At 62.6% G+C, this 56,208-nt stretch carries 56 protein-coding genes (2 of these 56 cut by a window edge); 31 read left to right on the top strand and 25 right to left on the bottom strand.

Going from position 1 to position 56,208, the window contains the following annotated elements; all coding sequences use genetic code 11:
- The 7 genes from NPS46_RS06120 to astA form a co-directional block, all read left to right on the top strand.
- Positions 1–1,254, top strand: partial view of a response regulator gene (locus tag NPS46_RS06120; RefSeq protein WP_274105540.1) — the end only. The gene continues 2,226 nt to the left of window position 1, outside the view; only the last 1,254 of its 3,480 coding nucleotides appear in the window; its start codon lies off the left edge, out of view; it ends in the stop codon at positions 1,252–1,254.
- Positions 1,255–2,070 carry a CheR family methyltransferase gene (locus NPS46_RS06115; RefSeq protein ID WP_274105539.1) on the top strand — a complete coding sequence of 272 codons (816 nt, stop codon included), beginning with the start codon at positions 1,255–1,257 and terminating at the stop codon, positions 2,068–2,070.
- On the top strand, positions 2,067–2,666 hold the full coding sequence (locus NPS46_RS06110; RefSeq protein ID WP_274105538.1) for a chemotaxis protein CheB: 600 nt from the start codon (positions 2,067–2,069) through the stop codon (positions 2,664–2,666). Before NPS46_RS06115 ends, NPS46_RS06110 begins: the two co-directional genes overlap by 4 nt.
- A complete protein-coding gene (locus tag NPS46_RS06105; RefSeq protein WP_274105537.1) occupies positions 2,660–3,847 on the top strand; it encodes a hybrid sensor histidine kinase/response regulator in 1,188 nt (395 codons plus the stop codon). Before NPS46_RS06110 ends, NPS46_RS06105 begins: the two co-directional genes overlap by 7 nt.
- Positions 3,848–3,908: 61 nt before the next feature.
- Complete coding sequence (locus NPS46_RS06100; RefSeq protein ID WP_274105536.1) at positions 3,909–4,286, top strand: response regulator; 378 nt, start codon at positions 3,909–3,911, stop codon at positions 4,284–4,286.
- A 419-nt stretch (positions 4,287–4,705) separates the two neighbouring features.
- Complete coding sequence (locus NPS46_RS06095) at positions 4,706–5,185, top strand: Lrp/AsnC family transcriptional regulator (protein WP_274105535.1); 480 nt, start codon at positions 4,706–4,708, stop codon at positions 5,183–5,185.
- Between the two features lie 235 nt (positions 5,186–5,420).
- Positions 5,421–6,455: an arginine N-succinyltransferase gene (astA, locus tag NPS46_RS06090; RefSeq protein WP_274105534.1), complete on the top strand. Its 1,035-nt coding sequence runs from the start codon at positions 5,421–5,423 to the stop codon at positions 6,453–6,455.
- A 5-nt stretch (positions 6,456–6,460) separates the two neighbouring features.
- Here astA and NPS46_RS06085 read toward each other — a convergent pair whose 3' ends face one another.
- The 6 genes from NPS46_RS06085 to NPS46_RS06060 form a co-directional block, all read right to left on the bottom strand.
- On the bottom strand, positions 6,461–7,126 hold the full coding sequence (locus tag NPS46_RS06085) for a response regulator transcription factor (protein ID WP_274105533.1): 666 nt from the start codon (positions 7,124–7,126) through the stop codon (positions 6,461–6,463).
- Positions 7,127–7,178: 52 nt separating this feature from the next.
- Positions 7,179–7,715 carry a PQQ-dependent catabolism-associated CXXCW motif protein gene (locus NPS46_RS06080; RefSeq protein ID WP_274105532.1) on the bottom strand — a complete coding sequence of 179 codons (537 nt, stop codon included), beginning with the start codon at positions 7,713–7,715 and terminating at the stop codon, positions 7,179–7,181.
- Between the two features lie 118 nt (positions 7,716–7,833).
- The gene (locus NPS46_RS06075) at positions 7,834–8,625 is read right to left on the bottom strand and encodes an ABC transporter permease (RefSeq protein ID WP_274105531.1); all 792 of its coding nucleotides are present in this window, start codon (positions 8,623–8,625) and stop codon (positions 7,834–7,836) included.
- Positions 8,622–9,353 carry an ABC transporter ATP-binding protein gene (locus tag NPS46_RS06070; protein WP_274105530.1) on the bottom strand — a complete coding sequence of 244 codons (732 nt, stop codon included), beginning with the start codon at positions 9,351–9,353 and terminating at the stop codon, positions 8,622–8,624. The genes NPS46_RS06075 and NPS46_RS06070 overlap by 4 nt, the downstream gene beginning before the upstream one ends.
- Positions 9,350–10,348 (bottom strand): YVTN family beta-propeller repeat protein, encoded by a 999-nt coding sequence (locus NPS46_RS06065; protein WP_274105529.1) that lies wholly within the window; start codon positions 10,346–10,348, stop codon positions 9,350–9,352. Before NPS46_RS06065 ends, NPS46_RS06070 begins: the two co-directional genes overlap by 4 nt.
- A gap of 47 nt (positions 10,349–10,395) precedes the next feature.
- A complete protein-coding gene (locus tag NPS46_RS06060; RefSeq protein WP_274105528.1) occupies positions 10,396–11,586 on the bottom strand; it encodes an ABC transporter substrate-binding protein in 1,191 nt (396 codons plus the stop codon).
- A 156-nt stretch (positions 11,587–11,742) separates the two neighbouring features.
- Here NPS46_RS06060 and NPS46_RS06055 point away from each other — a divergent pair, with 156 nt between their 5' ends.
- From NPS46_RS06055 to NPS46_RS06045, 3 genes are read left to right on the top strand one after another with little or no spacing between them, the layout of a single operon-like run.
- Entirely contained in the window at positions 11,743–11,865 is a 123-nt protein-coding gene (locus NPS46_RS06055; RefSeq protein WP_274105527.1) for a hypothetical protein, read from the top strand.
- A 3-nt stretch (positions 11,866–11,868) separates the two neighbouring features.
- The gene (locus NPS46_RS06050) at positions 11,869–13,131 is read left to right on the top strand and encodes a sensor histidine kinase (RefSeq protein ID WP_274105526.1); all 1,263 of its coding nucleotides are present in this window, start codon (positions 11,869–11,871) and stop codon (positions 13,129–13,131) included.
- Positions 13,128–13,769, top strand: coding sequence for a response regulator transcription factor (locus NPS46_RS06045; protein ID WP_274105525.1), 642 nt, complete (start codon positions 13,128–13,130; stop codon positions 13,767–13,769). The genes NPS46_RS06050 and NPS46_RS06045 overlap by 4 nt, the downstream gene beginning before the upstream one ends.
- 299 nt (positions 13,770–14,068) lie before the next feature.
- Here NPS46_RS06045 and NPS46_RS06040 read toward each other — a convergent pair whose 3' ends face one another.
- Together NPS46_RS06040 and exaA are read right to left on the bottom strand one after the other, a co-directional pair.
- Positions 14,069–14,731, bottom strand: coding sequence for a pentapeptide repeat-containing protein (locus NPS46_RS06040; protein WP_274105524.1), 663 nt, complete (start codon positions 14,729–14,731; stop codon positions 14,069–14,071).
- 124 nt (positions 14,732–14,855) lie between these two features.
- A complete protein-coding gene (gene exaA, locus NPS46_RS06035) occupies positions 14,856–16,745 on the bottom strand; it encodes a quinoprotein ethanol dehydrogenase (protein WP_425312702.1) in 1,890 nt (629 codons plus the stop codon).
- A 255-nt stretch (positions 16,746–17,000) separates the two neighbouring features.
- On the opposite strand from exaA, the gene pedF reads away from it, so the two are divergent.
- From pedF to NPS46_RS05990, 9 genes are all read left to right on the top strand, one after another.
- The gene (gene pedF, locus NPS46_RS06030) at positions 17,001–17,462 is read left to right on the top strand and encodes a cytochrome c-550 PedF (RefSeq protein WP_274105523.1); all 462 of its coding nucleotides are present in this window, start codon (positions 17,001–17,003) and stop codon (positions 17,460–17,462) included.
- A complete protein-coding gene (locus NPS46_RS06025) occupies positions 17,455–18,342 on the top strand; it encodes a substrate-binding periplasmic protein (RefSeq protein ID WP_274105522.1) in 888 nt (295 codons plus the stop codon). Before pedF ends, NPS46_RS06025 begins: the two co-directional genes overlap by 8 nt.
- A gap of 10 nt (positions 18,343–18,352) precedes the next feature.
- The gene (locus tag NPS46_RS06020; RefSeq protein WP_274105521.1) at positions 18,353–19,126 is read left to right on the top strand and encodes a quinoprotein dehydrogenase-associated SoxYZ-like carrier; all 774 of its coding nucleotides are present in this window, start codon (positions 18,353–18,355) and stop codon (positions 19,124–19,126) included.
- A 21-nt stretch (positions 19,127–19,147) separates the two neighbouring features.
- Complete coding sequence (locus NPS46_RS06015) at positions 19,148–20,092, top strand: quinoprotein relay system zinc metallohydrolase 1 (RefSeq protein WP_274105520.1); 945 nt, start codon at positions 19,148–19,150, stop codon at positions 20,090–20,092.
- A 274-nt stretch (positions 20,093–20,366) separates the two neighbouring features.
- The gene (locus NPS46_RS06010) at positions 20,367–22,142 is read left to right on the top strand and encodes a PQQ-dependent methanol/ethanol family dehydrogenase (protein WP_274105519.1); all 1,776 of its coding nucleotides are present in this window, start codon (positions 20,367–20,369) and stop codon (positions 22,140–22,142) included.
- Positions 22,143–22,353: 211 nt separating this feature from the next.
- A complete protein-coding gene (exaC, locus tag NPS46_RS06005) occupies positions 22,354–23,874 on the top strand; it encodes an acetaldehyde dehydrogenase ExaC (protein ID WP_274105518.1) in 1,521 nt (506 codons plus the stop codon).
- A 224-nt stretch (positions 23,875–24,098) separates the two neighbouring features.
- Positions 24,099–24,170 (top strand): pyrroloquinoline quinone precursor peptide PqqA, encoded by a 72-nt coding sequence (gene pqqA, locus NPS46_RS06000; protein WP_003253598.1) that lies wholly within the window; start codon positions 24,099–24,101, stop codon positions 24,168–24,170.
- 62 nt (positions 24,171–24,232) lie between these two features.
- Positions 24,233–25,150, top strand: a complete 918-nt coding sequence (pqqB, locus tag NPS46_RS05995; protein WP_274105517.1) for a pyrroloquinoline quinone biosynthesis protein PqqB — start codon at positions 24,233–24,235, stop codon at positions 25,148–25,150.
- Between the two features lie 306 nt (positions 25,151–25,456).
- A complete protein-coding gene (locus tag NPS46_RS05990; protein WP_274105516.1) occupies positions 25,457–26,659 on the top strand; it encodes an acyl-CoA dehydrogenase family protein in 1,203 nt (400 codons plus the stop codon).
- A 13-nt stretch (positions 26,660–26,672) separates the two neighbouring features.
- Here the strand turns inward: NPS46_RS05990 and NPS46_RS05985 are convergent, their stop codons facing one another.
- The 9 genes from NPS46_RS05985 to NPS46_RS05945 form a co-directional block, all read right to left on the bottom strand.
- Entirely contained in the window at positions 26,673–27,713 is a 1,041-nt protein-coding gene (locus NPS46_RS05985) for a fimbrial protein (protein WP_274105515.1), read from the bottom strand.
- Positions 27,714–28,353: 640 nt separating this feature from the next.
- The gene (locus NPS46_RS05980; RefSeq protein WP_274105514.1) at positions 28,354–29,505 is read right to left on the bottom strand and encodes a MalY/PatB family protein; all 1,152 of its coding nucleotides are present in this window, start codon (positions 29,503–29,505) and stop codon (positions 28,354–28,356) included.
- A gap of 71 nt (positions 29,506–29,576) precedes the next feature.
- Positions 29,577–31,148 (bottom strand): GGDEF domain-containing protein, encoded by a 1,572-nt coding sequence (locus tag NPS46_RS05975; protein ID WP_274105513.1) that lies wholly within the window; start codon positions 31,146–31,148, stop codon positions 29,577–29,579.
- 135 nt (positions 31,149–31,283) lie between these two features.
- Positions 31,284–31,901, bottom strand: a complete 618-nt coding sequence (locus NPS46_RS05970; protein ID WP_274105512.1) for a LysE family transporter — start codon at positions 31,899–31,901, stop codon at positions 31,284–31,286.
- Between the two features lie 73 nt (positions 31,902–31,974).
- On the bottom strand, positions 31,975–33,942 hold the full coding sequence (locus NPS46_RS05965; RefSeq protein WP_274105511.1) for a PAS domain S-box protein: 1,968 nt from the start codon (positions 33,940–33,942) through the stop codon (positions 31,975–31,977).
- Between the two features lie 114 nt (positions 33,943–34,056).
- The gene (locus NPS46_RS05960; protein WP_274105510.1) at positions 34,057–34,254 is read right to left on the bottom strand and encodes a hypothetical protein; all 198 of its coding nucleotides are present in this window, start codon (positions 34,252–34,254) and stop codon (positions 34,057–34,059) included.
- A 130-nt stretch (positions 34,255–34,384) separates the two neighbouring features.
- A complete protein-coding gene (locus tag NPS46_RS05955; RefSeq protein ID WP_274106019.1) occupies positions 34,385–34,813 on the bottom strand; it encodes a YqaA family protein in 429 nt (142 codons plus the stop codon).
- The gene (locus NPS46_RS05950; protein WP_274105509.1) at positions 34,813–35,259 is read right to left on the bottom strand and encodes a DUF411 domain-containing protein; all 447 of its coding nucleotides are present in this window, start codon (positions 35,257–35,259) and stop codon (positions 34,813–34,815) included. Before NPS46_RS05950 ends, NPS46_RS05955 begins: the two co-directional genes overlap by 1 nt.
- Positions 35,260–35,379: 120 nt before the next feature.
- Positions 35,380–35,838: an SRPBCC family protein gene (locus NPS46_RS05945; protein ID WP_274105508.1), complete on the bottom strand. Its 459-nt coding sequence runs from the start codon at positions 35,836–35,838 to the stop codon at positions 35,380–35,382.
- 170 nt (positions 35,839–36,008) lie between these two features.
- Here NPS46_RS05945 and NPS46_RS05940 point away from each other — a divergent pair, with 170 nt between their 5' ends.
- The 6 genes from NPS46_RS05940 (at position 36,009) to NPS46_RS05915 (ending at position 40,238) form a co-directional block, all read left to right on the top strand.
- Positions 36,009–36,737 carry a tetratricopeptide repeat protein gene (locus NPS46_RS05940; protein ID WP_274105507.1) on the top strand — a complete coding sequence of 243 codons (729 nt, stop codon included), beginning with the start codon at positions 36,009–36,011 and terminating at the stop codon, positions 36,735–36,737.
- 35 nt (positions 36,738–36,772) lie between these two features.
- Entirely contained in the window at positions 36,773–37,456 is a 684-nt protein-coding gene (locus NPS46_RS05935; protein ID WP_274105506.1) for a CsgG/HfaB family protein, read from the top strand.
- A 29-nt stretch (positions 37,457–37,485) separates the two neighbouring features.
- Positions 37,486–37,851 carry a DUF4810 domain-containing protein gene (locus tag NPS46_RS05930; protein ID WP_274105505.1) on the top strand — a complete coding sequence of 122 codons (366 nt, stop codon included), beginning with the start codon at positions 37,486–37,488 and terminating at the stop codon, positions 37,849–37,851.
- On the top strand, positions 37,848–38,507 hold the full coding sequence (locus tag NPS46_RS05925) for a DUF799 domain-containing protein (protein ID WP_274105504.1): 660 nt from the start codon (positions 37,848–37,850) through the stop codon (positions 38,505–38,507). Before NPS46_RS05930 ends, NPS46_RS05925 begins: the two co-directional genes overlap by 4 nt.
- Before the next feature lie 176 nt (positions 38,508–38,683).
- Complete coding sequence (locus tag NPS46_RS05920; protein ID WP_274105503.1) at positions 38,684–39,091, top strand: PaaI family thioesterase; 408 nt, start codon at positions 38,684–38,686, stop codon at positions 39,089–39,091.
- 94 nt (positions 39,092–39,185) lie between these two features.
- A complete protein-coding gene (locus tag NPS46_RS05915; protein ID WP_274105502.1) occupies positions 39,186–40,238 on the top strand; it encodes an AraC family transcriptional regulator in 1,053 nt (350 codons plus the stop codon).
- Positions 40,239–40,243: 5 nt separating this feature from the next.
- Here NPS46_RS05915 and NPS46_RS05910 read toward each other — a convergent pair whose 3' ends face one another.
- Positions 40,244–40,954 (bottom strand): murein L,D-transpeptidase catalytic domain family protein, encoded by a 711-nt coding sequence (locus tag NPS46_RS05910; protein WP_274105501.1) that lies wholly within the window; start codon positions 40,952–40,954, stop codon positions 40,244–40,246.
- Positions 40,955–41,076: 122 nt separating this feature from the next.
- On the opposite strand from NPS46_RS05910, the gene NPS46_RS05905 reads away from it, so the two are divergent.
- Positions 41,077–42,648, top strand: coding sequence for a L,D-transpeptidase family protein (locus NPS46_RS05905; RefSeq protein ID WP_274105500.1), 1,572 nt, complete (start codon positions 41,077–41,079; stop codon positions 42,646–42,648).
- A gap of 27 nt (positions 42,649–42,675) precedes the next feature.
- Here the strand turns inward: NPS46_RS05905 and NPS46_RS05900 are convergent, their stop codons facing one another.
- Both NPS46_RS05900 and NPS46_RS05895 read right to left on the bottom strand, forming a co-directional pair.
- Positions 42,676–42,819: a hypothetical protein gene (locus tag NPS46_RS05900; protein ID WP_425312701.1), complete on the bottom strand. Its 144-nt coding sequence runs from the start codon at positions 42,817–42,819 to the stop codon at positions 42,676–42,678.
- A 140-nt stretch (positions 42,820–42,959) separates the two neighbouring features.
- Positions 42,960–43,856, bottom strand: coding sequence for a DMT family transporter (locus NPS46_RS05895; protein WP_274105499.1), 897 nt, complete (start codon positions 43,854–43,856; stop codon positions 42,960–42,962).
- A gap of 113 nt (positions 43,857–43,969) precedes the next feature.
- Here NPS46_RS05895 and NPS46_RS05890 point away from each other — a divergent pair, with 113 nt between their 5' ends.
- From NPS46_RS05890 to NPS46_RS05870, 5 genes are all read left to right on the top strand, one after another.
- The gene (locus NPS46_RS05890) at positions 43,970–45,301 is read left to right on the top strand and encodes a PLP-dependent aminotransferase family protein (protein WP_274105498.1); all 1,332 of its coding nucleotides are present in this window, start codon (positions 43,970–43,972) and stop codon (positions 45,299–45,301) included.
- Between the two features lie 111 nt (positions 45,302–45,412).
- The gene (locus NPS46_RS05885) at positions 45,413–45,919 is read left to right on the top strand and encodes a sigma-70 family RNA polymerase sigma factor (RefSeq protein ID WP_274105497.1); all 507 of its coding nucleotides are present in this window, start codon (positions 45,413–45,415) and stop codon (positions 45,917–45,919) included.
- 62 nt (positions 45,920–45,981) lie between these two features.
- Entirely contained in the window at positions 45,982–46,938 is a 957-nt protein-coding gene (locus tag NPS46_RS05880) for a FecR family protein (protein ID WP_274105496.1), read from the top strand.
- 232 nt (positions 46,939–47,170) lie between these two features.
- Positions 47,171–49,897: a TonB-dependent receptor plug domain-containing protein gene (locus NPS46_RS05875; RefSeq protein WP_274105495.1), complete on the top strand. Its 2,727-nt coding sequence runs from the start codon at positions 47,171–47,173 to the stop codon at positions 49,895–49,897.
- Positions 49,894–51,039 carry a cytochrome-c peroxidase gene (locus tag NPS46_RS05870; protein WP_274105494.1) on the top strand — a complete coding sequence of 382 codons (1,146 nt, stop codon included), beginning with the start codon at positions 49,894–49,896 and terminating at the stop codon, positions 51,037–51,039. Before NPS46_RS05875 ends, NPS46_RS05870 begins: the two co-directional genes overlap by 4 nt.
- 79 nt (positions 51,040–51,118) lie before the next feature.
- Here NPS46_RS05870 and NPS46_RS05865 read toward each other — a convergent pair whose 3' ends face one another.
- From NPS46_RS05865 to NPS46_RS05845, 5 genes are all read right to left on the bottom strand, one after another.
- Complete coding sequence (locus NPS46_RS05865) at positions 51,119–51,973, bottom strand: CAP domain-containing protein (RefSeq protein WP_274105493.1); 855 nt, start codon at positions 51,971–51,973, stop codon at positions 51,119–51,121.
- Between the two features lie 450 nt (positions 51,974–52,423).
- Positions 52,424–54,262 (bottom strand): ABC transporter ATP-binding protein, encoded by a 1,839-nt coding sequence (locus tag NPS46_RS05860; protein ID WP_274105492.1) that lies wholly within the window; start codon positions 54,260–54,262, stop codon positions 52,424–52,426.
- A gap of 76 nt (positions 54,263–54,338) precedes the next feature.
- A complete protein-coding gene (locus tag NPS46_RS05855) occupies positions 54,339–54,866 on the bottom strand; it encodes a DOPA 4,5-dioxygenase family protein (RefSeq protein WP_274105491.1) in 528 nt (175 codons plus the stop codon).
- Positions 54,863–55,072 carry a hypothetical protein gene (locus tag NPS46_RS05850; RefSeq protein WP_274105490.1) on the bottom strand — a complete coding sequence of 70 codons (210 nt, stop codon included), beginning with the start codon at positions 55,070–55,072 and terminating at the stop codon, positions 54,863–54,865. The genes NPS46_RS05855 and NPS46_RS05850 overlap by 4 nt, the downstream gene beginning before the upstream one ends.
- Before the next feature lie 27 nt (positions 55,073–55,099).
- Positions 55,100–56,208, bottom strand: partial view of an ABC transporter substrate-binding protein gene (locus tag NPS46_RS05845; RefSeq protein ID WP_274105489.1) — the 3' portion only. 13 nt of this gene lie beyond the right edge of the window; 1,109 of the gene's 1,122 nt are visible here — the last part of the coding sequence; the start codon falls outside the window, past its right edge; its stop codon occupies positions 55,100–55,102.

Raw genomic sequence — 56,208 nt, 5'->3', positions numbered from 1 at the left:
GTACCGGTGAGCGTGGTCGAGGAGCCGATCCCCAGCTTCGCCGATGACCGCGACAAGGCGCCGTTCAGCAGTCGCTGCGTGCTGGTGATCGAAGATGAGCCGAGCTTTTCCCAGATTCTCTTCGACCTGGCCCATGAGCTGGGTTACCAATGCCTGGTGGCCCATGGTGCTGATGAGGGCTTTGACCTGGCCGGGCAGTTTGTCCCCGATGCGATCCTGCTGGATATGCGCCTGCCCGATCACTCCGGGCTGACCGTTCTGCAACGCCTCAAGGAGTCGGCGCCAACCCGGCATATCCCGGTCCATGTGATTTCCGTCGAAGACCGGGTCGAGGCGGCCATGCACATGGGCGCCATCGGCTACGCGGTCAAGCCGGCCAGTCGCGAAGAACTCAAGGAAGTCTTCGCCCGCTTGGAAGCCAAGGTGACCCAGAAGGTCAAGCGCGTGCTGCTGGTCGAGGATGACGACCTGCAGCGCGATAGCATCGCGCGCTTGATTGGCGACGACGATATTGAAATCACCGCAGTGGGCCTGGCCCAGGAAGCCCTGGATCTGCTGCGCGAGAATGTCTACGACTGCATGATCATCGACCTGAAGCTGCCGGACATGCTCGGCAATGACCTGCTCAAGCGCATGTCCACCGAGGATATCTGCTCTTTCCCGCCGGTGATCGTCTATACCGGACGCAACCTGACCCGCGATGAAGAGGCGGAACTGCGCCGCTACTCGCGCTCGATCATTATCAAGGGCGCCCGCTCGCCGGAGCGCCTGCTTGATGAAGTGACGTTGTTTCTGCACAAAGTCGAATCCCAGTTGTCACAGGATCGTCAGCGCATGCTCAAGACCGCGCGTAGCCGCGACAAGGTCTTCGAGGGGCGGCGAATCCTGCTGGTGGACGACGATGTGCGCAATATCTTCGCCCTGACCAGTGCCCTGGAACACAAAGGTGCAATCGTGGAAATTGGCCGTAACGGCCTGGAAGCGATCGCCAAGCTCAAAGAAGTCGAAGATATCGACCTGGTATTGATGGATGTGATGATGCCGGAGATGGATGGCTACGAAGCCACGTTGGAGATCCGCAAGGACCCACGCTGGCGCAAGCTGCCGATCATTGCCGTCACGGCCAAGGCCATGAAGGACGATCAGGAGCGCTGCCTGCAGGCAGGCGCCAACGACTACCTGGCCAAGCCCATCGACCTGGATCGATTGTTTTCGTTGATTCGTGTGTGGTTGCCGAAGATGGAACGGATATAAGTGGAGCGAAATACCGAAATCGAATTGCGTTTGTTGATCGAAGCCATCTACCTCAAGTACAGCTACGATTTCCGCGATTATTCCGGCGCTTCGATCAAGCGCCGGGTTTTACATGCGTTGCGTCAGTTCGAGTGCCAGACCATTTCTGCCTTGCAGGAACGGGTGCTGCACGATCCGACGGTGTTTATGCAACTGCTGCAACTGCTGACCATTCCGGTCAGCGAGATGTTTCGTGATCCGGCGCACTTTCTTGCGATCCGCCAGGAAGTCGTGCCGCTGCTCAAGACCTATCCCTCGATCAAGATCTGGATCGCCGGCTGCAGCACGGGCGAGGAGGTCTACTCCCTGGCCATCCTGCTGCGCGAGGAGGGCCTACTGGAGCGCACCATCATCTACGCTACGGACATCAATCCCCACTCCCTGGAAAAGGCCAAGAAGGGCGTGTTTTCCCTGGAAAATATCCGTGCCTACACGCGTAACTACCAGGACGCGGGTGGCAAGCGCTCGTTCGCCGACTACTACACCGCCGCCTACGACTACGCGATTTTCGACAAGAGCCTGCGCGAGAACGTGACCTTTGCCGATCACAGCCTGGCCACCGACAGTGTGTTTTCGGAAACCCAGATGATTTCCTGCCGCAATGTGCTGATCTACTTCAACAAGAAGCTCCAGGACCGGGCCTTTGGCCTGTTCCATGAGTCACTGTGCCATCGCGGCTTCCTGGCGCTGGGCAGCAAGGAAACCGTGGATTTCTCTGCTTATTCCAGCCAGTTCGAACCGCTGGTCAAGCAAGAGCGGATCTACCGCAAACTATGAGTACCTCTCCTTTGTCGTTCAGTACGCCAATCAAGGCGATTGTGGTCGGGGCCTCGGCGGGCGGCGTTGAAGCGCTGCTCAATCTCTATGGTGAACTGCCTGAAGGTTTCGGTCTGCCGATCATCACGGTGTTGCACCTGCCGGATGAACACCGCAGCCAACTGGCCGGTGTCTTTGCCCGGCGGGTGTCACTGGCAGTGAAGGAGGCGGCGGACAAGCAACTTATCGAGCCGGGCACCCTGTATTTCGCCAGTCCGGGCTATCACTTGTCGGTGGAGCGTGATTTCACGCTTTCGCTGAGCCAGGAAGAGCGGGTCAACTACTCGCGCCCGGCCATCGACGTTCTCTTCGAATCCGCGGCGGATGCCTATGGCAAAAACTTGTTGGCGATCCTCCTGACCGGTGCCAACCACGATGGTGCCCGTGGCCTGGTGCGGGTCAAGGCGCGGGGCGGGCTGACGCTGGTTCAAGACCCCGGCGAAGCCCAGGTCCCGACCATGCCCCAAGCGGCGTTGGCACTGCACCGCCCGGATTTCATCCTTCCCCTTAGCGGCATTGGCCGCCTTCTGGTCGAGTTGGAACACGCCTCATGCTGAGACATATTCAAGCCAAGCTGCTGATCGTTGATGATCTGCCGGAAAATCTGCTGGCCCTCGAAGCGTTGATCAAGCGTGAGGACCGATTGGTCTACAAGGCCTTGTCGGCCGATGAAGCACTGTCGCTGTTGCTCCAGCATGAATTCGCGATGGCCATTCTCGATGTGCAGATGCCCGGTATGAATGGCTTCGAGCTGGCGGAGCTGATGCGTGGCACGGAGAAAACCAGGAACATCCCGATCGTCTTTGTCAGCGCCGCCGGCCGCGAGCTCAACTATGCCTTCAAGGGCTATGAAAGCGGCGCGGTGGACTTTCTGCACAAACCGCTGGATATCCAGGCGGTGAAGAGCAAGGTCAATGTCTTCGTTGATCTGTATCGGCACGGCAAGGCGCTCAAACAGCAGATCGACGCCCTGGAGCAGAGCCGGCGCGAACAAGACCAACTGCTCCAACAGTTGCAGGCGACGCAGAATGAACTGGAGCACGCGGTGCGGATGCGCGATGACTTCATGTCTATCGTGTCCCATGAAGTGCGCACGCCGTTGAACGGGCTGATCCTTGAAACCCAGCTGCGCAAGATGCACCTGGCCCGCGACAACGCGGCAGCCTTCAGCCTGGACAAGATGCAGGCCATGGTCGAGCGCGACGAGCGGCAGATCCAGAGCCTGATCCGTCTGATCGAGGATATGCTCGACGTCTCGCGGATTCGCACCGGCAAGCTGTCGATCCGTCCGAGTCGCTTTGACCTGGCCCAGACGGTCGCCAGCCTGCTCGGCAACTTCGCGGCGCAGGTGGCCGCAGCGGAGGCGACGGTCAGCCTGGACGCGCCCGCCCCGGTGATGGGGCACTGGGACGAGTTCCGTATTGAGCAGGTGATCTCCAACCTGCTGACCAATGCCCTGCGCTACGGGGCCAAGAGCCCGATTGAAGTTCGAGTGCATCAGGTCGATAACCAAGCGTGGATTGAAGTGCAGGACCGGGGGATCGGCATCAGTGAAGAGAACCAGGCGCGGATTTTCCAGCAGTTCGAGCGGGTCTCGGGCAGCAACGTGGTTGCGGGCCTGGGGTTGGGGTTATTTATTTCCGAGCAGATTGTCAGCGCCCATGGCGGTACCATCAGCGTACACAGTGCCATGGGTGAAGGGGCTCTATTTCGCGTTTGCCTGCCATTGCACGATTAAACGCAACCTATGGCCCGGGTTGTGGTCGTAGACGCAGCAATTTTGAGAACGAAGGCGTCCCATGAGTGAAGATGCGCAAGATGTCGTACTGGTCGTCGAGGATGACCCTTCCATCCTGATGGTCCTGGTAGCCTATCTGTCGGGCGAGGGCTACCGCGTATTGCAGGCGGAAAATGGCGAGCAGGCATTCGAGGTGCTGGCCAGCAAACCCCATCTGGATGTGATGATTACCGACTATCGGCTGCCCGGCGGGATCTCCGGGGTCATGATTGCCGAACCTGCGGTCAAGCTGCGTCCGGATCTGAAAGTGATTTTTATCAGTGGCTATCCGGCCGAGATTCGCGAGTCGGGAAGCCCTATCGCGCTGACGGCGCCGATTCTGGCCAAACCGTTCGACCTGGACAGCCTTCAGGAGCAGATCCAGCGCCTGCTGGCCTGATCCACGACCCTTTGGAGTACGACGCAACAGGCCGGCCGAGGCAATCATGCCCTCTGCCGGCTTTTGTGTTTCTGGTGGGGCCTGCGCTCGGACACGCTCACCACTTGCCGCCTAACCCTGCGACCACCACTTGGCCTCTGCTATTGCGAGTGGCTGGCGTTGCCCAGCGTTCTGTTCAGCCAGGGATTCTGTTGTGCTGTTTTTTGCCGCCAACGGCGTTGCGCAGGGTGAAGGGTGGGGGTGACACCTGTTAAAGTGCGTACCTCGACAGAATCGGCTGTCGCTGGATGTTTTTTCGGTCGGTTCCGGCTGTCTTGGCGGCCGTTAACGACACAGGTGATACCGCCCGGGTTGGCATGCTGGCGCCTCCTTGCACCCGCACCCGCTCGCTGCGCCGTATGAAATGAGGCTAACCCGTCATGGCGGAAATTCGTGACCCATCGATAGCGCTTGATCGCATCGACCAGGCAATTATCGAGGTACTGCGCCATGAAGGGCGTATCACCTACCAGAAACTTTCCGAGCGCGTGCACCTGACGCCCAGGCCGTGCCTGGAGCGCGTGCGCAAGCTGGAGCAATCGGGTGTGATCCGTGGTTACGCGGCGATTCTCGATGAGAAAAAGCTCAGCGCCGGGCTTTCCCTACTGGTGCTGGTGGCGCTGTCGAACCAGAGCGGGCGGGCGGCGCAGAAAGCCTTCGAGGCCAAGGTGCGCGGCTGTCCCCAGGTGCTGGAGTGCCATTTGATCAGCGGCGCGTTCGACTACAGCCTGCGCATGCGCTGCCGCGATATGGAGCATTACCGGGTGCTGACGGAGGTCTGGCTCGACGATCCGGACCTGCATATCGACAAGCTGGTCAGCCACCCCGAACTGGCAATGGTCAAAACTGGAATGGAATAGCCCGTTCGTGATTTCTGCAGGCGTGAGCGGGTCGTCGAGGGGAACAGGCTCGCGGCGATAGAGGCACTAGGCAGCGTGATGCACGGGTGCGCAATGATCGGTCGCCTTGCCACCGATTCGGCTGTCGACCTCGTGATTTCAGCGTTTTTGCGCCGCCGGCCACTGGCCTTCAGCCAGGTTTCAAGCGCAAGCCCATCGACAATAAGCACCCCGAATCCGCTCTGGAGTGCTCTTGATGATTGTCCGTCCTGCCACGCTTGCCGACTTGCCTTCGTTGCTACTGCTGGCCCAGAGCGCCGGTGCCGGCCTGACCACGTTGCCGGCCGACCCGGTGCGCCTGCGTCACCGCCTGGAGTGGGCTGAGAAGACGTTTGCCGGAGAGGCCGAGCGGGCCGATGCCGACTATCTGTTCGTGCTGCAGGCGCCCAGCGGCGAGGTGCTCGGGATCTGTGCCATCGCCGGTGCCGTAGGGCTGCGCGAGCCCTGGTACAACTACCGGGTTGGCCTGTTCGTGGCCGCCTCGAAAAGCCTTTCGATCAACCAGCACGTGCCGACGCTGTTTCTGGGCAACGACATGACCGGGCAATCGGAGCTCTGCTCGCTGTTTCTCGGCGCCGAGCACCGCACCGGTCTGAACGGGCGGCTGCTGTCCAAGGCGCGCTTTCTGTTTCTGGCCGAGTTCCGTGAGCATTTCGGTGACAAGGTGATCGCCGAAATGCGCGGCTACTCGGATGAGCAGGGTGTCTCGCCGTTCTGGGAAGGCTTGGGCCGGCATTTTTTCAAGATGGATTTTGCCGATGCCGATTTCCTGACCGGGCAGGGCAACAAGACCTTTATCGCCGAGTTGATGCCCAAGTTCCCGCTGCCCACCTGCCTGCTGCCGGAAAGCGCCCGGGCGGTAATCGGCCGCGTGCACCCCAACACGGAGCCGGCGTTGGGCATGCTCAAGGCCGAAGGGTTCGGCTTCAAGGACTATGTCGATATCTTCGATGGCGGGCCGCTGATCGAGTGCGCCACCGACCAGATTCGTGCGGTGCGCGATAGCCAGGTTCTGCCCCTGGGCATCGGTTCCGTAGGCGCGGGGGCCGAGGCTTATCTGATGCACAATCGCCGCTTTGCCGACTGCCGAATCAGCGCCGCCCCGGCACGGGTGGTGGCGGGGCGGCTGGTGGTCGAGGCGCACGTGGCGCAAGCGCTCGGCCTGGCGGCCGGTGACTCGGTGCGCGCAGTGGCACTGTCGGCGCGCAGTGCCGAGCGCCTGGCCGCCTAGGCGCCCTAGCGGCGCAGGTAGGCGGCGAAGTCGATATCGCCGGCGCTGAGAATGGCCTGGACGCGGTTGTGCACGTTGAGTTTGCGCAGGATCGCCGAGACGTGGGCCTTGACCGTGGTCTCGGCAATTTCCAGGGTATAGGCGATTTGTTTGTTCGACTCTCCCTTGGTCATGCGCTCCAGGACCAGCAGTTGCTTGCGGGTCAGGGCCTGCAGCAGTTCCGGCGGGAAGCTTGGGGCTTCGCTCTGGTTGCGTCGGCTGCTGGATTTCTGGGTACGGATAATGTCCGACGGCAGGTACACATTGCCATTGAGGATCTGCTCGATGGCCTCGGTCATCTGCGCCCTCGGCGAGGACTTGGTGATAAAGCCGACGGCGCCGTAGGTGATGGCCTGCAGCACGATCTGCTTGTCCTGCTCGGCGGAGACGATAACCACCGGAATGGTCGGCGCCTCGTTGCGCAGGTTGATCAGGCCATTGAGGCCATGCATACCGGGCATGTTCAGGTCGAGCAGGATCAGGTCCAGGTCGTCGTGGCTCTGGGTCAGGGCCAGGGCACTGTCCAGGTCGGCGGTTTCCATCACTTCGCTGCCGGGGAAACCGTCGCTGATGACATTGTGGATGGCTTCGCGAAACAGGGGATGGTCGTCGGCGATCAGAATCTTGTACATGGCCTTCACCTCTTAATTTTTTTGTGTGGGTAGGCGCGTTGCGCAGTGCGGTTCAGAGCAGCGGTTGGGGTTGTGCGGGGGTCACCGGCAGGCCCGCAGCCTCCCAGGCGTCGAGGCCGTCACGGTACCAGTAGAGCCGTGTATAGCCTAGCGCGCGGGCGCGTTTGATGGCATTCCAGCTAAGCCAGCAGTCGGAGCGGCAATAGAACACCACGGGATGGTCCAGGCGCCCGGCGGTCGCGGTGCGTAGGTTATTGGCAAAGTACTGCTGCCACTCGGGTGTCAGCTCGCCATCGCCGGCATTGGCCAGCCACAGGCTGTCGGGCAGGTTGGCGTGCGGCTGGTCTTCAACGAACTGGCCATGCAGCCACGGGCGTCGATACACGTCGACCAGCAGTGCTTTGGGTGTTTGTTGCACCAGGGCTTGGACTGCTGGAGTGTCGACGATCTGCGCGCCGTCGATCTGGGTCGGTGTCGGGCTGCGATAGAGGGTCAGCCGAAAGCCATCGGCGGAGAACAGCGGGGTGTCGGCCTGGACCGTCCCGCACAGGGATACCGCGACAAACAGGGCGCAAAGCAGGGTACGCATGGCAGTCGTCTCATTCTTCTTATGTGCCGTATTACAAGCCAGTGCCGATGCTTTGGGAATGCGACGATAGGCAGGTCAGGCAGTACTAAAGTAGTAGATGGGTGATGGTGCTCGGCGTTCAGCCGATCTTGCGCAAGGCGGCGTGCTGTGGGTTGAACGTCAGGACCGCGAGCACTGCGAAGAGCAGGGTCAGGCCCAGACACACGGCCATTGCCAGCAGGTTGAAGCGCTCGTACAGCGCAAAGCGCACCAGTTCCACGGCGTGGGTGAACGGGTTGAGCGTGCACAGCCAGTACAGCCATTCACTCGCCTCGCGCATCTTCCAGAGCGGGTAGAGCGCCGAGGACAGGAAGAACAGCGGGAAGATCACGAAATTCATCACCCCGGCAAAGTTCTCCAACTGACGAATGCCGTTGGACAGCAGCAGCCCCAGCGCACTGAGCAACAGGGCCACCAGCAGCAGGGCCGGCAGGGCGGTCAGTAGCCCCCAGGCGGGTGGCTGCACCCCGTAGACCCAGGCGATGGCGAGAAACGCGTAGACCTGCAGCAGGGAAATCAGCGCGGTGGCGAGCAGCTTGCTGGCCAAGAGAAAGGCCCGTGGCAGCGGGCTGGTCAGCAGGACGCGCATGCTGCCCATTTCCCGGTCGTAGACCATCGACAATGAGCCCTGCATTCCGTTGAACAGCAGGATCATGCAGGCCAGCCCCGGCACGATATAGACCTCGTAAGGAATATAGGTGTCATAGGGCTCGATGATCGCGATGCCCAGGGCCGCACGAAAACCCGCGGCAAAGACCAGCAACCACAGCAACGGTCGCACCAACGCGCTGAGAAAACGGGTGCGTTGCAGGATAAAGCGCAGCCATTCGCGCAGCACAATCCCGCGCAGGCATTGCCAGTAAGCGTTCATGGGTGAACTCCAGAGCCGGTCAATCGGGCGAAGGCGGTGCTCAGTTCACCGCCGTGGGTGGCGCTGATTTGCGTGGCCACGCCAGCGGCGACCAGCTGTCCCTGGTGCAGGATCATCAGGTCGTCGTCGGCGTGCACTTCATCGAGCAGGTGAGTGGTCCAGAGCACGCTGATCCCATCCTCCAGGCACAAGCGGCGGACATGCTGGTTGAGCGCCAGGCGGCTGGCTGGGTCGAGGCCGACGCTGGCTTCGTCCAGCAACAACAGACGTGGTTGGTGCAGCAACGCCCGGGCGATCTCGACGCGACGTCGATGGCCGCCATTGAGCGCGCGAACCTTCTCCCGGCGGCGCTCGAGCAGGTCCTGACGGGTCAACTCCAAGTCGATGCGCGCCTGGCTGTCGCGCCGTGACAGGCCGTGCAGCGCCGCATGGTAGTGCAGGTTCTGCTCCACGCTCAGGTCCAGGTCCAGGGTGCTTTGCTGAAACACCACGCCGAGCTGGCGCAGGGCCTGGCGCGGCGCGCGGCGTAACGAGTGGCCGCCGACACTGATTTCGCCCTGCTGCACATCGTAGAGCCGGGTCAGCAACGCGATCAGGGTCGACTTGCCGGCGCCATTGGGCCCGAGCAGGGCGGTAAAGCGCCCTGGCGCCAGGGCGAAATCGATCTGGCGCAAGGCCTGGCGCTGCCCATAGGCAAAGCTCAGGTCGTTGACCTGCAAGGCGTTCACGGCGTGACCACCACGCCCCACGGGTAGCGCCCGACCTTGACCGACTTGACCACCTTCAGGCTGTCTACGTCGATCACCGACACATCGCCGCTGACGCCGTTTGTCGCCAGTAACTGGCGTTGATCCGGGGTAAATGCCATCTGCCAGACGCGGCGGCCGACCAGCAGGTAGTCGAGCACCTCTAGGGTCTTGGCATCGATGACTGCGACGTGGTTGGCTGGGCCCAGGGCGACAAAGGCATATCTGCCGTCGGCACTGAGCTTGACGCCCACGGGCTGGACCTTGTCCGGGTGCACGCCCTTGACCTTGAAGTTCAGGGTCTTGATGATCGAGCGCGAGGCGACGTCGAGCACGGTCACGGTGCCGCCGATCTCTGCCGAGGCCCAGAGTTGCTTGCCGTCGCTGCTGAACTCGACAAAGCGTGGGCGTTGGTCGACCAGGGTGCTGTCGGCCAGGGTCTGGGTGCTGGTATCGATCCAGTGCAGCATGTTGGTGGTTTCACTGGTATTGACCGCCCACTTGCCGTCCGGGCTGACGGCCATGCCTTCAGGCTCGACGCCGACATCGACCTGGGCCAGGACCTTGGAGGTCTCGGTGTCGATCACGGTGACCAGGGCATCGTCTTCGTTGGAGACGTACAGCCAGCGGTTGTTGGGGTGCAGGGCGAATTGCTCGGGGTCCTTGCCGGACGGCAGTTCCTTGATGATCTTGCGCGTGGCCACGTCCATGACCTGGACTCGGTCCGAGTCGCTGGCGCAGATGTACAGCAGCTTGCTGTCGTGGGACAGCAGCAGGCCGCGCGGCCGCTGGCCGACCGCCAGGGTCTCGACCACTTGCAGCGTCTGCATATCGATCACGCTGAGGCTGTTGTCCTTTTCATTGGAGACAAATGCCGTGGCGGCCAACAGTGAGCCAGAGGCGAGCAGCAGGGCGCTGGCCAACAGGCTTTTACCGAGGGCGAGCGTGGAAGGGGCGGGGCGGGTGGGCTGATACATGGCAAGTGCCTTTTCTTGTAGTTATTGATGGGGTCGGCGCTAGCGCCTTACGGCGCGCGGTACTGGCAGGTGACTTCGGCCTGGTCGTAGCCAAGGCTGTCCATTTCATTGAAGGGGTGCAAAAAGCCGTCCTGGGGCGAGGTGGTCACCAGGGCGCGGGGCTGCACGACTGGAATGGGTTGGCGCAACTGACCGTTCCAGGGGCGGTAACTGAGCTTGCGGCCCTTGAAGCCATCCAGCGGTAACTGGTCGGACAGGGCCAAGTGGCGAATCGCCGTGGCATCGGCCTGACGTAGCTTGCTGACGGCGCTCGCCACGCTGCGCACAGCCATCCAGGCGGCGAAATCGCGGTCGTTCATCCAGCGCCCGGCGAGGGCTTCGAAGCGTTTTTGCAGTTGCGCCGCGCCGTAGGTTTCCACGGTTTTGTGCCAGCCCACCGGCGTCAGGCCCTGGGTGCCGGCGACCGGGCGCGGGTACCAGGTCTGGTAGGGCACATACTCGCCAAAGTCACCGCGCTCGTCTGCGACCAGCACCACGTCGTATTCGGCCGTCTGGGTAAACAGCGGCATATCGGCTTGGGCACTGCGGCGCTGGTCGTTGTCGAAGGACCAAGGCTTCTCGGCGACGATCTTCAGCCCGAAACGCTTGAGGGCGCGGCGCAAGGCGGCGGCATAGGCTTGGTCTTCGGCGGTCTGGCCGACGATCAACAGGCTGCGCTGCCATTTGCGCACGGCCATGAATTGGCCCAGGGCATCGGCCAGCATCGCTCGGCTGGGCAGCGTGTGCAGGACATTGTTCAGGCAGGCGGTGCTACGCAGATCATCATCGGCGCTGCCGGCGTTGAACAGCAGGCTGTCGGGCAGGGCGGCACTCAACTCACGCAGGCTGCTGCCGGGCGCGTTGATCACGAACAGGCGCAGGCCCTCGGCATGCTGGCGCTGAGCTGCTTCCAGCAGGGCCTGCGGGTTGTCGACGGTGACGCCCTCCAGGCTGTAGGACTGCTTGAGAAAACGTCCGGTGCTGTTGCTGTCGACGATGGCCAACTCGGCACCCCGCAGCCCGGCATCGGCCGGCTCGGGGATGACGTTGGACAGCAACGGGCCGGTGTCCGGACGGTAACCCAGATAGCCGATGCGCACCTGCAACGTGTCGTCGGCTGCCTGGCTGGCGGACCAGGGCGCGGCACTGGCGACGAGTGCAAGTAGCAGGGGCAGGGTGGAACGGGCGAACGGGCGCATGGCGGCACTCCACAACAGGTGGCGCCAGCATAGGAATACTTCCCGGGTCGAGGAATATGCAGAAAGTACCAGCCGGGCAGTACCAAGGTAGTAGTCCGGCCAAGCGGCAGGGCCTCTAGCATGGGCAACAGACCATAACAATAAAGAGGCCCGGCCATGCGCGTCGTCAAAGCCCTGCTGCTGCCCTTGCTCTTGATTCTCAGCATGATCGGTGTGGACAAGCTCCACGTCGGCGGCACCTTCCAACCCCAGGCTGCCCCACCGGGCTTGAGTCGCTAAACCATGTCAGCCCTGTGGCGAATCAATCTGTGGGTCAGCGGGTTCTTTTCCCTGGTGACCCTGGCGTGCCTGGTGTTGTTGCTGCATCAGGCGATCGCCGATGTGGAGCGCGAATTACGCGCCGCCGAGGCCGTGGTCGAGTACCTCGCCGAAATCGCCGAGCGCGATCCGGCCAGCCTGCAGCCGCGCCTGACTTCCAGCCTGCGCCACGTGCGGGTCACCTGGCCGCAGCCCGGTCAGCTCGGCGAAGCGCCGTCCCTGCATGGCCTCGATGCCTGGCTCGGACGCTGGTTGTTCGATGCCGAGCGCCATCCGCCGCGCAATCTGCAACTGGCTGATGGGCGCGAGGTGTCGATCAGTGTCGATCCTGGTGACGAGATCGATGAGGTCTGGGATTCCCTGCAACTGCTGTTGTGCCTGAGCGGCCTGGCGCTACTGGTCAGCCTGTTGACCATCCGCTGGGCGGTGCGCCGTGGCCTGCGTTTACTCGATGAGTTGCTCAAGGCCTTGCAGCAGGTCTCGTGCGGCCGGCTCGATGTGCGCTTGCGCAGCGAAGGGCTGCCCGAGGCGCGCCAATTGGCTACGCATTTCAATGCCATGACCGCCACCCTGGAGCAGACCCAGGCCGAAAACACGCGGCTGGCCCAGACCCTGCTGGCGGTCCAGGACCAGGAGCGCACTCGCCTGGCCCAGACCCTGCACGACGACTTGGGCCAGTACCTGGCGGGCATACGTGCGCAGGCCTGCCTGTTACGGCTGATTGCCCACCAGCCGGACACCGTGGCCAGTACCGCCGAAAGCCTGGAGCAACACTGCGAGCAACTGCAGCAGGGCTTTCGCGCGCTGATTCGCGATTTGTACCCGGTGGTGTTGCAGCACTTGCCGCTGGGCGAAGCTCTGGAGCTGCTGACCGATCAATGGCAAAGCACCCAGGGCATCGATTGCCGCCTGACCCTGGGCCGCGACTTGCCAGTGATGTCGGCACCGACCAAGGCCCATCTCTACCGCCTGTTGCAGGAGGCCCTGACCAATGTTGCCCGCCATGCCCAGGCCAGTCGCGTGCGCGTGCGCCTGCAGCAGCGCGCCGGTCGCCTGCACCTGCTGGTGCGTGACAACGGCTGCGGCGCACAGGCGCCCCAACGCCCGGGCGTGGGGCTGTACTCGATGCATGAACGTGCGCGTAGCCTCGAGGGTGAGCTACGGATCATCAGCCAGCCTGGTGCCGGATGGGCGCTGGCCTTGAACATACCCCTGGAGAACGGATGAATATCCTGATCGTCGATGACCATGCCGTGGTGCGCCAAGGCTATGCCAGCCTGTTGCGGGCGCTGTTGCCGGAGGTTCAGGTCCGCGAGGCCGCGACCGGCGAAGAGGCCCTGACGCGGGTGCAGGAAGAGATTCCCAACCTGGTGATCATGGATTTCGGGCTGCCGGGTATCAGCGGCCTGGAAACCACGCGCCGTCTGCGCCAGCGCCTGCCTCAGCTGCGGGTGCTGTTTTTCAGCATGCATGATGAGTTACCGCTGGTGCGCCAGGCGCTGGAGGCCGGGGCTTCGGGTTACCTGACCAAGAGCTCGGCGCCCCATGTGCTGATCGAAGCGGTGCATCGTACGTTGGCCGGGCATACCTATATCGAGCAGGGCCTGGCCACACAGTTGGCCTGCCATTCCCCGCGCCAGGATGCCAGCGATCCACGATTGCGCAGCATGACCCAGCGCGAGCTGGAGATCTTCGTGATGCTGGCCAAGGGCACGCCGGCACGGCTGATTGCCGAGCAGTTGTGCATCAGCGCCAAGACCGTCTCCAACTACCTGACCTTGCTCAAGAGCAAGCTGCAGGTCAGTTCCCATGCCGAACTGGTGCATCTGGGGATCGATATGGGCGTGGTGCGGATCGGGCAGTAGCCAATCAGGGTGTGCGTAGCCGTTGTCGCGCGGCTACCTCTAGGCGTACTGCGTTGGTAAAACCACAGCGGCACGATTGCCCTGGCCGACTGAGTCGCCCAGGTTACGTGTGCTGCGCACAGGGTCGCCGCCTGCCGACGGCCAAGGGGAGGGTGGGGCTTTCCAGAGGATAAACCTCGCCGCTGCCGTCAGGCGGCGTTAGGGCCGGGCAGACCCTCGGTGATCGTGGTCACGCCCAGCCCCTTGGGGTTCATGACAGCCTGGCGGCAGCGACTACCGCTCGCCAGGCGCATGCTTGCTCAGTTTTCCCAGCCGCTGGTGCAGCCCAGGCAGCCTTCCATGTAGCTGTCCTGGAAGTTCGCGTAGTGCTGGCGTGCGCCGGTCAGGTTGGCCTGTTCCAGGCTGGCTCCGCCGAACTTGGCTTCCTGCAGGTTGGCATCACGCAGGTCCGCCCCCTTGAGGTCGGCCTTGCTCAGCCAGGTCATTTCCAGGTCGGCGGCCTGCAATTTGGCACTGTGCATCTTTGCCCCGGACAGCTTGGCGAATTGCAGGTAGGCCGCGCTCAAGTCGGCGTTCTGGAACTGCGCGCCCTGGGCGAACATGCCCCAGCCCTGGATGGCGATCATCTTGGCGTCGCTGAAGTTGGCGATCCGCAGGTTGGCTTGTTGCAGGCTGGCGCGCGTCAGGTTGGCGCCGGTGAGGTTGGCCTTTTCCAGATTGGTCAGGTCGAGGTTGGCGTGACGCAGGTCGGCACCGCTCAGGTCGGCGCCGCTCAAATCCATATGGCGCATGTCCTGGTTGCGCAGGTTGGCGCCCTTGAGGTTGGCGCCCGGGCATTTGCTGCCCTCATCAATCACGCAGCCGTTGATCACCAGCGGGGCGTCGTCACCCTCGTCGCCATGTGGGGCCGCGGCAAACGCCGGGGAGAGAGCAAAGGCAAGTACAAGTGGCAGGTAATTCATGACAGGTTCTCTTCTTGTTGGCGGACACAAACGAAAACGAGCCCGCACCTACAGGTCTGTTGCGTCTCCTGTAGGAGCGAGCTCGCTCGCGATGGGCGTCCTTGGACGCCCGGGCTAAGGTGCGTTACTTGGCGGCGGTCTTGTTGTCCCAGCTTGGGATTTTGAAGACCCAGAACGAACCACCCTGTGCCACCGGCTTGGTCAGTTCAGCCATGTCGCCGCCCCACAGTGGGACCGCGCCGCCGTAACCGACGGTCACGCCGATGTACTGCTCGCCGTCCTGGTCCCAGGTGATCGGTGGCGAAACGATGCCGCTGCCGGTCTGGAATTTCCACAGCTCCTTGCCGGTCTTCGCATCGAAGGCCTTGAAGTAGCCGTCGCCGGTACCGGTGAACACCAGGTTGCCCTTGGTGGCCAGTACGCCGGCCCACAGTGGCAGCTTCTCGTTGTGTTCCCAGACGACCTTGCCGGTGGTCGGGTCCATGGCGCGCAGCGAACCGACGTGGTCCTCGTACATGCGCTTGATACGGAAGCCCATGCCCAGGTAAGCCGAGCCTTTTTTGTAGGCCGGTTGCTCGGTCCAGTATTCCTCTTTCCAGTGGTTCGCCGGTACGTAGAACAGGCCGGTGTCCTGGCTGTAGGCCATTGGGTTCCAGTTCTTGCCACCCAGGAACGGCGGCGACACCTCTACCGACTTGCCTTTGCTTTCGCCTGGCAGCGGTTTGGCCGGACGCTGGCCTTCGCGTTCAACCGGACGACCGGTTTTCAGGTCGATATGGCTGGCCCAGGTGATGTTGTCGACAAACGGGAAGGCGTTTTGCAGCTTGCCGTTGGCACGGTCGACCACATAGAAGAAGCCGTTACGGTCGGCGTGAGCCGTGGCCTTGACCACTTTGCCGTCCTTGCCTTTGTAGTCGAACAGCACCAGTTCGTTGTTACCGGAGAAGTCCCAGGTATCGTTCGGAGTGTGCTGGTAGAACCACTTCACTTCGCCAGTGCTTGGATCGACGCCCACCTGGCCGGAGGTGTAGAGGCTGTCGAAGTCGTGCGGGTTGCCGTCCTTGGAGGTCCGTGCCCAGCCATTCCACGGGCCAGGGTTGCCGGCGCCGACGATGATGGTGTTGGTTTCGGCATCGAAGCTTGCGCTCTGCCAAGGGGCGCCGCCGCCGTGGCTCCAGGCCTCGACCTTGCCGGTTTCGGTGGTCGGATCATCTGGCCAGGATGGCGCTTTGACGTCGCCGGTCGGAGTGCTGTCCTTGCCGTTCAGGCGACCCATGTGGCCTTCGACAAACGGACGCATCCAGACTTCTTCACCGGTGTCCGGATCGCGGGCGTACAGTTGGCCGACCACGCCGAATTCGTCGCCGGAGCTGCCGTGGATCAGCAGGACTTTGCCGGTGACCTTGTCTTTGATCAGCGTCGGAGCGCCGGTCATGGTGTAGCCGGCGCTGTGGTCGCCGAACTTCTTGTTCCAGACCACTTTGCCGGTGGTCTTGTCGAGGGCGATCAGGCGCGCATCGAGGGTGCCGAAGTAGATTTTATCGCCGAAGATCGCGGCACCGCGGTTGACCACGTCGCAGCACGGACGGATGTTGTCCGGCAGACGGTGGTTGTAGGTCCACAGGCGTTGACCGGTCTTGGCATCGAGGGCAAATACCCGGGAGTAGGAACCGGTGACATAGACCACGCCGTCGTTGACGATGGCCTGGGATTCCTGGCCGCGCTGCTTCTCGTCACCGAACGAGTAGGACCAGGCTGGCGTCAGCTTGAACACGTTCTTGTCGTTGACCATGGCCAGCGGGCTCCAGCGCTGGGCGTTGGTGCCCATGCCGTACTGCAGCACGTTCTTGGTGTTCAGGTGGTCGTTGGCAATGTCTTCCCACGTCACGTTCTTGGTGGCAGGTGCAACAGCAGCCTGTACCGCCGTGGCACCCAGCGACAGGCCGCCGACGAGCAGGAAGGCCTGCATGGCGACACACAGAGGTGAAAGGACGGGTAGCGATCTTATTGTCATGGTTTGCAGTTCCCAGTGGATGTTTTGGCCTGCATAGGTTGTGTCTGAGCGCGATGGGGCGATACGGAAAATATCCCGCCCTTGCCGGGAATAGTTCCCAGTCCGGACATGATTTAGATCCTCGCCACAAGCCCTACTACCAAGGGAGTAGGGCGCGACCACCAAAGCAGCATACGGCTGGTGGGGAGGGGTTTCTAAGATGGCGGCACAGCCTCTGTTCAGAGAGGTTAAGCGTGCAATCCTGAGGGCAAAACAATGAAAAAAGTGCACAACGCCGGGTTAGTAGTAGGCCTGCTCGCAGGTCTGATGGCCTCGGGTCTGGTCTTGGCCCATGGTGATGTGGTGCCGCAAGCGGTGGAAACCAAAGGCCTGACGCCGGTCAAGGATGCCGGTGTGGATGTCGATGCCGATGGCTGGGCCGCCGTCAACCCTTACCGCACGACAGGGGAGCGTGAGCGGGCGCGTGAGATCGGTGCGTCGGCCTATAACCAGAACTGCGCTGCGTGCCACGGTCTGGAAGCCAAGTCGGGCGGTATCGCCCCTGATCTGCGTTTGCTCGATGTCGGCGATGCCGGTGACGAGTGGTTTGTCGAGCGTGTGCGCCACGGTGCCGTGCGCGACGGTCGCGTCTATATGCCAAAAATGGCTGACTACCTGAGCCAGGAAGCGCTCTGGGCCGTGCGTACCTACCTGGACAGTGTCCACGTCGATGAGTAAGTCCCTGCGTCGATTTGGCGTACTCCTGGGCGGGCTGTTGCTGTGCTGCCAGGCAGCCATGGCGCAGGTTCGCGACTACGATCAGATCATCGCTGCCGGTGAACTGAAGGTGGCGGTCTACAAGGATTTTGCCCCCTACAGCTTCCAGGTCGACGGCCAGCCCAAGGGCGTGGATGTCGACCTGGTCGCGGCGTTGGCCAAGGCGCTGGGCGTGCAGTTGAAGCTGATCTGGGCGCCGCCCGGCGAGAAGCTCGACGATGACCTGCGCGACTACATCTGGCGCGGTAGCCAGCTGCGTGACCAGCAGTTGGCCGACCTGATGATGCGCGTGCCTTACGATCGCGATTTCCGGCAAAAACGCAACGATGTCGGCGAGCTGGAGAATGAGCACGCGGTGATGTTTGGCCCTTACCAGCGCGAATGCTGGCAGGTTGCCTATGATCGCCGTCGCCTGGAGGCGGTGCCCAGCGTGGCAGTGTTCCAGCAAAACCCCATCGGGGTCGAAGTGGACAGCGTGCCGTCGTTCTATTTGACGTCAGTCTTCAACGGTAGCCTAAGTGCCAAGACCCACCATTACCCTAGCGTGAGCCTGGCCTTCGCGGCCATGAAGAACGCCGAGGTCGATGCGGTCATGGCCATGCGCGGTGAAATTGACTGGCAGCTGCACGAAGCCGGTGATCCGCAATGGGCGCTCGCCGAAAATGCCTACCCCAACATGGGGCGGCAGGTCTGGGAAATTGGCATGGCGGTGCATGAGAGCAATCGGCAATTGGCCTACGCTCTCGAAGAGGCCTTGGAAGGGCTGATCCGCGATGGCTCGGTGCAGGCGATCTACGCGCGTTACGGCCTGCGCTACGAAGTTCCGGAGATGTATCAATAGGAGCACTTGGATGAACTGGCGAAATGCTTGTCTGCTGGCCCTGTGGTTGCCGTTGGGCGCCATGGCGGCCGACGCACCCGCAGCTTTACCGGGCACGGATCCCGTGCCGTCGTCGGTGATGTGGGACTTCTATCACAAGCAGATCCTCGGCAGCGCGGCGTTTGTCTTCGATGATCGGGTCAAGCTGCTCGCACCGCCATTCGCCGAAGATGCCCGCCAGGTTCCCATCGAGATCGACGCCCGGGCGCTCCAGGGGGATGTGGTGCGCATCCTGGCCTGGGCCGAGCTCAACCCCTTGCCCAAGATTGTCGATTTCCAGCCTTCAGCGCAGGTGTTGCCGTGGCTGTCGATCCGTATCCGGGTCGAGCAGGCCACCCCGTTGCGTGCGGCGGTACAGACCCGCGATGGCCTCTGGCATGTCGGCTCGACCCTGATCGATGCGGCCGGTGGCGGCTGTACTGCGCCCAGTGTGGTGCGCACCGAGGCCGGTTGGGAGGAGCATGTGGGCGAAGTGCTGGGTGGGCGGTATCCGCGCGAGCATTTCAGTCGCCTGCGCCTGCAGGTTTCCCACCCGATGGACAATGGCCTGGTCAGCGGTATCCCGGAGTTCTACCTGACCCAGGCTGAACTCCTGGATGCGGCGGGCAAGACATTGGCGACCCTGGAGCTGTTCCCGGCGGTTAGTGAAAACCCTAACCTGGGGTTTGATGTCCAGGGCGCAGGTCAAACCCATCTGCGGCTGCGCGACAACAGCGGCAATGAATTCAACGCAGCGATTCCCTGACCGCGATTAAAGGAGAGCGCCATGCGCTGGTTGCTGATGTTCGTTCTGGGCCTGAGCCTGCCGGCACTGGCTGATCTGGACTATCGACTGGAGCCGCGGCAGATCGCCGACGGCACCTGGCTGCTCGAAGGCAGCACGGATAATTTCGCCAAGGCCAATGGCGGCAATATCGTCAATGTCGGGTTTATCGTCACCGAGGCGGGCGTGGTGGTCATTGATACCGGGCCTTCGCGCCGTTATGGCCAGGCGCTGCGAGCGGCCATTGCGCGGGTGACCGACAAACCGATCATCCAGGTCCTGCTGACCCACCATCACCCGGATCATGTGCTGGGCAACCAGGCCTTTACCGATGTGCCCATCGGTGCGCTGGCGGGCACCACCGAGCTGTTGAAGCAGCAGGGCGATGCCATGGCCGAGAACATGTACCGCATGGTCGGCGACTGGATGCGCGGTACCGAGGTAGTGTTGCCGACTCAGGTGGTCGAGCCAGGCACCCGGACCATTGGCAGCCACCCCCTGCGATTGCTGGGGCTGCGTGGGCATACCGGCGCCGACCTGGCGATTCTCGACGAGAAGACGGGCGTGTTGTTTGCTGGGGATCTGGTGTTTTTCGAGCGGGCGCTGACCACCCCCAACAGCCCGGGCCTGGAAGTGTGGCAGGCGGATATCGACACCTTGCAGGCCTTGCCGTGGAAGCAGGTGGTGGCGGGGCACGGCCCCGTGGCCAGTGATGCCCGACCTTTCGCCCAGATGCGTGACTACCTGGGCTGGCTGGACGGCTTGATGCGTGATGGCGCGACCCAGGGCAAGGATATGGCGGAGATGATCCGCAGCCCGATTCCCGAGCGTTTTGCCGCGATCAGCCTGACGCGCTATGAACTGATCCGCAGTGTCAGCCATTTGTATCCGCGCTATGAGCGCGGCCAGATGAAACGCCTGGACGAAAACGCCAGGGACGCGCTCTAAGCGGTTTGCCTGACGCTGCCGTCAGGCTACGCCCGCGCGCGCAGCGTTCGGAGCGCGCCATCCCGCCGATTTTTCTAAAACCTTGAGTCGCCTTGTTGCGCCCCCGGATGTCGCCTGGCGCCCGCGGCTGCGCGCCCGCGCTGCGGGGTCTACGTACTAAGGAACTATAAAAATCCCCACAGCGGCCAATTGTTGGGAATAGGCCTGCAACCAAGAATCTGCGCCAGACCGGGAAAATTTCCCGGGTACAACAAAAACCGCAGAGGAAGCCGTCATGTCCCACCCCGCACGTCGCCAGCCCTTCGCCCTGAGTCTGATCCTCAGTGCCATGCTCCTGTCCGGCTCGGCCCTGGCCGCCGTCACCGACCAGGAGATCCTCCAGGACCCGAAAAACCCGGCGCAGATCGTCACCAACGGGCTCGGCGTTCAGGGCCAGCGCTACAGCCCGCTGGACACCATCAACGTCAACACCATCAAGGATCTGCGTCCCGTCTGGGCCTTCTCCTTCGGTGGCGAGAAGCAGCGCGGTCAGCAGGCCCAGCCGATGATCAAGGACGGCGTGATGTACCTGACCGGCTCCTACTCGCGGGTCTTCGCTGTCGATGCGCGCACCGGTAAGAAACTCTGGCAGTACGACGCGCGCCTGCCGGACGATATCCGTCCGTGCTGCGACGTCATCAACCGCGGTGTGGCGCTCTACGGTGACCTGGTGTTCTTCGGCACCCTCGATGCCAAGCTGGTCGCCCTGAACAAGGACACCGGCAAGGTGGTCTGGAGCAAGAAAGTCGCCGACCACAAGGCTGGCTACTCCATCAGCGCCGCGCCCATGGTGGTCAATGGCAAGCTGATTACCGGCGTGGCCGGTGGCGAATTCGGCGTGGTCGGCAAGATCGAAGCCTACGACCCGAAAAACGGCGAGCTGCTGTGGACCCGTCCGACTGTAGAAGGCCACATGGGCTACGTCTACAAGGATGGCAAGGCCATTGAAAACGGGATCTCCGGCGGCGAAGCCGGCAAGACCTGGCCCGGCGACCTCTGGAAAACCGGCGGTGCCGCCCCTTGGCTGGGTGGCTACTACGACCCGGAAACCAACCAGCTGTTCTTCGGTACGGGTAACCCGGCGCCGTGGAACTCCCATCTGCGCCCTGGCGACAACCTGTACTCCTCCTCGCGTCTGTCCCTCAATCCGGACGATGGCACCATCAAGTGGCACTTCCAAAGCACGCCGCACGACGGTTGGGACTACGACGGCGTGAACGAACTGGTCTCCTTCAACTACAAGGAAGGCGGCAAGGAAATCAAGGCGGCGGCGACTGCTGACCGTAACGGCTTCTTCTACGTGCTGGACCGCACCAACGGCAAGTTCATCCGTGGCTTCCCGTTCGTTGACAAGATCACCTGGGCCACCGGCCTGGACAAGAATGGCCGGCCGATCTACAACGATGCCAGCCGTCCAGGCGCGCCGGGCAGCGAAGCCAAGGGCACCTCGGTCTTTGTCGCGCCGGCGTTCCTGGGTGCGAAAAACTGGATGCCTATGGCTTACAGCCAGGACACCGGCCTGTTCTATGTTCCGTCCAACGAATGGGGCATGGACATGTGGAACGAAGGCATTGCCTACAAGAAAGGCGCGGCGTTCCTCGGTGCGGGCTTCACCATCAAACCGCTGAACGAGGACTATATTGGCGTGCTGCGCGCCATCGACCCGAAAACCGGCAAGGAAGTCTGGCGTCACAAGAACTTCGCACCGCTGTGGGGCGGGGTGATGACCACCAAGGGCAACCTGGTGTTCACCGGTACGCCGGAAGGTTTCCTGCAGGCCTTCAATGCCAAGACCGGCGAAAAGGTCTGGGAATTCCAGACCGGTTCCGGGGTACTGGGTTCGCCAGTGACCTGGATGATGGATGGCGAGCAGTACGTCTCGGTCCTGTCCGGCTGGGGCGGTGCAGTACCGCTCTGGGGTGGCGAAGTGGCCAAGCGGGTGAAGGACTTCAACCAGGGCGGCATGCTCTGGACCTTCAAGCTGCCTAAAGAGCTGGTCGCCAAGAAGTAAGCGCTGAATCCAGCGCGCCACAACAACAGGCTCGCTCCCGTCAGGGGGCGGGCTTGTTTGCGTTTCAGGGGCGCGCGTGTGCGAAAAAAACTACGACCAAATAACGAGACCCCCACTGCCAACGGCGCATTCGTCTGAGGCTCCAGGCTGTCTACCATCGGGTCATCGCCTGTTCGACCGACAGGCATCGACCCGTACAGAGGCCTCAACCATGATCTACGCACAACCCGGAACGCCAGGCGCCGTCGTCTCTTTCAAACCACGCTACGGCAACTTTATCGGGGGTGAGTTCGTCGCTCCGGTCAATGGCGAATACTTCACCAATACTTCGCCGGTCAATGGCGAAGTGATCGCCGAGTTCCCGCGCTCCACCGCCGAAGACATCGAGAAGGCCCTGGACGCAGCCCACGCGGCTGCCGATGCCTGGGGCAAGACTTCCGCTCAGGACCGTTCGCTGGTCCTGCTGAAAATCGCCGACCGGATCGAGCAGAACCTGGAAATCCTCGCCGTCAGCGAAACCTGGGACAACGGCAAGGCCGTGCGCGAGACTCTGAACGCCGACGTCCCCCTGGCTGCCGACCACTTCCGTTACTTCGCCGGTTGCATCCGTGCGCAGGAAGGTGGCGCCGCCGAAATCAACGAGCTGACCACCGCCTACCACTTCCACGAGCCCCTGGGCGTAGTGGGTCAGATCATTCCCTGGAACTTCCCGCTGCTGATGGCCGCCTGGAAACTGGCGCCGGCCCTGGCGGCCGGTAACTGCATCGTGCTCAAACCCGCCGAGCAGACGCCACTGTCGATCATGATCTTCGCCGAGATTATCGCCGACTTGCTGCCGCCGGGCGTGTTGAACATCGTTCAGGGCTTTGGTCGCGAAGCCGGTGAGGCCCTGGCCACCAGCAAGCGCATTGCCAAGATCGCTTTCACCGGCTCGACCCCGGTGGGCGCGCACATCATGCATTGCGCGGCCGAGAACATCATTCCGTCGACTGTGGAACTGGGCGGCAAGTCGCCGAACATCTTCTTCGAAGACATCATGAAGGCCGAGCCGCAATTTATCGAGAAAGCCGCCGAGGGCCTGGTCCTGGCCTTCTTCAACCAGGGCGAAGTCTGCACCTGCCCATCGCGGGCACTGGTCCAGGAGTCGATCTACGAGCCGTTCATGGCCGAAGTGATGAAGAAGATCGCCAAGATCAAGCGTGGCAACCCGCTGGATACCGACACCATGGTCGGCGCCCAGGCGTCCGAGCAGCAATACGACAAGATCCTGTCCTACCTGCAAATTGCCCAGGATGAAGGCGCCGAGCTGTTGACCGGCGGTGCGGCGGAGCGCCTGGACGGTGACCTGTCCAGCGGTTACTACATCCAGCCGACCCTGCTCAAGGGTCACAACAAGATGCGTGTTTTCCAGGAAGAGATCTTTGGTCCGGTAGTCGGGATCACCACCTTCAAGGACGAAGCCGAAGCCCTGGCCATTGCCAACGACAGCGAGTTCGGCCTTGGTGCCGGCCTGTGGACCCGCGATATCAACCGCGCCTACCGCATGGGCCGGGCGATCAAGGCGGGTCGCGTCTGGACCAACTGCTACCACCTGTACCCAGCCCACGCCGCGTTCGGCGGTTACAAGAAGTCGGGTGTTGGTCGTGAAAACCACAAAATGATGCTCGACCACTACCAGCAGACCAAGAACCTGCTGGTCAGCTACGACATCAACCCGCTGGGCTTCTTCTAAAGCCTGAGGGTGAGCGGTTACGCCGCCTGGCCAGTGTCCGTAGGGTGATCACCCTCGCTGCGGATGCCGGTCAGGCGGCGTTTTTTTTGCCTGCGCTTTTGTGGGCGGCATGCATGGGTCAAAAGCACCGGCAGACCTAGCTCGAAAGTAGCATTCAAGCGGCTATGCTCCCCATGTATTAATGCGGTTACCGGAATTGACCGGCATAAGAAGAGGATTGACCTATGTGGACTAAACCCGCGTTTACCGATCTGCGCATTGGCTTCGAAGTGACCATGTACTTCGCAAACCGTTAATAGCGCGCCCTCCGGTCAATCGTCGCGTTGGCCGGAGTCTCCTCTGCTCGTCGGAGCCTTTCATGTTTATCCAGATTCTCGGTTCAGCCGCCGGTGGCGGTTTCCCTCAGTGGAACTGCAACTGCCGCAACTGCGCCGGTGTGCGCGATGGCAGTGTGCGCGCCGAGCGCCGCACGCAATCGTCCATTGCCCTGAGTGACAACGGTGTGGACTGGATCCTGTGCAACGCCTCGCCGGATATCCGCGCCCAGCTCGAAGCCTTCCCGGCTCTGCAGCCGGCGCGCGCGCTGCGCGATACGGCGATTGCCGCAGTGGTCCTGCTCGATAGTCAGATCGACCACTGCACCGGGCTGCTCAGCTTGCGCGAGGGCTGTCCGCACCAGGTCTGGTGTACCGAGATGGTGCATCAGGATCTGACCAGCGGCTTCCCCCTGTTTCCCATGCTCAGCCACTGGAATGGCGGCGGCCTGCACTGGAACCCGATCCAGCTCGACGGCGTGCCTTTCCAACTCGGCGCCTGCCCGAGCCTGCGGTTTACCGCGATCCCGTTGCGCTCCAGCGCGCCGCCTTATTCGCCCCATCGGGGCAACCCGCATCCCGGCGACAATATCGGCTTGTTTGTCGAAGACCTGAGTACCGGCGGCAAGCTGTTCTATGCCCCGGGCCTGGGGCAGACGGATGCCGACCTGCTGGCCTGGATGGAGCGCGCCGATTGCCTGCTGCTCGACGGCACACTGTGGCGCGACGATGAAATGCGTGTGTGTGGCGTCGGCGACAAGCTGGGCAGCGAAATGGGTCACCTGCCGCAAAGCGGGCCGGGTGGCATGCTCGACGTACTGGAGGGGCTATCACGCCCCCGCAAGGTGCTGATCCATATCAACAACACCAACCCGATCCTCGACGAGGACTCGGCCGAGCGGGCGCTGCTCGGGCGCAAGGGGATCGAAGTGGCATTTGACGGTATGAGCATTCGTCTCTAGGCCGGCACACGCCAGGCGGCGGATTACCGCTGCCAACGTATCAATCACTATGCTCATGTCTCGCTTCGGCAAGACATATTCGCCGACTGCGGGGTGACCTGCAGTCGGTTTTTTTTGCTGTAAAAATAGAATTGGGAATATTTGTAATGCATAAAGATTCCATTTTTGAATATTAACTTAGAAGAAAAATGAATTTCACGGCGGTTTTTTATATGGCTAGCATGGGGTCATAAACCTTTGAAAGGCCCGCCACGGCACTCGACCTCGCCGGGCCATCCCTTTTCCCTTGTTCAGGAACGCCCGCCGATGAGCCTTTCGCCTGTGTCAGTTCGCCCACTTCAGCAGGGCCCGGGGCCTGACCTCGATTCGCCGGCGTTTATCGAGCGCCTGGCCCGGCTCAGCACTGAGTTTGCCGCGACGGCGGCGTATTTCGACCGCCACAGTGAGTTCCCCCATGCCAATCTGGCGCGCTTGCAGCAAGAGGGCCTGCTGGCCCTGACCGTGCCGCGTACGCTGGGTGGTGCAGGCGCGAGCCTGGCTCAGGTACGCCGGGTGATCGGCGCCGTGGCGCGGGGGGAGCCTTCCACTGCGCTGGTGCTGGTGATGCAGTACCTGCACCATGCGCGTTTGCAGGCCAATGCCGCCTGGCCCGAGCATCTGCGCCTGCGCCTGGCGCGCGAGGCGGTAGAGGAGGGCGCGTTGGTCAATGCGCTACGGGTCGAGCCTGACCTTGGCACTCCGGCCCGGGGAGGCCTGCCCAATACCGTGGCGCGCAGAGTGGAGAATGGCTGGCTGCTCAGTGGGCGCAAGATATACTCGACAGGCATCCCGGGGCTGACCTGGCTGACGGTCTGGGCGCGCAGCGACGAACCCGAGCCACGGGTCGGTAACTGGCTGGTGCACAAAGACACGCCAGGGGTGCGCATCGAGGAAACCTGGGACCACCTGGGCATGCGTGCCACCGGTAGCCACGATGTGGTCTTCGAGGATGTCTGGTTGCCGCTGGAGCACGCGGTGGACGTGCTGCCGGTCAGCGTGTCGCGCCCGTCCGAATTGGGGGCCGAGGGTGGGCTCTGGCTGGCGGTCCTGCTGTCGACGATCTATGACGGCGTGGCGCAGTCGGCGCGCGACTGGCTGGTGGGTTGGCTGGCCGAACGCACACCGGCTAATCTCGGGGCGCCGCTGTCCAGCCTGCCGCGCTTTCATGAACTGTTGGGACGGATCGATACCCTGTTGCTGGCCAATCGGGTGTTGCTCGACGCCGCCGTCCACGGGCGCATGGCCGCCGGTGAGGCGGGGCAGATCAAGTTCTTAGTTACCACTAACGCCATTCAGGCGGTGGAGCTGGCAGTCGAGGCGATCGGTAATCCGGCGCTGGCCAGGGGCAATCCGTTGGAACGTCACTATCGCGATGTGTTGTGCAGTCGTATCCATACTCCGCAGAACGACGCGATCCTGGGAGCGGTCGGGCGGGCGGCTTTTTCCCGGCCTGTGGGCCACGCTGTTTGACGCCTCGGCGCATTCAGACAGAGGTCACGATGTAGGTCAGCACGCTGTCGACCGTACCGGGTTTGAGCGGTATGGTCGTACGTTTCAAGCGGGCTTTGAAATGGTGACTGATCCCTTTTTCGCTCAGTGTAAAGACGCCATTACGCAGGTCGTAGCGGTTATTCAGGTTGAGCCTGCGGTTGTTGCGGGTCGACACTTCGATGGCCAGTCCCTGGGCACAGGTCTGGCATTCATTGATATCGATACTGCCGTCGGGTAATAGCCGGTTGGAGGTGAATTTGAGTCGCATGGTGTTGTTGTAGTCGCGGGCGTCGTCAAGGCCCGAGCAGTTACCCATGGTGATATCAAAGGGGATTTCCAGTGTGGCGAGGTCGGCAAGGCTGAATTCGCCAAAAGGCACAGTAATGGGCGCGGTGCTGAGGGTGCAACTGGAGACAACGAAGTCGGTGGTGTCGGCTTGGGCAACAAAGTAGTTATTGGGTTGTTTAACGCCGTTGACATAGGCAATGAAGCTGATAAGTCTGAATTCGTACTTAAGGTTCTGGGCACCGGGCTGCAAGGGCCAGCGGGTCTTGATTTTGATGCCTTCGATGAAATCAGGCTGGTTGAACGTCGGGTAGCTGGGTTGTCCGGTGGCGACTGCGCGGAAAACTTCTTGGGAATCTCTGGATAGGCTGGCGCAACGAAAGGGCGCGCCATCTTCGCGGCGAAAGCGTAGCCCGACGATACTGGACGCGTTGGAGCAGACTGTCTCGGTAGAGCTTGATGAGAGAAAATTCATCCGCAGGCTGAACACATCGCCAGGCTTGCCGCCCTGGCAGTTAAAGGTGGAGTTTACGGACCAGAAGCCAAGTGTTTCGTCGTAGGCCGCGTCCTGATAAGGGCGAATGTAGTTGGATGTGAATTTGATGATTTTGTTGGGGACGCTGCATTCGAATACAGCGTATGAATAGCTTGAAAACAGGGCGCTTACGCTAAATAACAACAACAGTAAGAGACCACGACTCCTGCTAGGGGGAGCGGCAACACGCCTGCGTTCGATAATCTTGGGCATATTTGTTTACTTAGGGGGTGGGTGTTTAATGTACGGGCCATCTTAAGGATTTAGGTTGTTGTCGCGTGAGAAAAGGTATTGGGAATTTTCTCGAAGTTGTCTTTTTATAGTTATTTCAGGAAATGGATGGCGAGCCAGGTAGTGGTTTCTTACTTGAAAGAGACTCGTATGTAAGAAATATCTTGGTAAAAGTGCCCTCGGCGGAACTTTTTGGCGACGGCATACCCGTCCGCTCGATGGAAAGCCCTGCCGCCTACGCGGTTACAGGAGGGGTTGTCGGCGGATAGATCCACACGATGTTGAGCGATTTTTTGAGGGGGGGCGGCCAGTCTGCTCAGTGTGGCCTTGCGAATCCAGCTTCACTTTACAGCGCCCCCAAGGTCCAGGCAGTTGATGCACCTGGGGCTGGCAGTGCGGGGCAGTTGCCCTCCGGGCGCTCTGTGCCGCGACGTTATGCCTGGCAAAACGCCCTTGCCTCATTGCGTACCAGCGCACGGCCTCCTCATCTTCCTGGCGGGCGAGGGCGAGGGCGGTGGCAGCCGCAGCCGCGCAGCGCGCGAAGGTGATCGCGCGCAGCTCCAAGGGGGGCTGCTTCAGCCCAGCACTGACAGCAGTGACTCCGTGGCGGACTGAAGCCCGATCAAGCCCTGGCTCGCAGGCTTTGCTCCATACGGTGCAGGCCTTCTTCGAGCAGGGCGCGCGGGCAGCCGAAGTTCAGACGCACGAACTGTTGGCAATCATCGCCAAACTCCAGCCCGGCGCTCAAGCCAACTTTCGCCTGTTCCAGGAAAAACCGCTGCGGGTCTTCCAGGCCCAGCGCACTGCAATCGAGCCAGGCCAGATAGGTGCCCTGGGGAACGCGCATGACCACCCCCGGAAAGCGGCTGCGCAGCGCTTCCACCAGGTAGTCGCGGTTGCTTTGCAGGTACTCGACCAGTGCGCCGAGCCAGGGGCCGCCCTGGGTATAGGCCGCATGGGTGGCTTCCAGGCCCAGGGCGTTGACGCTGTCGACCATACCGGCGCGGGACGCATTGAAGCGCTCGCGCAACGTGCGGTCCTGGATGATTGCGAAGGAGGTCTTCAGGCCGGCGATGTTGTAGGCCTTGCTGGCTGACATCAGGGTGATGGTGCGGCGGGCGATCTCCGGGCTCAGGGAGGCGGTGGGAATATGTCGGCGCCCGTCGAAAAGTAGCTCGGCATGGATTTCATCGGAAATAATCAGCGCTCCACGCGCCAGGCAGGCCGTCGCCACCGCCAGCAGTTCGTCCCGGGGGAAGACCTTGCCCAACGGGTTGTGCGGGTTGCTCAGCAGCAGGGCGCCGCCGCTGTCGAGGGCGGCGTCCAGGGCGGCAAGGGGCGTGCAATAACCGCCTTGATCGTCCGGCTCGAAGCCCAGCTCGACCTTGGGCAGGTTCCAGTTGCCCGGTGCCAGGCGCAACGGCCGGTAGTTGGGCACCTGGACCACAACTCGGCTGCCCGGCTCGACAAAGGCATGCAGGGCCATATTGAAGCCCGGCTCCACGCCCGGTAGGAACACCAGTTCCTGGGGCTCGACGCGCCAGGCGTATTTGTTCCAGAGGTCGTCGACAATGGCCTGGCGCAAGGCGTCCTGGGCCACGCAATAGCCGAGCATGGGGTGGGTTAGGCGGGCTTGCAGGGCCTGGAGGATCGGGGGGGCGACGGCAAAATCCATGTCGGCCACCCACATCGGCAGAACATCCGCCGGGTAGCGGCTCCACTTACTGCTGCCGGTGTCGTGGCGCTGATAAACCGTGTCGAAGTCGATGTGCATGGGGCAGGTCTCGGGTAATCGGGTAATCGCAGGGCGTGGCCGATTTTAGCGGCTTTGCCGGGATAGCGGCGCTAGTCTTGGGCGCGGGCCTGGGGCTGGACCGCGACCACGCGGTTGCGTCCGCCATGCTTGGCGCGATAGAGCGCCTTGTCGGCCTCCTTGAGCAGCGCCTCGACACTGAGCCCATCCATGGGCCAATGGGCGACGCCCAGGGATACGGTGACCTGGATACTGCTCGACGGCTGCTCGGTGGACATCGCCAGGCGCAATCGTTCGGCCACCAGCACCGCCTGTTCCAAAGGCGTCTGTGGCAGCAGCATGACGAACTCCTCGCCACCGAGGCGGCAAAGCACGTCGCTGTCGCGCGAGTGCTGGCGCAACTGCTGCGCCAGGTGCTGCAAGACCAGGTCGCCAGCACTGTGGCCGTGTGTATCGTTGACTTGCTTGAAGTGGTCGACATCCAGGGTGATCACCGAAAAGGGCTGCGCGCCAGCCTCCCACTGGTCGAGCGTCAACTGCATGCCGCGGCGGTTGGTCAGCCCGGTCAGCGGGTCGGTGACGGTTTCGCGGTTGAGCTTGCCCAGTTGCTGGTGCAGCAGGGCCAGGCCTTTTTGCATGGCCTGCTTGAGTTGCGCGGCCTCGTAGTACCAGGCGTGGACTTTACCGATGGATTCGGCGGCGGTCAGGCTGCCCCAGTACTGCGCGGAGTTGGCCAACTGCGACAGCGGGCGGGTAATCAGGCTGGAAATCCACCAGATCCCCAGCAGCGACAGCGCCAGAAACGGCAGGGCATAGCCGAAGACTTGGCGCATCAGCTGTTGCAGGCCCTCAAGGGTCACGGCGGTGGGCCGCTGGCTGATCACCCCCCAGCCGGTCCTGGCCACGGGGGCATAGCCGGCGAGCATATCCACGCCCTGGGAGTTTTTCAGGCGCAGGCTGCCGACATGGCCGGCGATCACCGCATCGATGGCCGGGTTACCCTGAATGATCTGGCCTACCCGGTCGGGGTCCTGGTGATAGATCAGCTTGCCCGCGGGATCGACGACAAACAGGTAGGAACCATCGCGGTAGTAATGCTCACCCAGCAGGGAGTGGAGGATATTCGGCTCGTTGAGATAAATGGAGCCGGCGACAAGGCCCAGGTATTCGCCACTGTCGCCAAACACCGGTTGGGAGATATGAATCATCAGGTGCTTGCTAAGGCCTACATAGGGCTTGGAGATAAACGGCTGGCGCAGGCGCAGGGCGTCGCGCGGGCCCGCGCTTTCGGCGACCGAGCCGAGCAGGTTCAAGGCGCGCGGCGAGGCGGCGATAATAGTGCCATCGGCGCGGGCCACCACGACGGAGTTGAAACTGTTGCTCTGCTGGCGCAGCCGATAGGCCTCGCGATTGAGGGCCGCCGTCTGATTCCAGATGGCCGGCAGCAGGTTGGCGCCGAAGGCCAGTTGCTGCTGGGCCGACGCGATAAAGTTGTCGGTGGTACTGGCCAGCTTCACTGCATAGATGCGGTTGGCTTCCAGGGTTTGCTGCATCAGGAAATGCCGCTGGGTTTCATAGCTGGCATAGAAGATGTTGCCAGCGGTGAGGGTGACCACGCTGATCGAGAGCAAAAGGATCAGTCGGCGCAAATCGATTCGAAACATAGGGCGTCTGAAGGGTGAGCCTGAAAGTGAAGAGGATCGGCGCATCATAGAACAGACTCGCCGCCGGGTTGGATCCATTCTCGCCATGCCGCGACAATAGCCGGGCCTTGGTCCCCTGCAAATGCCTGGCTGAACCTAGCGCAGCACCGCCAGCTTGAGGCCGAAGCCGATCAGGCACAAGCCGGCCAGGCGTTCAAGTGACTGGGTCAGTCTTGGGCTGGCGCGCAGCCGTTCGGCCAGGAAATGCGTGATCAGCACCGAGCACAGCCCATAACCCAGGGTCAGCACAGCGGCGGTCATGGCCAGAAAACCGAAGGTCACCACGCCCTGGTGATTGACCGGGTCGATGAATAGCGGGAAGAAGGCCATGTAAAACACAATGGCCTTGGGGTTGAGCAGGGTAATCAGCAGGGTCTGGCGCAGGAAGTGGTCGGACTTCATTGGCCGCACTGGTGTGGTGTCACCGGGCTTTGCAAACAGCATGCGCGCGCCCAGCCAGGCCAGATAGGCCGCCCCCAGCCACTGGACCAGATAAAACGCCGCCGGGTAGGTGGCCAGCAGCGTTGCGACCCCGGCCACGGCCAGCCAGAGCAATACCTGGTCACCGATAATCACCCCGCAGGTGGCCGCCAGCCCGCCCTTGATCCCACCTTTGCCGGTCGAGGCAATCAGCGCGAAGTTACCGGGCCCGGGAATAATCAGCAGCACCAGGAAGGCAATAACGAATGCGCTGTAGTCGGTGACGCCTAGCATGGAAAACTCCGGGGCGAGGAAAGGGTGACGCCGATTCTAGCGCCGACCAGGGCAGGCAGATAGAGCCGCGGGTTCAGTGCGCGTTGATCAACCGGCGAATGCGCTCCGCCAGATCATGGATTGAAAAGGGCTTGGTCATCACATGCATGCCGGCCTCCAGGTCGTGATCGCCAATTACCTGCTGTTCTGCATAGCCGGTGATAAACAGCACCTTCAAGTCCGTTCGCTCGACCCGCGCCGCGTCGGCCAGTTGCCGCCCATTCAGCCCGCCAGGCAGGCCGACATCGGTAATCAATAAATCGATTGCCACGGGTGATTGCAGGATGGCCAGCGCGCCAGGGCTGTCGTCGGCCACCAGCGCGGTATAGCCCAGGTCTTCGAGCACCTCGGCCACCAGCATGCGCACTGCCGGCTCGTCATCGACCACCAGCACGGTTTCACCACGGCTCAGGTGTGTCGCTGGTTGCGACGCCGGGAGCGGCGGTGGTTGAGGTGGTTCCTGCTCCTCGTAGCGCGGCAAGTAGAAGGCTGCCGTGGTGCCATGGCCAGGGCGTGAACTCAAGCGCACCTGGCCAGAGGATTGCAGGGCGAAGCCATAGACCATGGAGAGGCCAAGACCGGTGCCGGCTCCCAGGGGCTTGGTGGTGAAAAACGGATCAAAGGCTTTGCCTAATACCTGTTCGCTCATGCCGATACCGCTGTCCGTGACACTCAGGCACAGGTAGGCGCCGGGCTTGAGGTCCAGGTGACGGGCGGCGCTGTCGTCGAGGTTCAGGTTGGCGGTGGTGATCAGCAGGCGCCCGCCATCCGGCATGGCATCGCGGGCATTGAGACAGAGATTGAGCAGGGAGTTTTCCAGCTGGTTGCGGTCGACTCGCGTGCGCCACAAGTCCTGAGTCGCGTGTATCTGTAGTTCGACCGTAGGGCCAACGGTGTTCTTGAGCAGTTCGCCCATGTCCCGGACCAGCCGATTGACATCGGTGGGCTGGGCATCGAGGGTCTGGCGTCGAGAGAATGCCAGCAAGCGATGGGTCAGCGCCGCCGCACGGCGAGCCGCCTCCAGGGCCGCGTCGATGTAACGTGGCAAGTGTTGCACGCGGCCCTGTTGCAGGCGGGTCTGGAGCATCTCCAGGCTGGCACTGATACCGGTCAGCAGGTTGTTGAAGTCGTGGGCGAGGCCACCGGTCAACTGGCCCACGGCTTCCATTTTCTGGCTCTGGCGCAGCTGTGCTTCGGCCTTGGCTAGCGCTAGGGCGCGCTCCTTATCCTGGGTGCAGTCGCGGCCCACGGCATTGATGAAGTGATCGCCAGGGCTGGACGACCAGTTGATCCAGCGATAGCTGCCGTCGCGGCAGCGGTAGCGATTTTCGAAGCGCCGCAGGGTCTGGCCTTCGGCCGAGTGACGGGCGGCTTCCAGGGTGTGGGCAAGATCGTCGGGGTGGACCAGGTCATGGATGCAACTGCCCAGCAGCTCTTTTTCGGTCCAGCCCAGTGTGTCGGTCCAGGCCGGGTTGATGGCGGTCACCGTGCCGTCAAAGCGACAGCGCAGCATGATGTCGCTCGACAGGTTCCAGAGTTGGTTGCGGTCATCGGTGCGTGTCGCAACCTCCTGTTCAAGGGCGACGGTCAAAGCCTTGAGGGCGTTTTCGGCTTGGCGTCGCTGGGTAATATCGGTAAAGAAAATCGCCACTCGTGGCGCGTCGGCATCGCCAATGCGCAGCGCGTGTACTTCATACCAGCGGCCGAGGGCCGCTGCGGGGTTTTCAAAGCGTATGGGCTGACCGGTGCGTGCGACCTGCCCATAGAGGTCGAACCAGTGTTGTTCGTGGTCGGGGACTCGCTCGCGCATCCAGCAACCTGTGGCATTGACCAATCCGGTCTCGCGTTCGAATGCGGCGTTGACCTCCAGAAAACGGTAGTCGCAGGGTGCGCCGGCGCTGTCGAACTTCATCTCGATCAGGCAAAAGCCGCTGTCCATGGCATCAAGCAGGCCCCGGTATTGGGCTTCGCTGGCCATGAGTTGCTCGCGAGTGCGGCTCATAAAACTCTCATTGAATGGACGGGCAGGAAAACAGCTGAGGCAAAGGCTTGAATGAAGCTGTGACCGCAGCGTCCGGCAGCTGTTCACTTGGCTGTGACATGAGTCGTAGACCGATCAGGGTTCTTCTTCGGGCGTGGTGTAGGCGTCCAGCAGGGCCGCCAGGGCCCGGGTCTTTTCCAGCCCGCGCAAACGGGTGGTGATGACGGCGATGGCTTCGAGGGCGGCGGCCCGGGCGTGGGCCTTTTCGCTCTCGCTGCCATCGGCCACATTCGCCAGGGCGGCATCGAGGATCGCTTGTTCGAAGCTGTTCATAAGGTGTTCCGTAGGGACAAGCCACCGTGATACCGCCATCCGCCGTGCATTTCAAGCACTGTGACGGGGGCATCGAGGGAAATATGGCATTTTGCCTTAGGTGAGCGACCGGTATTGCCGTCTCCTGCCATCACAGATAAAGGGTCAGCAGCACCAGTACCCCATAGCGTGCGCCCTTGGCCAGGCTGACGATCAGTAGGAACCGCCAGAGCGGCTCGCGCAGGATGCCGGCGACCAGGGTCAGCGGGTCGCCGATAATCGGCAGCCAGCTCAGCAGCAGCGTCCAGTAGCCATAGTGCGCGTAATGCCGGCGTGCGCGCTCCAGTTGCGCCGGCTTGAGCGGGAACCAGCGGCGCTGGCCAAAACGCTCCAGTGAGCGGCCCAGCCACCAGTTGACCCACGAGCCCAGCACATTGCCCAGTGTGGCGACTGCCCAGAGGGTCCAGATGGTGTGGCGCTCGCTGAGCAACAGGCCCACCAGGACGGCTTCGGACTGCAGCGGCAGCAAGGTGGCCGCGCCGAACGCGGTTAGGAAAAGCCCGAAAAAGGCGCCGCCAATCAACGTCCGGGGTATTCGGCGATCACTTCGTCCGTGCCGCTACGGGTCAGGCCGATGACCTGGAAGGCATCGCGACGATCACCCATTTCCATGCCCGGCGAGCCCATAGGCATGCCTGGAACGGCCAGGCCGCGCAGGTCGGGGCGCTTGCTCAGGGCGATGACCTGTTCGGCTGGGACATGGCCTTCGATAAACTGTCCGTTGATCACGCCGGTATGGCACGAAGCCAGGCGTGGCGCGACGCCGAGGCGCTGCTTGACCTGGCTCATATCGTCCTCGACATGGTCAATGACCTTGAAACCATTCTCTTCGAGATGGGAGATCCATTGGGTGCAGCAGCCGCATTGGGCGTCGCGGTGTACGTCGATGGTCAGTTGCTCGGCCGCATGGGCCATGGGGCTCATAAACAGGGCAGAGAGCACTGCCAGGCGAAGTGTGGATTTCATCGGGATTCTCTCGCAGCAGTGGCCAAGGTCATGGACCCCAGCCAGGGTTCATCATGGGGCGTGAGATTACCTGTCTGATGCCGTCAGATAAATGAGTAAATAATTACAGATTTGTCAGTTTTATTGCTGCGAAGACTCTTCAAGGCGGGCCTTGAGTCGCTGCATGGCGGTATCCGAAAGCATCACTAGCCGCGTGTGCAAACCACTGACGGCGACCTGCAGGCTGTAGTCCAACGTGCGCCGAAACAGCGTGCCTCGACCCTTTGGCTGTAAACGATAGTGCAGGCAACCATCGGCCAGGGAAGAGGTGAACAGGCTTTTGAACTCCTGGGGCGGACGGGCGATCAGCACCCGATAGTCCATGTGCAGTTGCAGGCCCAGCAGGTCGATTTCTTCGCTGAAGCGTTGCCCGACCGGGACCGGGCCGCGCATGCCGGTGTCGGCACTTAGGGACGTCGGGTGCCATTCATGCCAGCGATCCGGCTGCGTGACGTAATCGTAAACCCGCTCGACGGGGCAGGCGATATAGAGTTCATTGCGGATCGGCTGGGCGCTGGGCTGGAATTGAAGCAGGCTCATGGCGGCATTCCCTGGCGAGTGCATGGCCGCTTGAGCATAGGCCATCACGCGCTTTTTGTAGGGGAATCCGTCTGACACGTGCACTGACATTGCGCGCGTTCATTTAAACGATCGGGCTGGTAATATCGCTGCCGCCAATTAGGGGCATCACCGGAACAAGGAAGCGTTGGGTGCGTTTGATTCACGTATGGACAGTGGTTCTATTAGGGGTGAGCCTCAACGGCTGCGACAAGGTGCGTGAGCAGGCAATCGCCCAGGTGCACCAGAACGACCTACAGAAAACCTTCGCCCAGGCCCACCGTCTCCACGACCAGGGGCAGAGCAAAGAGGCGATCAGGGTTTTCGAGCGAATTGTCCGGGATCCATCGGCCAGCCCCGCGCAAAAATCCGAAGCCCTGCGCTATATCTCGCTGGGCTATTACGAGTTGGGTAACCACCCCCTGTCCGGTGAGTACGCCGCTCAGGCAGCGGCGTTCTTTCCAGAGCAGTCTTACGAGTACCTGGTCAATATGGCCGATGCCGACCTGATGCTAGGGCGGGTGCCCGAGGCCAGGGGGCGCCTGAGCCGTGCCGTCGAGCTGAAACCGCGCGGCCTGGCCGCTAATAATGTGTTGGGCCTGTTGTATCTGGGCGACAACGGCGCGCAGTACGCCGACTACCCCAAGGCGCTGGGCTTCAACCAGGCCGCCTACGACATCGCGCCAGGCCGGATTACCCGGATCGTACTGGCCAGAAGCTATTTGAGCGTCCATGACTACGCGCTGGCCGCCGGTCATCTGCGCGAATTGCATCAACAGTTCCCCCAGGACGCGCGTGTGCGTGAGCTGCTCGATGAGGCCGAAGCGGGCCTGAGCGCCAGTGCGTCGAGCGCGCAGTCCGCCCCGAAACAAGAAAACTAGTCACTGTGATGACACCATTCTCAGGAGTAAAACCCATGAAGTACACATTGCATCTAACGGCCTTCGGTTTGGTCGCGGGCCTGGCGCTGACGCTTGGCGGTTGCGCCACGGAAAGCTCGCGGGCGGTGCCGGTGGCCAAGGTCCAGAGTTATGGCACGGCCTATGCCGGCGTCCGTACCCCCATCGCGGTCGGCAAGTTCGATAACCGTTCGAGCTATATGCGCGGGATCTTTTCCGACGGCGTTGACCGTCTGGGCGGTCAGGCCAAGACCATCCTGATTACCCATCTGCAGCAGACCAACCGCTTCAGCGTGCTGGACCGCGACAATATGCAGGAGATCAAGCAGGAAGCGCAGATCAAGAACCAGGCCCAGCAACTCAAGGGTGCCGACTATGTGGTCACGGGTGATGTGACCGAGTTCGGCCGCAAGGAAACTGGCGATCATCAACTCTTTGGCATTCTGGGGCGCGGCAAGAGCCAGGTGGCCTACGCCAAAGTGGCCCTGAATATCGTCAATATCCGCACCTCCGAAGTGGTGTTTTCCAGCCAGGGCGCTGGCGAATACGAACTGTCGAATCGCGAGATCATTGGCTTTGGTGGCACCGCCAGCTACGACTCGACGCTCAATGGCAAGGTCCTGGATCTGGCCATGCGTGAAGCCGTGAACAATATGGTCAGCGCCTTGGACAGCGGCGTGTGGAAACCGGCCAACCAGTAAGTGAAATCGCTCAGGGAACGGTAGATATCATGCATAAAGCGTTCAAGTTCCAGTGGGTGGCGTTGTGTGCCGCAGTGTTGCTGGCGGGCTGCGCCTCCGGGCCGCAGACTCTCTATCAGTGGGAAAGCTATCAACCGCAGGTGTATCAGTATTTCAACGGCGAAGAAGCCCTCGAAGCCCAGGTCGAGGCCATGGAGCGTGACCTGGAGAAGATCAAGGCCACCAACCGTGCGGTGCCGCCGGGCTATCACGCTCACCTGGGCATGCTGTACGGCAGCCTGGGCAAGGATGACCAGATGGTGCAGCAGTTGCGCACCGAGAAGGCCTTGTTCCCTGAGTCGGCGACCTACATGGACTTTCTGTTGAGCAATGCCGCCAAAGGAGTGCGCCAATGAACCTGCGTTTCCTCAACCCTGTTATCGCCCTGGCCATGGTGACCTGGCTGGCCGGTTGTGCCGCTCCGCGTACGGTCGATTATTCGGCCTACAAGGAAAGCCGTCCGCGCAGCATCCTGGTGCTGCCGCCGCTCAATGAGTCGCCGGATGTAAAGGCCACCTACAGCGTGCTGTCCCAGGTCACTTTCCCCCTGGCCGAGGCAGGTTACTACGTGTTGCCGGTGGCCCTGGTCAACGAGACCTTCCAGCAGAACGGCCTGACCACTGCCGGTGATATTCACCAGGCCCCGCCGGCCAAACTGCGGGAGATCTTCGGCGCCGACGCGGCGATGTACATCACCGTGAAAGCCTATGGCACCACCTATATGGTGATCAGCAGTGCGACCGTGGTCACGGCCACCGCCACACTGGTTGACCTGCGCAGCGGCACCGCGTTGTGGACCGGCAGCGCGACGGCTTCCAGCGAAGAAGGCAACGGCGGCAACAACGGCGGCCTGATCGGCATGCTGGTCACGGCGGCGGTCAAGCAGATCATCAACAGCGCCACGGACGCTGGCCATCCGATTGCCGGTATTACCAGCCAGCGCCTGCTGTCGGCGGGGCAACCCACCGGCTTGCTGTATGGACCGCGCTCGCCGAAGTACGGCAGCGACTGAATGCGCTGCTAAGGCGATGTCGACAAAAAAACGGCGAAGGGCGACCTCCGCCGTTTTTTTATGCCACTTATGCGCTTATTGGCGGGCGAGTTAAGGGGTGATCAGGGCGCTTGATGGTGCTTGGCGGCGGGTGATTTACGGTCAGACTGCAGGTTTTCTCGCCTCGGGGGGCGGATATGCTCAAGACCCTGCAAACCATCAATCAAACTGCGGCTTTCAATCGCTGGGCGGGTATCGAAGTGCTCAGCGCCAGTGCCGGCGAGGTGGAAATTCGTCTGGCCTGGCGCCCCGAAGACATGGGACAGTACGCCGGTTTCCTGCATGCCGGCATGATCGCGGCCTTGCTCGACACGGCCTGCGGTTATGCCGCCGCGACGCTGGCGGGCAATGTCCTGGCCTCGCATTTTTCCGTGAACTGCCTGGCGCCGGCCATCGGTGAGTCATTTGTGGCCAGGGGCAAGGTGATCAAGGCGGGACGCAAACAGGTATTTGCCAGTGCCGAACTGTTCGCGAGCGCGGCGGACGCACAGTTGAAGCTGGTGGCCACGGGCAACGGGATTCTGGTGCCGGTCGAAACCGCCTAGCGTCAGGTCCGGGATGCACGGCGTGCTGGCTTTTTATGGGCTGCTGCCTAAGATGGCCGTCAGCGCAGAGGACTCAGGGTTCGAGTGACGGTCGATGTCGGAAAAAGACAGCATTTCCATCCAGTTGGTGCGTGAAGCACTGCTGCAAAGTTGCGCGCCCGGGGCGGCGACGGCTGAGGTCCTGCTCAAGGTCGGGATCGATCCGGCGCTGCTTGATCTGGCCGACGCTCGGGTGCCGGCCAGCGCCTATGCGCGGCTCTGGCGCCTGCTGGCGCGGCGCAATGATGATGAGTTTTTTGGCATGGACCCGCGCAAGCTCAAGTCCGGCAGCCTGGCCTATCTGTGCCGCGCCGCCATGGCTCAGCCGAATATGGCCGCGGGGCTGGAGACCGTGCTGGGGTTTCTGTCGCTGATGCTCGAACACCTGCCGGCCCAACTGCTGCGCCAGCAGAGCCTGGCCGAAATCGTTCTGCTGGAAGACCTCGACGAGCCACGCCGACCCTTTACCTATTTCACCTACTGGATGATCGTGCACGGCGTGGCGTGCTGGCTGGCCGGGCGGCGCATTCCCATACTCGCCATCGAGCTGCGCTGTCCCGCGCCGGCCTACAGCGAGGACTATCGGGTGATGTTCTCGCCGAACCTGCGCTTCTCCCGGCCGCGTACGCGGATGATTTTTTCCGCCGAGTGCCTGGACCTGCCGATCAAGCGCAGCCCGCAAGAGCTCCAGCGCTTCCTTGGCCTGGCACCGGCCAATATCCTGGTGCGTTACCGCGACCCGCAGAGCCTGGCCAGCCGGATCCGTCAGGACCTGCGCCAGGTCCCGGCCGAGCAGTGGCCGGAGACCGAGCGGCTGGCCCATAGCTTGTGCATGTCGGCGTCGACCCTGCGCCGGCGTTTGTCCGAAGAAGGGCAGACCTATCAGGCCCTCAAGGATGGTGTACGCAAGGAATTGGCAGTTGTCTGGTTGGCCGAGCCGCATATCAGCTTTGCCGAGATTGCCACTCGGTTGGGGTTTGCCGATACCAGCTCGTTCTACAAGGCGTTCCGTAAATGGTCTGGTTCCAATCCCGGGCATTACCGCAGTCTGATCCTGAATGAGGCGCCTGCGCGCAGCGGTTCCCAGGTCTCGGCTGACTTGCGTTAGAGCGGCTAGCCGCCGTTGGTGCCGAGGATGGTGGCGACCTGGCGTGGCTGGCAGTTGAGGTAGGCCGAGGATTTCAACCAGCGTTGGTCGGGGTACCAGGAAAACATGAACTGGCCGTCCTTGAGCTTGTCGATTACCTGGCGGGCCACTTGCGGGCGTACCGCCGGGCAGCCCTGGCTACGGCCGATACGGCCCTGGCGCTGGCTCCACAGTGGGTTCACATAGTCGGCGGCGTGGATCACGATGGCGCGGTCGCGGGCCTGGTCATTGATGCCGGGCTCCAGGCCATCCATGCGCAGGGAATAGCCATGGTTGCCCTGATAGCTTTCCTGGGTGCGGAACAGGCCCAGGCTTGACTGGTAGCTGCCTTCTCGATTGGAAAAACGGGTGGCGAAGTTTTCCCCGGAGTTCTGCCCGTGGGCGACCAGATCGCGCAGTACCAGGGTCTTCTTGTTCAGGTCGAAGATCCACAGGCGGCGCGCGGTAGAGGGTTGGGAATAGTCGATGATGGCCAGGTGACGAGCTTGCCTGGCGCCACTGCCGACCGCGCATTGCATGGCGCTCAGGGCGCTTTTCAGGGCCTGGGGGTTGAGTTCCGGGGCCGCGTGGGCAAGGCTTTTGTAGAGTGTCGTGGGGGTGGCAGGGGTGGCGAGGGCAGGAACGGCAAGCGCGCCCAGGGTGGTAGCCAGACAGAGCCGGCGCAAGAAATTCAGCATTTTAGAGAAGATCCCCGTAATAACGTTGGCTGAGGCATCCTGCCTTGCGCCTTCGCTGCTTTACTGCAACGTTGGGGCAGAGGCTGATCGTTATGTGTCGACCATCGACAGGAGTAAAGCACTTGTTCAAAAAAACCGCATGTTACTTGAGCGTTTGCCTGATCGCAGCGCCGTTGGTCGCACTGGCCGAAGAGTTGCCCGTCGCGCCTGCCGGCCCGGTGCAGCAGGCGCTGGCCCAACTGCCGAGCGCCTGCCCCGGGCTGGCCAAGCGCCTGGAGCCGGCGGCGCAACAGCGGTTGCAGGCGCTTTACCAGCAACAGGGCGACCAGTTGCTCTGGACGGCCACGGTGCGCCAGGCGGCGCTGCTGACCCAATTGGACCTGCTGGCCGATGATGGCCTGAATCCCGCCGACTACCGGCCGGTTGCCGTGACCACGGCGGACAACGGGGTCTGTGCCGATCTGCAGACCACCGGCCAGTACCTGCAAGCCTTGCAGGATCTGCGTTATGGCCGCGTGTCCCAAGCGCGTTTCGAGCCGATCTGGCATGCCAGTGAGGAGCCTCACAATCGTGAAGCTGAAGTCCTCGCCATCGCCGGTCCCGGCTTGCTGGACATCGCCGCGGCGTTCGAACTGGCTCGCCCCAGCCTCGAACTGTATCGCCAACTGCGCCAGGTCTATGCCCGGCAACGGCTGCAGCCGCTGCCTCAGTGGCCAACCGTGGCCGGCGGGCCGTTGCTGCGTCCGCAAATGCAGGATGGGCGGGTGCCGGTTCTGGCCCAACGGCTATTCGACGAAGGCTACCTGAGCAACCTGAATGGCATCGACGGTAATCGGTACGCAGGGCAGGTGCTCAGCGCCGTGATGGCGTTCCAGCGCAGCCATTCGCTCCAGGCCGATGGTGTGATCGGCCCGGGTACCCTGGCCGAACTGAATATCAGCCCCTTGGCACGACGGGACCAGTTGCGCGCCAACCTGGAGCGTTTTCGCTGGCTGGCGCGGGATATCGAACCCAGCGGCCTGCTGGTCAATGTCGCGGCCGCGCAGTTGAATGTGTATCAGGATGGCCAACTGGTCTGGCAGACACGCACCCAGGTCGGCCGGGCGGATCGCCAGACCCCCTTGCTCAAGTCCCGGGTCACGCGCTTGACCCTGAACCCGACCTGGACCATCCCCCCGACCATCCTGCGTGAGGACAAACTGCCGGCAATCCGCCAGGATCCGGCCTTTCTCAGCAAGCACGATCTGCAGGTCTTTGATGCCGCCGGGCAGCCGTTATCGGCGCAGGATGTCGATTGGCGCAATCCCGGCAACATCATCCTGCGCCAGGGCGCGGGGCCACGAAATCCGCTGGGGCAAATGGCGATCCGCTTCCCCAATCCGTTCTCGGTCTACCTGCACGACACGCCCAGCCAGGCGCTGTTCAGCAAGGGCCCGCGGGCCTTCAGTTCGGGCTGCGTGCGGGTCGAGCATGCGCTGCAGTTACGCGACCTGCTGTTGACGCCGGCCGAGCGCGCGCGCACCGATGAGCTGCTGGCCACTGGCAAGACCCATGAATTCCGGTTGGCCAAGCCAGTGCCGATTCTGCTGGCTTACTGGACCGCCCAAGCCGATGGCCAGGGTGGGGTGATCTACTCGCCGGACATCTACGCACGTGATGCGAAGTTGGCTGCGGCACTCATCGCTGCGCAGTGACGAGCGCAGGCCAGTGCGGTGTCGACGTTATTCGACGCCGCGCAGCAGAGCGCTGTGCCCGGCACAGATCTCGATCAGGTAATCCCAGACAATGCGCAAGCGTACCGAGTGATGCAGTTCGCGGCGTGTGCAGATCCAGTAATGGCGCTCAATGCCAAGGGCCGGCAGCACCGGCTGGAGCAGCGGATCGCCGTCGCCTGGAACGCGGGGTGAAGGTCAGCGGGGGCCGTTGCACATCGATCGGGACGGCACGGTCCAGGCGTCCCGCGCTGAGGCGATGGCTCCGGCGCTAGGGATTAGCGCTTGTGCTGCTAGCGGGCAAATTTCTTCGCCCCGGCCACGCACAGTATGACCGCCACCGTGACGCCCAACAGGCGGCTGCTGACCTGCTCATGGAGCAGGCCGGCAGCCAGAGCCAGGCCAAAGAGTGGTTGCAGCAACTGCAACTGGCCGACGGCGGCGATCCCGCCCTGAGCCAAGCCGCGATACCAGAACACAAAACCGATCAGCATGCTGAACAGGGCGACATAGCCCAGGCTCAGCCAGGCTGGCGGGCTGATACCGGTCAATGACGCCGGGCGCAGGTACAGGGTCAAGGCGAGCATCACTGGCAGCGACAGTACCAGGGCCCAGCAGATCACTTGCCAGCCGCCCAGGCTTCTCGCCAATTTGGCCCCTTCGGCATAGCCCAGGCCGCACACCAGAACGGCCAGCAGCATCAGCAGATCGCCCCGAGCCGAGGCGCCCACTCCCTGAGACAGCGCATAGCCGGCCACCATCAGGCTCCCCAGCACCGAAAACAGCCAAAAGGCCGGTCGTGGACGTTCGCCGCCCCGGATCACGGCAAAGGCTGCAGTCGCCAGCGGCAGCAGACCGATAAACACAATCGAATGAGCGCTGGTGACGGTCTGCAGGGCCATGGCGGTCAACAGCGGAAACCCGAGCACCACGCCCAATGCCACCACCACCAGCGCCAGCCACTGCGGGCGGGCAGGGCGCGGTTGGCGAAACAGCCACAGCAGGAACACGGCGAGCACGCCGGCAATACTGGCGCGGGCCACGGTCAGAAACACCGGGTCGAACTCCAGGACCGCCAGCCGGGTGGCCGGTAGGGAGCCGCTGAAAATCAATACGCCGATCAGGCCATTGATCCAGCCCCGGGTCGCGCTGCTCAGCCCGGTTGGCTGCGTGGGTGAAGTGTGTTCCATGGTCGGTCGCTCGTGTTGATCGTGGGGGCCAACAGGCCGTGGCGGCTTGCACATGCTCCATCCTGAGGGTGATCATCAGCACAATCAAAAAATTGTCATGGATACAGCTGCCCATGCCCCGTGCCCGCTACAAGTCGTTGGTCGATGGTTTTGTGGCCGATATCCGTGCCGGTCGTCTTGCGCCTGGCAGTCGGTTGCCAACCCACCGCCAGCTTGCTGCGCAAGCCGGCGTGGCCCTGGTGACCGCCTCACGGGTGTATGCCGAGCTGGAGGCCATGGGCCTGGTCAGCGGGGAAGCGGGGCGGGGCACCTTTGTCCGTGAGACGGCCTTGCCGCCGGGGCAGGGTATCGATCAGCAGGCCGTCGCCGCAGGTGTGGTTGACCTCAATTTCAATTATCCCTCGGTCCCCGGGCAGGCAGATCTGTTGCGCACGGCCCTGCGTCAACTGGCCCTGTCCGGCGACCTCGATGCGTTGTTGCGTTACCAGCCCCACGGTGGGCGGCTGCATGAGCGGGCGAGTGTGGCACGACACCTGGCACTGCGCGGTCTGACGGTGCCGGGCGAGCAGGTCCTGTTGGTCAATGGCGCCCAACATGGCCTGGCCGTGACCCTGATGGCCCTGTTCAAGCCGGGGGATGTGATCGCGGTGGATGCACTGACCTATCCCGGTTTCAAGGTCGTTGCTCAATCACTGCATATCGAACTGTTGCCTATTGCCGCGATGGCCCAGGGGCCGGACCTGGAGCTACTGGAAACGCTTTGCCGCACGCGGCCGATCCGCGCGTTCTACAGCATGCCGACCCTGCATAACCCCATGGGCTGGGTGACACCGCTGGCGCAGCGCGAGCAGCTGGTGGCCCTGGCCCGCCAGCACGGGCTGATACTGATTGAAGACGCCGCCTATGCTTTTTTGCCGGAAAATCCACCGCCACCCCTGGCAGCACTGGCCCCGGAACGGACCCTGTATATCTCCGGCTTCTCCAAAAGCGTGGCCACCGGCCTGCGTGTCGGTTGGGTGGTCGCGCCGCCGGGCTGGATAGGCGCATTGGAGCGGGCGATCCGGGCGACGGCCTGGAATACCGCGGGTGTATTAACGGCCATTGCCAGCGGCTGGATTGACGATGGCACCGTCCAGCGCCTGGAGGCGCAGAAACGTGCGGACGCCCGGGTCCGACAGGCGTTGGCGGCCAAGGCGCTGGCAGGGTTGCAGCGGGTCAGCCATCGCGACTCCTACTTTGTCTGGCTGCCCCTGGCCGAGGATGCCCGGGCCGATCGGGTTGCCATGGCCCTGCTGCACGAGGGGATTTCGGTGTCCACCGCCGAGCCGTTTGCCGTTTCCAGTCATGTCCCGCATGCCTTGCGCCTCGCCCTGGGGTCGGTGGACCTGCAAACCCTGGGCGCAGCCCTGGCGCGGGTGAAGTGGACGGTGCAGGCCTTGGCCTAGCTTCAGTGGAACCGGCGTATCAAGCTAAAGTCTCATTTGTTAATAATTATCAATAGGATTAGTATCGCCGCGCCTCACAGGCACTCATCGTGGTTAACGGGCGTGGTCGCAGTGTCGGAACACAGTCAAAAACTTGAGCTCTATCTCGCGCACCGCAAGGCGCTGGTGGAATATGCGTCGCCGATTGTGGGCTGCCGGTCCAAGGCCGAAGACGTGGTTCAGGAAGCCTGGCTGCGTTTCAACCAGGCCACGGCGCAACGCACGCCGCTGGCCCAGCCGGTGGGGTATCTGTATCGCATCGTGCGCAACCTGGCCTTCGACCTGAACCGACGCCTGACCCTGGAAAACCGCCATCCGGCCAGCGAAGCGCAACTTGAAGACTTGCCATCCGAGAATCCTTCCCCAGAATGTGAGGCCCTGTACTGCGATGAACTGCAGCAACTGGAAAACGCCCTGGCCCGCCTGCCTGAGCGCTCGCGCCAGGCCTTTGTGATGCACCGCCTGCATGGCATGACTTTCAAGGACATTGCGCAGCACTTGGGTATTTCGTTGAGCCTCGCGCATCAACTGGTCCGGGACGCGCTGACCTACTGCTCGGAGCAAATGAGTGATGACTGAACACCTCGTGCGGCGAGATCGCTGCCGGGCCTGGCGGGCAGTGTTTGCCTGTGCCTGACTCCGTGGCACGTCCCTCGAAGGCCAGGGATCCGGTGTGGGAGGCCGCGCTGGACTGGCTGCTGCGCGAGCCGAGCGATCCGCAGGCATTGCAGGCCTGGCTCGACGCCGCGCCCGAGCATGCGCAGGCCTATCGCAAGGCGCAAAAAGTCTGGGGCCTCAGTGGCCAGGTGATGAACCGCCCGACGTTCGACTGCCCGCTGCCGCCGCCCGCCGTCGCCCCTCGTTCACGTCGTCGCGGGCTAAGACGCTGGTTGCTTGCCAGTGCGGTGGCGGCCTGCGCCGTGCTGCTGGTATTGCCGGACTGGCAAGGGCTGGGAGCCGACTATCACAGCCCGCGCGGTGAACATCGCGCGGTGACCCTGGCCGATGGCAGCGTGGTGGAACTCGACAGTGGCAGCGCTATCGACGTGCATTTCAGTGCCGACAAGCGCCAGGTGATCCTGCTGCGCGGGCAGGCGTTTTTTTCCGTGGTCGCCCAGCCCGGACGGGTTTTCCAGGTCCAGGCCAAGGGCATTGATGTGACGGTCACCGGCACCGCCTTTGCTGTCGAGTTGGCGCCGCAGGCCATCGAGGTCAGCGTCGCCCGGGGCTCGGTCAATGTTGCCGATACGCGCCAGGGCGGCACGGCGCTGGAGCCACTCAAGCCTGGTCAGCGCCTGAGCTTCGCGCGTGCCGGGCAGGGCGGGGTGCGCACCCAGGTGCCTGTGGAGCAGATTGCCGCCTGGCGCCGCTGGCAACTGCTGGCGATCGACCAACCGCTGAGTGCGATTGTCGAACGGCTGCGCGCGTACCAGCCCGGACTGATTCTGCTCGACGATCCGGTCTTGGGCCAGCGCACCATCACCGCGGCCCTTGATCTGCGCTCGCCGCGCGAGGCTCTGCAAGCCGCCATTGCCCCCCTGGGTGGCCAGCTCAAGCAGCTGGCGCCCTATGTGTTGCAGGTGTCGGCAGCCGATTAAGGCCCGGCGTTGTCCCTGAGAAATCGCCGGGTGTTCGCCCCGGCGATTTTTTTTGGGCTATTTCTGGAAATTCTAGAAGACCGTTCGTTATTACCCAGAAAGCTACTGATAAGGATTCGTATTAGCGAATCCCAGGCCTCATTTCGCAGGTAAACGAATGTCTCGCGCGCAGCCTTTTGTCGTTGTCTCCTCACGATTTCCCCTGGCCCGATCCGGCGCGTTGGCGTTGTTGATGGCACTGCCTTGCATGGTCCAGGGCGCGCCGCCAGCGCCGACCCTGGCGGCCGCGACGCCGCGCACCCACAACTTCGACATCGCTGCCGGCTCGATGACCGATGCGCTGATGCAGTTCGCCTTGCAGTCCGGGGTGCAGGTCAGTGTGGAAAGCGGGTTGCTCAAAGGCTTGTCAAACCGGGCGGTGAAAGGGCATCTGGGTCAGGATCAGGTCCTGGACCGCTTGCTGGGGCAGAGCGACCTGGCCTGGCAATACAGCCATGACAATGCGGTTTCGGTGTTTGCGCGCCAGCCGTCCGGGGTACTGCAACTCGACAGCACGCGGGTCAATAGCCAGGTGATCGAGCCCCAGGGCGAACGCACCCTCAATCGGCGCACCATCGAAGCGCTGCCCAGCGGCAATGGCGATATCACCAGCCTGCTGCGCACCAACCCCAATGTGCAGTTCGACGACAGCCAGCTCAATGGCAAGAGCCCGGGTGAAATCGCTCCGGCCAATATCAGCATCAACGGGGCGCGCTACTGGCAGAACCTGTTTGTGGTCGACGGCATGGGCATGAACAACGATATCGATCCCGGCTCGACCACCGATGACTATGACAAGGTTTCCGGGCGCAGCCAGGGTCTAGCCCTGGACACTGATCTGCTGGAAGAGATCAAGGTCTATGACAGCAATGTCCCGGTCTCCTACGGTGGCTTCAATGGCGGGGTGATCGAGGCCAATACCCGCAACCCGAGCAAGGAACTGCACGGCAAGGTCTCGGCCCAGATGACGCGCTCCGCCTGGACCCGCTATCACCTGAACAAGGACGATCCGGACCTTGAGTCCTTCGAGGCCGGTTTCGGCACGGGCAACCAGCCCGAGTTCGACAAGCTCATCACCCGTGCCACGCTGGAAGGTTACCTCACCGATAACTTTGGCTTGCTGGGCAGTTTCTCGCGCAAGGACTCGACCATCCCGACCCGGGTTTTCGCGGTGAGCAACCAGAGCGCCCAGGCCAATGAGGAGCACGAGCAGACCCGGCGTATCGACAACTATTTCCTCAAGTCGGTGTGGCAGATCAACGAGGACTGGGGACTGGATATCAGCGTCAATCATGCCCCGGAAACCGCCCATACCTTCGGTCCTAACTCGCTCTACTCGGCCCGTGATACCACGGCCGGCGGTGACAGCGTCAGCGCCCGGCTGGTCTGGAACGCGCCATGGGCCAGGGTCGAGCAGAACCTGAGCTGGAGTGAACTGGAGAACTCACGCTCCTCGGAGTCCGACTATATGATTATCTGGCGCAAGTCGACGACCAAGGACTGGGGCGCCGGCACCTCAATGAGTTCAACGTCCGTCGAAGGCGGCTACGGCGAAATCGAACAGCAGCAAAAAAGCCTGGGCTACAAGCTCAAGGCCGATTGGAACAGCTTTCAGGCCCTGGGGTTGGAACATAGCGTACAGACGGGACTGGAGCTGGCCAGCAGTTCCACCGCCTATGATCGCTCGAAGCCCTATGAGTACTACGCCACCATGGCCAGTACCGCGACCTGTGTGGGTAACGATCCGCTGTGTTCCATCGGCCCCACCACCAACGGCTGGGCTGGGCAATACGCCAAGAACAAGACCGTGACCCAGGGCAAGATCGCGTTCGATACCCAGTCATGGGCGGTCTTTATGCAGGATGAGATGCGCCTGGGCCGTTTGAAAATACGCCCGGGTGTGCGGGTCGACAGCGACGATTATATGGACAAGACCACCATCGCCCCGCGTCTGGCCCTGGAGCTGGATGTGTTCGGCGATGGCCAGACCCGCCTGACCGGCGGGGCCAACCGCTACTACGGGCGCAATCTATCGGCCTATCGCTTGCGCGACGGGGTGGCTTCACTGCAGAAAAACTACACGCGGGCCAACCAGACCTCCGATTGGGTCTACGTCTCCCAGGTGGCCAACGGCGCCAAGTTCAATCAACTGGATATCCCCTACGACGACGAACTGACGCTGGGCCTGTCGCAGATCCAGTGGAACACTGAGTTCGCGGTCAAATATGTCAAGCGCAAGGGCCGTGACCAGATTTCCCGCGCCTGGGGCAACCAGATCGGCCAGCCCAGTACCAATACCCAGGAACTCGCGGCCAACTATTACACCTATTACAACGGCGGCAAAAGTGAGTCCGATACCTACACCCTGACCATCACCCCCTTGCGCGACTTCGGCCTGTGGGGCACCCGCACCAGTGGGCAGTTCGCCTTCGATTGGACCGATGTCAAAAGCTCCGGGCTGTCCGACTACACCGCGAGTATCGGCTTGACCTATGTCGACGATCCGCTGATCCAGTACCAGGGCAAGTTGATGCATTACTCCGATCGGCCGGCCGAAAACTACAACCGGCCCTGGACCGCGCGCCTGACAACCCTGACGCAAATCCCCATGCTCAACCTGAACTGGAGCAACTTCCTGCGCTATCGCGATGGCTACCGGCGGATTGCCGTGACCGGGGCGACGGTCACGGTCGATAGCCAGGTCGTACGGGTCTGGGAAGAAACCGCCTACGCCGGAGCGCTGACCTGGGACACCCGCCTGGGCTGGGAGCTGCCTACAGCCAGAGAACAGGCCCTATTCGTCAACCTGGATGTCAGCAACCTGCTCGACAAGGCCATTGTCAGCAATGCCGATGCCAAGAACATCGCCAATTACGAAGTCGGTCGCCAGTTCATGGTGGAAGTGGGGTATCGGTTTTGATCGCGCAGACCTACCTACGGCGGCTGACACAGCCCGTGCTGGCCATCGGCTGGATGCTGGCCTGGCCGCTGGCGCAAGCGCAGGACACCGAGCGCTGTGCCGCTGCGGCGCCGGGTTCCCAGGCCCACCAGGCCTGCATCGCCGCGCTCTATCGCCAGCCCGTCGCCCAATGGCCAGCGCCGCAGATTGATGCGGGTATTGCCTGGCAGGAAATGGCGGCCTTGCCCGAGCGTGCGCCATCACCGCCCGAAAACCCCCATACCGAGGCCAAGGCGGTGTTGGGCGAACGCTTGTTCAACGACCCGAAGCTCTCGCGTTCCGGGCAGATTGCCTGCGCGTCCTGCCATGAGCCCGATGAAGCCTTTGCCGATGGCCGCCGGGTTTCCTTCGGGCATGATCGCCAGAGCGGCCGGCGCAACGCGCCAAGCCTGGTCATGAGTGGCTATGCCCAGCCGTTGTTCTGGGATGGGCGCAGCCCGACGCTGGAAGCCCAGGCCCTGGTGCCGGTGGTCGATCATGTGGAAATGGCCTTTACCACCGAAGAGCTGGTGGCGCGCCTGAATGGCGACAGCGAGTACCCCGGGCGCTTCCGGCAGGTCTTCGCCGACCGTGGCCCGATCCGCGCCGAACAGATAGCCCAGGCCCTGGCCACCTACCAACGCACCCTGGTCAAGGCGACCCGCAACACCGCCTTCGAACAACTGCTGCGCGGGCGCCCGCAGCGCATGAGCGATGAGCAACTCTATGGCCTGCACCTGTTCCGTACCCAGGCGCGCTGCATGAACTGCCACTTTGGCCCGAGCCTGAGCGACGAGCGTTTCCACAACCTCGGGCTGACCTACTACGGGCGCAAGTACGAAGACCTGGGGCGTTACGAAGTGACGGGCAAGGCCGAGGATGTCGGCGCGTTCCGCACGCCGTCGCTGCGCTTGCTGACCAAAACCGCGCCGTGGATGCACAACGGTTTGTTCGTCAACCTCAATGGCACCGTGGCCTTGTACAACCTGGGCATGTCGCGCCCGCAGCCCACGGAGCAACAGAAACACGACCCGCTGTTTCCCAAGACCAGCGAGCTGCTCAAGCCACTCAACCTGGATCTGGAGCAGCGCCGGGCGTTGGTGCGGTTTCTTGAGACGTTGTAGGGTAGATGAGCTGTGCTCTGTCGCCGTGTCCGGAGAATCCGGACACAGGGCTGAGGCGCAGGGCTAGCGGTTTTAGCGCTTAGGGTTGGCCAAACATGGCGGTCCAATAAATCCCCGCATCGCTTTTTGGGTCGACCGCATAGGCCGCGCCCGAGTCGCGAAAGTCCGGGTTCATGATATTGGCGCAATGCCCCGGGCTGCCCAGCCAGCCATCGACGACCCGGCGGGCATTGTCCTGCCCGGCAGCGATATTCTCGCCGATCTGTTGCCCCGAGTAGCCGGCCAGTTCGGCACGATCACCAGGGGTGTGGCCTTCGCGGTCTTTGTGGTCGAAGAAGTTGTTGTTGGCCATGGCCCTGGCGTGAGTCTGTGCGGCGTTCGCGAGGTTGGCGCTCCAGGTCAGTGGCGGCGCGGCGGCAAAGGCCTGGGTGCCACATTGGCGAGGCTGCGCGCGAGCGGCATTGAGGGTATCCAGCAGCTTGCGGCCTTCTGCCTCGGCGTCGCCCAGGCGGGCGCTCAACAGGGGGCGAGCGAGCACGATGCGCCAGTCGCGTTCGTTGTGGCTGACGCCGATATCGATAAACTGCGGGTCCAGCACCACCCGGCAGAAGCTTTCCTGCACGGCGGCCATGGCCGCCTGGGCATCACGCGGCCCCGACAGGCTGATGGACTGGACGTTGACCATGGGGTAGCTCGCTTGCGCGAGGGCTTGCTGCAAATTGCCGATGCTATCGGTCGAGAGAATCAGTCGGGGGTCGATCGTCAGGGCTGGCAACTCCAGCGAGGCCTGGCCGCCACAACGCTGCACCTGGGCGCGGTAAGTATTGATCGCATCGACCAACTGCGACTCCTCGCTGCTGGCTACCGCCGTGGTGGCCAGCAGCGCTCCCAGCGTCAAGGTGGCGAGGCGCAGAGCGGGTGAAGTGATCCCCATGAAAATCTCCTTTGAGCGAACTGCGCCCATGATGCGCGATTTGGTCCGGACCTGGGTACTGGCTCAGGTCTTGAAATATGAAATTGGCACTAATAGCGAGGGATATTGCTACTTTTTGCTAGGACCTCCTTGGCGAGCCAGTCGGTCCATTCGAAGTTGCGCGTGAACTGTTGTTCCAACGGGGCAACGCGCTCAAGGGACCGTATTTCTGCGCTGGAGTTCGGCACGCCTCGAACGGTTTAGGCGCACGTGCACGAGAGGGATGGCCCGCAGCGGCTGTTCCAAAGCATTGCCTGCCTGCGCCCTGGCCGGGGACCCGCGCGGCCACGGCGTCGTTGCCAATCGCCATGGCATGGCCTGCGAAGGCCGCGGGTTTATCAATACCCCCGGGCACCCACGGTATCGCAAGCCGATGGATGAATGCAGTTGGCCCAGGAGACGAGGGCGCCTCTAGCCGTGACTCACCCTGGTAGTCGTTGCCTCTTCCACCGGCACCAGCGGTAACACGCCATCGACCTGCTGTTCCCACAGCCGACGATAAGCCCCGTCCGGACGGGCCAGTAGTTCGCTATGGCTGCCATCTTCGATAATCCGGCCATTTTCAAAAAACAGAATCCTGTCCAGTTGCGCCACGGTGGAAAGGCGGTGGGCCACGACGATGACGGTTTTGTCTTCCATCAGATGGGTCAGCGTGTTCTGGATGGCTTTTTCGGTCAGGGAGTCGAGGCTGGAAGTGGCTTCGTCCATGATCAGGATCGGCGCGTTTTTGATGATGACCCGGGCGATGGCAATCCTCTGGCGTTGCCCTCCCGAGAGGCGTACGCCACGCTCGCCCACTAGGGAGTGATAGCGCTGGTCCATCTGCTCGATAAAGTCATGGGCATAGGCCTGGCGGGCAGCGGCTTCGACGTCGGCTTCGCTGGCGTCCGGACGGCCGTAGCGGATGTTGTCCAGCAGGCTGCGGTGGAACAGGCCCGGCTCCTGGGGGATTAGGCTGATCTGAGAATGCAGCGAATGCTGGGTGAACTGGCGAACATCGATGCCGTCGATACGCACGCTGCCCTGTTGCGGGTCGTAGAGGCGCATCAGCAGGTTGAGCAGGGTCGATTTACCGGAGCCCGAGTAACCCACCAGCCCGACCCGTTGACCGGCGGGGATGCTCAGGTTCAGGTGCTGGAACAGCGGCTGCTCGGGCTGATAGCCAAAGGTCAGGTCGCTCAGTTCGATGTGGCCCTGGCGAATGGTGATGGCCTTGGCATGGCTGGCGTCGGTGATTTCGTGGGGGACGACGATGGTCTTTACCCCATATTCGATATTGCCGAAGTATTCGAACAGGTCGAGAAAGCGTCGGCTGATATTGCGCGCCTCGGCAATCACCACAAAGGACAGGGTGGTGCTCATCACGAATTCCGCCAGGCTGATGGCGCCCTGTTGCCAGAGCCAGAGGGCAAAGCCCAGTAGCCCGACTTTCAGGACCAGCGCTGCACTGAGCTGAAACAGCACGATCTTTTCATTGAAGCCCCAGGCCACGCGCGCCGCGCTGACTTCACGGCCGAGAAACTGTTGCAGGTGGCGACGTTCGTACCCCAGTCGAGCAAACAGACGCACGGCGGTCAGGTTGCTCACGGCATCGACCACCCGCCCGGTGGTTTCGCTGCGTGCGGCGGAAAAAGCCTGGGAGTAGGGCTGGCAGCGGCGTGCCAAGGCGTAGGAACAGGCGACAAAAATCACCGACCAGAACAGGGTGAAGAGCGCCAGCAAGGTATTGGCCGTGGCCAGGATGATCACCGCGACAATCAGCGTGACCAGCACCGGCAGCACATCGAAGATCAGCGCCCACAAGGTCATGTTCACGCCCATGGCGGTTTCGGAAATGCGGTTGGCCAGGGAGCCGGCGAAGTTGCTGCCGATGTACCGCTGTGAATGGTGTTGCAGGTAGGCGAAGAGATGGGCGGTTACGCGGGTGCGTTGCAGCGGCGCGATATGCACGCGGCAAAAGCCGGCGATCCGGCCAAACACCAGTTCGCCGGCATTGAGGGCGACAAAAATGCCCAGTGGCAGCCATACGCCCTGTAGGTCGCGGGCACCGCTGGCCGTCTGGCTCAGGGCGCCGACCACCTGACCGAGGGCCAGGGAAACGCTGACGCCACAGGCTGAGGAAATGATCTGCAACGTGGTGATTAGCAAGTACCAGCCCAGAAAGTGCCGGGCAAATTGCAGGGTAAAGCGAAACGGGCTGCGGGCGAGCGCCGGGATCGGCGAATCGCAGGTCGTGGCTGACGACGTCATGGTGGTCCTTGAAGTACGCAGATCGAGAAAGGCTTCGAGGCGGGTGCTGCGCGGTCAGGGACCGCACAGCACAGGGTCAGGCCTGGCGCCGTGGGGGGAAGTCACGGGTCTTGTAGGTGTCGTCGCCCGGACGGTAGCGAACCGTACCGGCCAGGTGGCGCTGTTGGCCGACCAGCAGCACATCGTTGACGGGTGTGGGCACGCCTGCCAGGCGCCGGCCTTCCTGTTCGCGCATGCTGTCCAGGCCCAGCGTCAGCTGTTGGCCGAACCACAGGGTCAGGTAGGAGTGGTCGATATAAACGTTCTCGGTAATGGCATGCAGCAATACGCTCAGGCCCTGGCGGGCTTCGAGAATCCAGTACACATAGCGTTCGAAATCCTCCTTGAGGATGGCGAAGCGAAACATCGGCGTGGGATGCAGGCCATTGGTCTGGTCCAGCCAGCGGTAGTCCCAGATTTTGAAGCGATCCTGGAGTTCTTCATTGAGGCGCTCGGCAATGTGCCGGGTGTGCTCGTCAAAGTAGATATGGCTGTGCCAGGCGACGATTTCATCGATCTGGGCCGGTACGGCGGGCACGGTGGCGAGTGGTTGGGTCTGGGTCATGCGAACACCTCGGTCGGGGATGGTTCAGTGAGGGCCACGCCTTTGCTGCGCAGCAGGCGGGCGGCGTTGTCGTGGAACAGGGCACGCTGGCTCGCGGCATCCAGCGGGGTGCGGCGAATGTCGTCGATGACTTCGCGAGTGTCCGCCCAGCGCGTGGCCGTAGGAGAGAACCAGTGACTATGCAGGTCGATCAGGGGTTCAGGCATTTGGGGCTCCTTGTGTTCGGGGACAACTCACAGGCTTTGCTGCCAGATGGCACGCAGTTTCGGTACCCATTCCTTGAGCCCTTTGGCGGTGGCTTCGGGGCTGAGCATGGCGGCGCGGGCACGCTGTTCGGCTTCGCCCGGCAACCCGGCCGGTCGGGGCGCGCCGGGCATATTGCCGAGGGAAAAGGCCTCGCTTGCCAGCAGCGCCTGGGCATCGGGACTCAGCAACCAGCTCAGTAACAGGCGTGCGGCATGGGGGTGGGCGGGTTGGCTGACCAGGCCCTGGCCAAAAGGCACCAGCAGGGTGAAGTCCGCCGGATAGCTGATGGCGATGGGCACGCCCAGTTGTTGCTGTCGCATCAGGGGCGGCAGATAGGCCCAGGGATTGAGTGCCCGGCGGCCCTGGGCCAGGCTGATCACGCCGGTTTCCTGGGCGCCGCCGGCACCGCCCTGGTCGCGCAGTTGCTGCAATTGGTTCGGCTCGACCCGTTGCTGGGCGAGCAATTGCAGCAGCGCCACGTCGGTCGTGCCGGCACCGCCGCCGGGGGCGCCGTACTCGAAGCTGTCGCGCCAGGTCTGGGTCAGCAATTGCGTCAGATCCTGGGGCAGGTTTGCCGCCTCGGCGCGGCGGGTGTCGTAGCCCAGGCCGTAGACCTTGTTGAAGCTGAAGTAGACCTGGTCCTTGTAGTGCCAGCGCGGGTCGAGAGCGTGGGCCGTGGCCGGACGCCAGGCCGATAGATAGCCGCGTTCGGCAATATCCAGGACCACATTGACCGGTTGGCTGATGAGGTCGGCGTAGCGTGCGCCCGTGACGTTTTCGATATCCAGGCGGTCGGTCACGGCACTGGGTGACAGGTGCATGTAAGTGACGCGCAGCCCGGGAAAGGTCTGGGCAAAGTGCGCCCAGAGCGGCTGCCACTCGTAGTCCATCGCTGCCTGGTACACCGTCACCTGGTCCTCACCGGCCGCCAGGGCCTGGTGGTAGAGCGCTTCCATCGCGGCCTGTTGTTCGGGTGTGCCGCTCAGGGCCTGGGTCCGTCGGGTGGAGACCTCGTCACTGAACGGGTTCTGCCGCGTGCCAACCGCCAGCACGCCCAGCAGGGCCACGGCCACCAGGCTCAAGCGCAGGCCATAGG

Origin of the sequence: Pseudomonas putida (assembly GCF_028682395.1) — a bacterium.
Classification (GTDB): domain Bacteria; phylum Pseudomonadota; class Gammaproteobacteria; order Pseudomonadales; family Pseudomonadaceae; genus Aquipseudomonas; species Aquipseudomonas putida_AB.
This window is presented reverse-complemented; position numbering and strand designations above follow the sequence as displayed.

Bases quoted from the DNA above. Each gene is read 5' to 3' on its own strand.
- NPS46_RS06110 (WP_274105538.1), top strand. From the start codon at position 2,067: ATGAGTACCTCTCCTTTGTCGTTCAGTACGCCAATCAAGGCGATTGTG.
- NPS46_RS06105 (WP_274105537.1), top strand. From the start codon at position 2,660: ATGCTGAGACATATTCAAGCCAAGCTGCTGATCGTTGATGATCTGCCG.
- NPS46_RS06100 (WP_274105536.1), top strand. From the start codon at position 3,909: ATGAGTGAAGATGCGCAAGATGTCGTACTGGTCGTCGAGGATGACCCT.
- NPS46_RS06095 (WP_274105535.1), top strand. From the start codon at position 4,706: ATGGCGGAAATTCGTGACCCATCGATAGCGCTTGATCGCATCGACCAG.
- astA (WP_274105534.1), top strand. From the start codon at position 5,421: ATGATTGTCCGTCCTGCCACGCTTGCCGACTTGCCTTCGTTGCTACTG.
- NPS46_RS06085 (WP_274105533.1), bottom strand. From the start codon at position 7,126: ATGTACAAGATTCTGATCGCCGACGACCATCCCCTGTTTCGCGAAGCC.
- NPS46_RS06080 (WP_274105532.1), bottom strand. From the start codon at position 7,715: ATGCGTACCCTGCTTTGCGCCCTGTTTGTCGCGGTATCCCTGTGCGGG.
- NPS46_RS06075 (WP_274105531.1), bottom strand. From the start codon at position 8,625: ATGAACGCTTACTGGCAATGCCTGCGCGGGATTGTGCTGCGCGAATGG.
- NPS46_RS06065 (WP_274105529.1), bottom strand. From the start codon at position 10,348: ATGTATCAGCCCACCCGCCCCGCCCCTTCCACGCTCGCCCTCGGTAAA.
- NPS46_RS06060 (WP_274105528.1), bottom strand. From the start codon at position 11,586: ATGCGCCCGTTCGCCCGTTCCACCCTGCCCCTGCTACTTGCACTCGTC.
- NPS46_RS06055 (WP_274105527.1), top strand. From the start codon at position 11,743: ATGCGCGTCGTCAAAGCCCTGCTGCTGCCCTTGCTCTTGATTCTCAGC.
- NPS46_RS06050 (WP_274105526.1), top strand. From the start codon at position 11,869: ATGTCAGCCCTGTGGCGAATCAATCTGTGGGTCAGCGGGTTCTTTTCC.
- NPS46_RS06045 (WP_274105525.1), top strand. From the start codon at position 13,128: ATGAATATCCTGATCGTCGATGACCATGCCGTGGTGCGCCAAGGCTAT.
- NPS46_RS06040 (WP_274105524.1), bottom strand. From the start codon at position 14,731: ATGAATTACCTGCCACTTGTACTTGCCTTTGCTCTCTCCCCGGCGTTT.
- exaA (WP_425312702.1), bottom strand. From the start codon at position 16,745: ATGACAATAAGATCGCTACCCGTCCTTTCACCTCTGTGTGTCGCCATG.
- pedF (WP_274105523.1), top strand. From the start codon at position 17,001: ATGAAAAAAGTGCACAACGCCGGGTTAGTAGTAGGCCTGCTCGCAGGT.
- NPS46_RS06025 (WP_274105522.1), top strand. From the start codon at position 17,455: ATGAGTAAGTCCCTGCGTCGATTTGGCGTACTCCTGGGCGGGCTGTTG.
- NPS46_RS06020 (WP_274105521.1), top strand. From the start codon at position 18,353: ATGAACTGGCGAAATGCTTGTCTGCTGGCCCTGTGGTTGCCGTTGGGC.
- NPS46_RS06015 (WP_274105520.1), top strand. From the start codon at position 19,148: ATGCGCTGGTTGCTGATGTTCGTTCTGGGCCTGAGCCTGCCGGCACTG.
- NPS46_RS06010 (WP_274105519.1), top strand. From the start codon at position 20,367: ATGTCCCACCCCGCACGTCGCCAGCCCTTCGCCCTGAGTCTGATCCTC.
- exaC (WP_274105518.1), top strand. From the start codon at position 22,354: ATGATCTACGCACAACCCGGAACGCCAGGCGCCGTCGTCTCTTTCAAA.
- pqqB (WP_274105517.1), top strand. From the start codon at position 24,233: ATGTTTATCCAGATTCTCGGTTCAGCCGCCGGTGGCGGTTTCCCTCAG.
- NPS46_RS05990 (WP_274105516.1), top strand. From the start codon at position 25,457: ATGAGCCTTTCGCCTGTGTCAGTTCGCCCACTTCAGCAGGGCCCGGGG.
- NPS46_RS05985 (WP_274105515.1), bottom strand. From the start codon at position 27,713: ATGCCCAAGATTATCGAACGCAGGCGTGTTGCCGCTCCCCCTAGCAGG.
- NPS46_RS05980 (WP_274105514.1), bottom strand. From the start codon at position 29,505: ATGCACATCGACTTCGACACGGTTTATCAGCGCCACGACACCGGCAGC.
- NPS46_RS05975 (WP_274105513.1), bottom strand. From the start codon at position 31,148: ATGTTTCGAATCGATTTGCGCCGACTGATCCTTTTGCTCTCGATCAGC.
- NPS46_RS05970 (WP_274105512.1), bottom strand. From the start codon at position 31,901: ATGCTAGGCGTCACCGACTACAGCGCATTCGTTATTGCCTTCCTGGTG.
- NPS46_RS05965 (WP_274105511.1), bottom strand. From the start codon at position 33,942: ATGAGCCGCACTCGCGAGCAACTCATGGCCAGCGAAGCCCAATACCGG.
- NPS46_RS05960 (WP_274105510.1), bottom strand. From the start codon at position 34,254: ATGAACAGCTTCGAACAAGCGATCCTCGATGCCGCCCTGGCGAATGTG.
- NPS46_RS05950 (WP_274105509.1), bottom strand. From the start codon at position 35,259: ATGAAATCCACACTTCGCCTGGCAGTGCTCTCTGCCCTGTTTATGAGC.
- NPS46_RS05945 (WP_274105508.1), bottom strand. From the start codon at position 35,838: ATGAGCCTGCTTCAATTCCAGCCCAGCGCCCAGCCGATCCGCAATGAA.
- NPS46_RS05935 (WP_274105506.1), top strand. From the start codon at position 36,773: ATGAAGTACACATTGCATCTAACGGCCTTCGGTTTGGTCGCGGGCCTG.
- NPS46_RS05930 (WP_274105505.1), top strand. From the start codon at position 37,486: ATGCATAAAGCGTTCAAGTTCCAGTGGGTGGCGTTGTGTGCCGCAGTG.
- NPS46_RS05925 (WP_274105504.1), top strand. From the start codon at position 37,848: ATGAACCTGCGTTTCCTCAACCCTGTTATCGCCCTGGCCATGGTGACC.
- NPS46_RS05920 (WP_274105503.1), top strand. From the start codon at position 38,684: ATGCTCAAGACCCTGCAAACCATCAATCAAACTGCGGCTTTCAATCGC.
- NPS46_RS05915 (WP_274105502.1), top strand. From the start codon at position 39,186: ATGTCGGAAAAAGACAGCATTTCCATCCAGTTGGTGCGTGAAGCACTG.
- NPS46_RS05910 (WP_274105501.1), bottom strand. From the start codon at position 40,954: ATGCTGAATTTCTTGCGCCGGCTCTGTCTGGCTACCACCCTGGGCGCG.
- NPS46_RS05895 (WP_274105499.1), bottom strand. From the start codon at position 43,856: ATGGAACACACTTCACCCACGCAGCCAACCGGGCTGAGCAGCGCGACC.
- NPS46_RS05890 (WP_274105498.1), top strand. From the start codon at position 43,970: ATGCCCCGTGCCCGCTACAAGTCGTTGGTCGATGGTTTTGTGGCCGAT.
- NPS46_RS05875 (WP_274105495.1), top strand. From the start codon at position 47,171: ATGGCACTGCCTTGCATGGTCCAGGGCGCGCCGCCAGCGCCGACCCTG.
- NPS46_RS05865 (WP_274105493.1), bottom strand. From the start codon at position 51,973: ATGGGGATCACTTCACCCGCTCTGCGCCTCGCCACCTTGACGCTGGGA.
- NPS46_RS05860 (WP_274105492.1), bottom strand. From the start codon at position 54,262: ATGACGTCGTCAGCCACGACCTGCGATTCGCCGATCCCGGCGCTCGCC.
- NPS46_RS05855 (WP_274105491.1), bottom strand. From the start codon at position 54,866: ATGACCCAGACCCAACCACTCGCCACCGTGCCCGCCGTACCGGCCCAG.
- NPS46_RS05850 (WP_274105490.1), bottom strand. From the start codon at position 55,072: ATGCCTGAACCCCTGATCGACCTGCATAGTCACTGGTTCTCTCCTACG.